This is a genomic window from Nocardia coffeae, assembly GCF_019890715.1.
GTDB lineage: Bacteria > Actinomycetota > Actinomycetes > Mycobacteriales > Mycobacteriaceae > Nocardia > Nocardia jiangxiensis.
Genome location: NZ_JAINZY010000002.1, coordinates 687,634 through 745,304, shown reverse-complemented (window position 1 = coordinate 745,304; position 57,671 = coordinate 687,634). Strand labels below are relative to the sequence as shown.

Genomic DNA, 57,671 nt, shown 5'->3' with positions numbered 1-57,671 from the left:
CCCCGACGCCGCCGAGGCCGATGTGGACAGCGCCGTTGCCGCGGCGCGTGCCGCATTCGACGCTCCGAACGGATGGTCCGGTTGGGAACCCGTCCGCCGCGCGGAGGTCATGCTCCGGCTCGCCGATGCCATCGACGCTCGCGCCGAGAAGTTCGTCGCTCGGGTCAGCGCACAGAACGGCATGCCCGTCGCGGTGGCCCGCCAACTCGAAATCGGTTATCCCAGTGCGGTATTGCGATACTATGCCGGTCTGGCCGAGGACCTGACGCTCACCGAGACGCGCGAGGGCCTGTTCGGTGGCCCGATCGATGTGCGCCGGGTGCCGGTAGGGGTGGTCGCGGCGATCGTGCCGTGGAATTTCCCGCAGGCGCTGTCGATGTTCAAGATCGCCCCCGCGATGGCCGCCGGATGCACTGTCGTGATCAAACCGTCCCCGGAGACGGTGCTGGATGCGTATCTGTTCGCCGAAGCCGTCGAGGCGGCCGGAGTCCCCGCGGGCGTGATCAACATCGTGCCCGGTGGTCGCGAGGTCGGCGCCTATCTGGTCGCCCACCGCGGGGTGGACAAGGTCGCCTTCACCGGATCGACCGAGGCGGGCCGCACGATCGCGGAGACCTGCGGTCGCCTGCTACGACCGGTGACCCTCGAACTCGGCGGCAAATCCGCCGCCATCGTCCTGGACGATGCCGACCTCGACCTCGCCAGGATCGGCGAGGGACTGTTCGGCTCGACCCTGCTCAACAACGGTCAGACCTGCTTCCTGGGCACCCGGGTGCTGGCGCCGCGCAGCCGGTACGACGAAGTGGTCGACGCTTTCACCGCCCTGGCCGGGTCATTGACCGTCGGCGCGGCCGCGGACCCCACCACCCAGATCGGGCCGATGGCCACCGCGAAGCAGCGCGAACGTGTAGAGACCTACATCGCCCGGGGGCGGAGCGAAGGCGCGCGCATCACGGTCGGCGGCGGCCGTCCGGCACATCTGGACCGCGGATGGTTCGTGGAACCCACGGTTTTCGCCGACGTCGACAACAGCGCCGTGGTCGCCCGCGAGGAGATATTCGGACCGGTACTGTCGCTGATCGCCTACGACGACCTCGACGATGCCGTCCGCATCGCCAACGACTCCGATTTCGGGCTCGGCGGCACCGTCTGGACCGGCGATCCCGAACGCGGTGCGGCCCTTGCCCATCGGGTCCACACCGGCACCATCGGGGTCAACCGCTACATTCCCGATCCCGCCGCTCCCTTCGGCGGAGTCAAGGCCAGTGGCCTGGGCCGCGAACTCGGCCCGGAGGGTCTTGCCGGGTATCTGCAGTTCCAGACGATCTACCGCTGACCGGATTTCGCGAACCCGCGAATGGTCGCGCCCGATTCGAAAAATCGCCGGGCGCGACCATCCGGTCCCGCATTCATGTGCGGGTCATGTCGCCGATTCCCCTACTTTGCAGGGCTGGACGGGAATGGCTGGTTGATCGTGGTGAAGTATTGGATCGCCGCGATCACCGCCGCCGGGGCGGTCACCAATAGTTGCCCAGCCAGCGTGCCCAGAGCGCCGACGGCGATGATGCCGCCCAGGCAGCCGATGGCGGCGGCGGGAATGAAAGGCCCGAACATGCCGACAATGGTTGCCGCGGCGACGGTGGCACCGGCGATGCCGCCCAGCACACACCCGACCGCCCCGCCGGTGACGCCGCCGACGAGGGTGCCGACCGTCGCGCCGGTGGTGATGGTGGAGGCCAGCCGGTTCCACGCGGCCTGCTCACGGTCGTACGGGGTCTTCCACGGCGCGGAGTCCTCGAACGGCAACGCCACCGGCTTGTACACCGCATGCGCCAGATCGAACTGCGGAGTCAGCACCGCGGTCCGGTCGTGGATGTCCGCGGCGATCGGGAAGACGAAATCATCCACCCGGAAAGACAATTCGGAACCGGCCAGCACGGTGCCATTGGGGGCCTCGATCTTGAACACGCCGTTGTCGTTGGTGAGTGACCCGGCGTCGGTGGCGATGGTGGTCGCCTTCGCCGTCGTGGTGGCCTTGTAGTGCACCGCTGGGTCACCGGCCGCAGGCTGTGCGGCGGCCACTCCGGCCGGCAGCAGTGTTGCGGCGACCAGGGCCGCACCGATAATTGAATTCCTCATCTTATTTTTCTTTCTCGGGTGTTTCCGACGGGGAAATATCTGCCATCTTTCAGGCACGCAAAAGCGAGCAGGTAGACCGAATTTCGACGCTCACACTGCCCGTATCGATGACGATCGCGGGCGGCGCGACTCGAATGGTCGATCAGGGACGGAAATGCGGCGATACTCCGACGATTTCGCATCGAAAACCGGCTCAGGGTTTATATGAATCATTCCGATCGGCCGACGGCGATCGGCTCTCTCTGCTAATTCGGCCGCAGGCCATGGGCAACGGTCACTTGCCAACTCCCTCGACGGTGTAGTCGACGCGGTCGGATATCCCGACCTCACGCAGCTTCTCGTTGACGATCATCTGCTCCACAGGCTAGGCCGGGCCGTCACCGACCGGCGCCACGTCCCGGTGGCCGGGATCCTCGCGTAGCCGGGCATCATCGGCGATGCTGCCGCTGTAGCGCCGATAGCAAGTGGGGTGCGTCACAGTCGCACACTGTAGAATGGTCAGTCCATTCCGTCAAGCATGCCAATCAGGAGTCGCGAACGGCCCGTTCGCCACCCCCTTGCCACCGGACCGTTTTTGGCCATATGGTCAGTCCATATGAGTTCGAAGGAGGCAACGGTGTCGCTTCGTATCGGCCTGTCGGCAACCGACGCACTGCTCGTCGCGGACCCGAAGGCACGCCGGGCACTACTGGACGCGGCCGCCGGCGCGGGTCTGGATCACATCACCGTCGGCGATCACATCAGTTTTCACGGCGGAACCGGATTCGACGGCATGGTCTCGGCGACCTCGGTGCTGTCCACGCACGACACGATCTCGGTGGTCATCGGCGTCTATCTGCTCGGGTTGCGGCATCCCATGCTCGCGGCCCGCCAGATCGCGACCCTCGCACAACTCGCGCCGGGGCGGCTGGTGCTGGGGGTGGGCGTCGGCGGCGAAGACCGTTCGGAGATAACGAATTCGGGCGTCGAGCCGCGCACTCGCGGCCGCCGAATGGACGAGACACTCACCCTGCTGCGCGCGCTGCTGTCCGGGGACGAGGTGACGCACAGCGGGGAATTCTTCGCCCTCGATCGCGCCCGGATCCTGCCCGCGCCGGACCCCGCCGTCCCGATCATCATCGGCGGGCGTGGCGAGGCGGCGATCGAGCGCACCGCCGCGCACGGTGACGGCTGGCTGGCCATCTTCGCCACCGCCAGCAGGTTCGCGCGGACGCGGGAGAAAATCCTCGCCGCCGCGGCCGAACGGGGCAGGGCGCCACACACTTTCGGGGTGAATGTCTGGTGCGGGCTCGACGAGGATCCGGCAACGGCCGATCGACTCGTCGGCGAGCAGATGCAGGCGCTGTACCGACTGCCCCGGGACAAGTTCCGTCATCTGGCCCCGGCGGGCACACCCGAACAGGTCGCCGAATGGCTGTCGAGCTACGTCGAGGCCGGCGCGGACACCATTACCCTGATTCCGGCGGCACGCTCGCACGAGGCCGCCGTGGAATTCGTCGCACAGGTCCGCGCACTGCTGCTCGATTCGCTCGGCTGAACCGGAGCCTTCGATGAGCGCCGCCACACTTCCGGCAGCAGCCCGCATGCTTGCCGAATTGCTCACGCGCACAGCCGCCGCGACCGGGTTCCGTGCAGCACGGATTCTGCTCGCGACGTCCGCCACCGCGGCCGACGGCTCCATCGCGCGCGCCGGTATCGTCCCCGTGCGCCGCGACGACCCGCTGGTCCGGCTCGCCCAGGCCGCGGCCCGCCCGGTGCCCTTCCCCGTCGCGCAACTGTCCGACACCGCACTGGCCGGAATCGGTTCGACTGCGGTGACGCTCCTGCTGCTGGCCTCGAATTCCGCTGCACCGCAACCGGTCCGCGACGCCGGTGAGGTCCGCGTCCTTGCCCTCATCGACCCTCTTCCCGGCAGCGAGCACCCCGCACCGGCGGCCGCCCGAATTCCGATCGAGTTCCTCGACTCCGCTGTCGACGCGGTGCTGGAGTCGGTGGCCGCCCGACACCGTCACGACGAACTCGAGCACGCCTGCCGTCTGGCCACGGCCAGAATCGAGGCGGAGCACCGCTTGGACGCCGCCGACGGCGCCACCGACACGATGGCGGCCCTGGTGCGGCTCTGCGCGCAGATCAGCGGAAAACCCGTGCTGCTGTGCGATTCTCGCGGCCGGGTGGTGACCGCGGCGGGTTACAGCACGCGAGTCGCACTCCCCGATCCGGCCGCGATCCTGCGCGCACACGGCCCGGCACATCCGCGCCGAGGTGTCCCCACCATGGTTCCCACCGGGCCGAACAGCACACTGACCAGGCGAAAGTTGTTGGCGCCCATAGTCGAACGCGACAGCCATTTCGGTTGGCTCGTCCTGGACGAGTATCCGGCCGGTTTCGCCGACCTCGACCAGCACATCCTCACCCGCACCGCCAGACGGCTGGGCACGCAGTTCCTGGTGCAGCACCGGATCGCGCGGGTGGCGTGGAACGCGCGCTCCTCGCTCACCCGGCAACTGGTGCGCGGCTCCGGCGCGGCCGAGGATCTGGCCGCCAGCGGCGAATACCTCGGCGTCAATACCCGAGCCCGGCGGGCACTGGTCTACGTCCTGCGTCACCACACGGACACCGGAGATCCGGAACGCGAACTGGCGCAACGGATGGAGCACCTGCTCGACGCCGAGGTGCTCTCCACCCGCGGGTCCGAGGGGATCCTGCTGCTGGTGGAGGCCCAGGACGCGACTCCCCCGGCGGCCACCCTGACTCGGGTGAAAACTGCTCTGGCCCAGGCCGCCACGGAATTGCGCATCGATCCCGGACTGATCGCCGGGGTGTCCGGCGTGTGCGAACCGTCGGCGCTGGCGCGGGCCTACCGCGAGGCGCGGGAAGTGGCGCAGTGCATCGATCGGTTCAGCGAGCACGACCGGCACCGCATCCTCGCGGTCGACGATCTCGGCCCGGCCCGGCTGTTCCTGGCGAACGGGCAGGTCGGGGCGATCCACCAATTCGTCGAGGACACCCTCGGCCCGCTGCTGCGCGACGAGGCCGCCGGCCCCGAACTGCTCCGCACACTCGACTACTGGTTCGGCAACGGTCGCAGTATCCGGGGCACCGCCGCCGAACTGGGCGTGCACGAGAACACGGTGCGACTGCGACTGGCCAAGGTACACACCATGACCGGACTCGACGTCGCCGGTCACCCCGCCGACCAACTCAGCGTGCACACCGCGTTGCTCGTGCAGCGACTGCGCGGTAGCACCGCCGGCGCACAGCCGCGCGCCGCCGTGACGAGCGCGCACACCGGCTACGCAACAGATCGCCCGGCCGACGGCCTCCTGGCAGCCGCGGCGAGCACGGAGGAACGGAGAACCGCGTGAGACAACTCAAGGCACTGGTCACCGGAGCCGGTCGGGAAGGCGGGATCGGCCGCGCCATCGCCGACCGGCTCGAATCCGACGGCATCGAGGTGGTCACGCTCGACCGCGAACCGGGCTGCACCTACTGCCTCGACATCGCCCACGACGAGCTACCCGATCTCTCCGATATCGACGTCTACATCGGAAATGCGGGAATCACGACAACTTTCGGTGCAGCGCACACCATGCCGCTGGAGAGGTGGCAGCGGGACATGGACATCAACCTGACCGGAACCTTCCGCGTCCTGCAACCCTGCCTGGCCGGTATGCGCGAGCGCGAATTCGGCCGGATCGTCATCATCGCCAGCACCTCGTCCCTGACGGGCATGCCCGCACAGGTCTCCTACAGCGCCTCCAAAGCGGGACTGCTGGGCATGGTGCGAACCGTTGCGGCGGAGAACGTTTCGCGCGGCATCACCGCCAATGCCGTACTTCCCGGAATGACCGCGAGCTCGGGCATCCTGTCGATGCCTCGCGACATCCAGGACGCCTGGCTCGATTCGCTGCCCAACGGTTTCGTGGACCCTGCCGATATCGCCGATGCGGTCGCGTTCCTGGCCAACCCGCGCGCCCGCAGCGTCACCGGGCAGTTCCTCACCGTCGACTGCGGCGACGCACTCAACACCCGGACGGTCACCTCCTCGGTGGTCAAGACGCACGGAGCCCAACGCTGATGCGCGCGTTCGTATTACACGAGACCTCCGGCCCCGACGCCGGTCGAATCGGGACACTGCCCGAACCCACCGGCGCACACGACTGGTCGGGCGGGCGGCGGCTGCTGATCGAGGTGCACGCGACCGGAGTCTCGTTCCCCGATCTCCTGCAGACCCGCGGGCAGTATCAGCACGCGGTCCCCACGCCTTACGCCCCGGGCGGCGAAGTAGCGGGCATCGTGCTCGAAGCGCCCGCCGATTCACATTTGGCTCCCGGTGACCGCGTATCGAGCCTCACGATCTGGGGCGGTATGGCCGAACAGGCGCTCGGCTTGGAGCAGTACACGGTGAAACTGCCGCCGACAATGGATTTCGAGCGCGGCGCGGCGCTGATCCTCAACTATTCCACCGCATGGTTCGCGTTGTACCGGACCGACTTCGCCGCCGGCGACTCCGTCCTTGTGCACGGCGCGGCGGGCGGCGTCGGCACCGCTACCGTGCAGATCGCCGCGGCACTGGGCGCACGGGTTCTCGCCGTGGTGTCCTCGGCGGAAAAAGAACAGGTGGCTCGGCAGGCCGGTGCCGCACACGTGCTGCGATCCGGCGAGGACTGGCTCACAGCGGTGCGTGAAGTGACCGATGGGCGCGGGGTGCGAATCGTGGTCGATCCGGTCGGCGGCGACCGGTTCACCGATTCGCTACGGGCCTTGGACGTCGGCGGCAGGCTGGCCGTCGTCGGATTCACCGCGGGCGAGATCCCGACGGTCAAGGTGAACCGGTTGCTGCTGCGGGATCTGGCCGTCGTCGGGGTCGCGCTCGCGCCGTACGTCGCACGGTATCCCGAAGTCGCCGAACGCATGACCCGCGAACTCGAAGCACTCGCCGCGGACGGAGGCATCGATCCGGTAGTCGGCGACGTCCTGCCGCTGGCCGAGGGCACCCGGGCACTGCGCATCCTCGAGGAGCGTTCAGCGCTGGGCAAGGTCGTCGTTCGGGTGCGGGATACCGAGTAGACCGGCGATCACGGTCCGCGTTCAGGGCGCCTCGTTTACCGAGGCGCCCTGCCCGACCGTGTCCGAGTTGAGCGGCTTCGTGCGGACGAGGGCGGCGAGACTGCCCACCAGCGAGTGCGCGTGCGCGGCGCATTGCAGCCGACCAGCGGACGAGGCTCACAGTGCCCCGGTGCTCGACTGCGAGCACCCACGCACCCACGCACTGTGGGCTGTGGTCGTCAGTTCACCAGCACTCCGCCGTCGACAGGCAGGCTCACCCCGGTGACGTAGGCGGCGGCATCGCTGGCCAGGAAAACCGCCACAGCGGCAACGTCTTCCGGGTCGCCGATGCGGCCGATCGGGATGCGTGCGGCGATGATCTTGCGCTTGTAGTTCTCGCTGTAGTGCGCCGTGGCCTCGGACGGGAAGACGCCCGGCAGGATCGCGTTCACCCGAATTCCCTTGGGGCCCAATTGCGCTGCGAGATCTCTGGTCATGCCCAGCACGGCCGATTTACTGGCGCTGTAGGCGGCCGCGGGCATCTTGGCGGTGGTCAGCGCCATCACGCTGGAGATGTTGACGATCGAACCGCCGGCCGGCATCTCCCGCACCGCGGCCTGGGTCATCCAGTAGGTCCCGTGCAGATTCACCTCGACCGTCGCGCGGAAGTGCTCGGGCGGATCGACGGCCACCTCGTGGTACTCCCCGCCGGTTCCGGCATTGTTGACCAGCACATCCACTCGGGCGAACCGTTCCACCGCGGCGGCGATCACTCGGTCGCAGTCCTCGATCCGGGTCACGTCACCCGCGACCGCGAGCACGTTCGGGTTGTGCGCGCGCACCGCTTCGGCAGTGGCCGCGAGGGCCTCGGCGCGGCGGGCCACGACCACCACATCCGCGCCTGCCTGCGCCATGGCCAGCGCGTGGGCCACGCCCAGACCCGAGGACGCGCCGGTGACCACCGCGACCTTTCCGGCCAGTGAGAAGCGTTCGGCCACAGTATGTCCGGAGGATTGGTTCGCTGTCATGGGCGAGCTGTACCACGCGCCCCGCGAGTGCTGGAACAGCACGATCCGGCGGCACTGTGGATACCTCCACCACGTCGGATCCAGGTCCTTGTCCCGCCGACCGCGCTGACCGACAGTGACATCGTGACAGATTTCGATGTGCGATCCCTGACCGCCCGCGCGAGTGCGGAAGCCGGACGCCGCTGGCCCGGGGCCTACGTCTCGGACCCGGAACCGCTGCCCGGCGGGGTATCGAGCCTGACCTACCGCGCGCTGCTGCACCGGCCGAGCGACGCGGATCTGCCGATCGTGGTCAAGATGGCTCCGCCCGGCCTGACACCGGTCCGCAATCGGGACGTCCTGCGGCAGGCGCGCATCCTGCGCGCTCTGGGTGCGGCCGAGGGAGTTCCGGTGCCGGAGATCGTGTTCGAGGATCCCGGCGATCCGAACGATCTCGACACTCCCCCGCTGTTCGCGATGACACTGGTTCCGGGACAGTCCTACGAACCGCTGCTGGACGTCGCCGCGAATCCGCCGACCGCGGCCGAGATCGGCATCCGCGCGGTGGCCGCGGCCCGCGCGCTGGCCCGCATGCAGAACATCGATCCGGCCGCGCTCGTCACGGACACCGAGACGCCCGTTCTGCTGGCGGAGGAGCTGGATCGGTGGCAGCGACTGCTCGGCACTGTCGACGACGACATCGCCCCCGGCCACGCGGATCTGCACACCGCACTGATACGCCGGATGCCCCGGCCCGTGCGGCCGACGCTGGTGCACGGCGACTACCGGCTGGCCAACATGCTGTTCGCAGGGGACACACTCACCGCGATCATCGACTGGGAGATCTGGTCGATCGGCGATCCGCGCGCCGATCTGGCGTGGCTGCTCATGCACACCGACCCGGTGCACCGGTTCCGCACCACCCGCCCGGACGCCGATATCGCGGCGGGACAAGGAATGCCGAGTGCCGAGGCTCTGCTCGCGGCCTATCGGGAAGTACGCGCGGCCCCGATGCCCGACATCGACTGGTTCCTGGCCTACTGCCTCTACAAGACCGCTTCCACACTCGCGGTGCTGATCAAACGCAACCGCAGACGGCCCGATCCCGACCCCACACTCGAGGTGGCCGCGGGCGGTCTGGCCGAAGTCATCGCACGCGGCCGGGACATCCTGGCGGGGGCCGAACAACAATCACTGCCCGCGCGGCAGTGACTACCCGAGCGTATTGTGTCGAACCTCGATCAGTGGAAGTACGCGACGATCGAATCGGCGACGCACGCCGGTGTGGACTCCCCCTCGATCTCGAACCTCTCACGGATCGTGCACCGCATCCCGCCCTCGATCGGCCGGGCCTCGACGAGCGTCGCGATCATCCGCACTCGCGCACCGGTCTTGACCGGACTGAGAAACCGCACCTTCTCGAATCCGTAGTTCAGGCCCAGGGAATGACCGCGCAGCTCGTAGAGCTGGTAAAGGAACTTCGGGCCCAGCGACAGCGTGTACAGACCGTGCGCGATGGTTCCGCCGAGCCCGGCCTGACGCCCACGCTCCGGGTCGAGGTGGATGTCCTCGAAATCGTCGGTGGCGTGGGCGAAGGCGGTGATCCGCTCCTGGGTGATCTCGTGCCACTCGGTGGTGCCGAGCTCGGAGCCCACCCGCGCGACCAGTTCATCGATACCGTTCAACGTCAGCATGAGCGCAGGCAACCATCCGGCGCGCCGGGCGTCACGCCGATGCCGGACCGGCACTGGAGCAATCGACAGTGCCGCCGCGGCGGCGGATGGGCCCGGAACGGCCTGCGGCCCTACCTTCCGGTCGACAGCAACGACCCGAGAGGAATCCGCTCATGGATTGGTCCATCCCCGATGACGTCCAGCGCTTCGTCGTCGATCTCGACGCGTTCATCGACCGGGACATCACTCCGTTCGAGACCGAGTACCCGCAGTATTTCGATCATCGCCGCGAATACGCGCGCACCGATTGGGAGCGTGACGGTTTCCCCAAGCAGCAGTGGCGCGAGTTGCTGCTGGAGATCCGCCGACGCGCGGACGCGGCGGGCTTCTTCCGTTTCCCGCTGCCCAAGGCGCTCGGTGGCCAGGACGGATCCAACCTCGCGATGGCGGTCATCCGCGAACACCTGCTGACCCGCGGTTCGGGAGCGCACTTCCCGCACGCCGACGAAGCGTCGGTGATCGCCAATCTGCCGCTGGCGCTCGTCCTGCACGAGTACGGCACCGACGAGCAGCGCGAGCACTATCTCGAACCGCTCATCCGCGGCGATATCGACATCGCCTTCGGGCTCACCGAACCCGGCCACGGCAGTGCGGCCACCTACCTGGAGACCACCGCTCGCCGCGACGGCGACGACTGGATCATCAACGGCACCAAGCGTTTCAACAGTCTGGTCGACTGCTCCGCCGTCGACGTCGTGTTCGCCCGGACCTCGGGCACCACCGGCAAGGCCGACGGCATCACCGCCTTCCTGGTGCCCACCGACGCGCCGGGATTCTCGATTCCGTTCAACCACTGGACGTTCAACATGCCCAGCGACCATTCCGAGGTCCAGCTCGACGACGTCCGGGTGCCGGGCACGGCGGTGCTGGGCGAACTGGGACGCGGCCTGGACTGCGCGCAACTGTTCGTGCACGAGAACCGCATCCGCCAGGCCGCGTCGTCGCTCGGCGCGGCGCAGTACTGCATCGACCGCAGTGTCGAATATGCCCAGGAGCGCGTCGTTTTCGGCAAATCGCTGCACGAGCACCAGGGCGTGCAGTGGCAGTTGGTGGAGTTGCAGACCGACGCCGAGCTGATCCGCAACACGCTGTACAAGACCGCGGCGATGATGGACGAGCTGGGCAAGACAGCCGTCACCGACAAGGTGGCGATGGTCAACATGCGTGCCAACCAACTGGCCTGCCGGGCCGCGGACCGCGCCATCCAGATCCACGGCGGCGTCGGCTACACCCGCCACAAGCAGTTCGAGCACCTGTACCGGCACCACCGCCGCTACCGGATCACCGAGGGCACCGACGAACTCCAGTTGCGCCGAATCGCGAGCACCATGTTCGACTTCGGCGCGCGACGCGGTCGACCGTCCGCGTGAACGGGCGCGACACTCCGGTCCACGGCGGGGCGAAACATGTCGAGCTGTACTGGAAAGCGGTCTCCGCACTGCGCTCGGCACGGGAGGCGCTCGGGGATCCCGGACGCCGGACGCCGGGCCCGGTGCCGGACCTGGAATCCATCGAAACCGAACTCGCCGCCACACAGCAGCGCCTCCGGGAATACTTCACCGGCCCGGACACCGTGCCGGACGGACAACGCCTGGTGGCGATCGGTCGCGGACTGGCCCAGATCTCCGATGTCCGATACGAGATCCGCGGCCACCTCCTCGGCGAGCGATTGCGGCGAATCGAGCAGCTCGACGCCGCGATCGCCGTGCTGCACCGGGAACGGACCACCGCGGGCCTGCTCGAGCGGGTCTGCCCGGTCGTGGCCGACTACTGCGAATTCGACCGCGTACTGCTGTCGCGGGTGGATCGCTCGACCTGGCAGCCCTGGCGCTCGTACGCCAGGGTCGCCCGCGACACCGAGGAGCGGTTCCGGATGTGGCTGCGGACCGCGCCGCAGATCCGGCTCCGGCATCTCATGCCCGAAGCCGATATCGCGCGCCGGGGTCGCGCGGCACTGATCAACGCCGCCGACCCGCTCGCGGGGGTTCCGCACGAGCTGATGGCCGCCGCGAGCTTGACCACCTATGTCGCTGTGCCGCTCACCGCGGGCACTCGGGTGATCGGGTTTCTGCACGCCGATCGTGCCGACCGCGATGTCGTCGCCACCGACCGCGATGTACTGGCCTCCTTCGTGGGCCGGTTCGATCGACTCTTCGAACACGTCGCACTGGTGGAACGGCTCGCGAGCCGGCGCGACCTGCTCCGGGACTCGATGCGCGCCACGCAGACCCTGCTCGACGAGTACGGCGAAGCCGATATCGAGCTGGATTCCATTGTGTCCGAAGGCACTTCGACAGATGCACCGGCCTCGCGCCCCGAGCACGACGAACTGTCGTCGCTGACCGCCCGGGAGCGCGAGGTGCTGGCACTACTGGCCACCGGCGCCACCAACGCCCGCATCGCCGACACCTTGGTGATCACCGGGGAGACGGTGAAGTTCCATGTGAAAGGCATTCTGCGCAAGCTGCGAGTGGAGAACCGAGCCGAGGCCGCCACCCTGTACCTGCGCCTGACCATCGGCGCGCCGCGCGGTCAGAGTGCGATCAACTCCTGAACCTCGCGCTTGTCCAGGTCCGCCACCGCGCCGCCGCCCACCAACTCGCCCTTGCGCAGGGCGATGAAACGCTCGGCCGTCTGCTTGATCATGCCGATATGTTGTTCCACCAGCAGCAGGGCGGTGCCCGCGGCGCGGATTCTGCGCAACGCCTCGGTCAGCTCGTCGATGACCACCGGCGCCAGGCCCTCGGTCGGCTCGTCGAGCATCAGCAGCCGCGGTTCGGCCAGCAGCGCCCTGGCGATGGCCAGCATCTGCTGCTCACCGCCGCTCAGGGCGGTGCCGGGCCGATTGCGGCCGCGCTCCAGATTGGGGAACAGCTCGAAGACCTTCTCCACCGTCCACTGCCCGGTGCGGCGCGAGGCCCGGCCGAGGCGGATGTTCTCCTCCACGGTCAGATTGCCGAAGATCCGTTTGCCCTGCGGCACCAGGCTGACCCCGCGCGCGGCCGGATCGTAGGCGCGCCGGCCGATCGGCCTGCCGTCGATACTGATCCGTCCAGTCACCGTGGGCACACCGAAAATCGACAGCAGCGCAGTGGTTTTGCCCGCTCCGTTGCGCCCGACCAGGCCGACCGTCTCGCCCTCCTCGATCGCGAAGGACACCTCCCGCAGCACCACCGCACCCTGATAGGACGCACCGACACCGTCGAATTCCAGTAGCGTACTCATGCCGCGCTCCCCAGGTAGGCGCGGACCACGGCCGGGTCCGCGCGGACGTCGGCGGGCGCGCCGGAGGCGAGCACCTGCCCGAGATTCAGCACCGTGATCCGGTCGCAGGTGCGGAAGACGCCGTCGACATCGTGTTCCACCAGCAGTGCGGCGACCCCGCGCTGCTGACACAGTTCCCGCAGGTGAGCCAGCATCCGGACCGATTCGTCGGCCACCAGGCCCGCGCACGGCTCGTCCAGCAGCACCACCTTCGGATCACCGATCAGCGCCAGCGCCAGATCCACCGAACGCTGTGTGCCGTAGGCGATTTCGCCGCAGACCGTATCCAGAACCGGGCCGAGGCCCAGCGCCTCGATCACCCCGTCCAGATCCGATTCGCCCTGCCGCCGGGCCACCATCTCGAGTTGCGCGCGCACGGTCATCGACGGAAACACGCTGGTGCGCTGGAACGACCGGGCGACACCGCGATGCCGCCGCCAGCCGGGCGACCGCGCGGTGATGTCGGCGCCCTGGAACCACACCTGCCCGCCCGAGACCTTGGTGCGCCCGGACAGCGCGTCGATGAAGGTCGACTTGCCCGCGCCGTTGGGCCCGATGACCCCGTGCACGACACCGGGTTCCAGCTCGATGTGCACGTCGGTGAGCGCCTCGACCGCACCGTAGCGGACGCTCACGCCGCGTCCCTCGAACAACGTCATTTCTCGTTCTCCTTCCGGCGCAAGCGCATTCGCCCCCACAACCGCTGTGCACTGCCGACGATGCCGCCGGGCAGGAACATCAGCACCAGGATCAGCGCGATGCCGATGTAGAGGTGCAGATTGCCGGAGCTGTTGAACGTCGCCTGCGCCCAGACGTAGAGGAATCCACCGAGCACGGGCCCGCCGAGCGTGCTCGCACCGCCCACGATCGTCGCGGTCAGCGAATCGCCCGCTTCGAGGAAGCCGAGCACTTCCGGGGAGACGTAGGCGGCGTTGATCGCGAACAGCACCCCGGCCAGTGCCGCGACGAAACCCGATGCCACGAAGGCGATCAGCCGCGGCCGGTAGGTGTCGAATCCGGAGAATCGCATCCGTTCCTCGTTCTCCCGGATTCCTTCCAGCAGCGTCCCGAAGGAGGTGCGGCCCACCACCCACATCCCGAAAACGACCAGTACCAACACGATCCACGCCACCGGCCAGAACAAGCCCGCGTTCATCACCTCCGAACCACTCAGGCCCAGGAAATTCGTCCCGGGCGGGAACGGCGCCTGCAGGCCGTCGAACGCACCGGTGTAGGGGATGGCGAAACGCTGGATGCACAGCGCGTACAGAGCCTGCCCGAAGGCCAGGGTCAGCATCAGGAAACCCATACCGGTGGCCCGAACCACCAACGCCCCCATCACTATCGCGAGCACGGTGCCCACCAGCAGACCGAATCCGGCAGCGGCGAGCGGGGTGATCTGCCACCGGGTGATCGCGATGGCGTAACCGTAGGCAGCACCGCCGAAGAAGGCGACATGCCCCAGGCTGATCAAGCCGAGATGCCGGGCCAGGAACCCGATCGACAGCGCGAGCATCGACAGGATCAGCCCGTCGAACAGCAGGGTGATGTAGTAGCGGTCGAGCACGATGTAGGGCACGGCGAGCCCGGCGGCGAGCACGACCACGGCAACGAGTGCGCCGCGCGGGATCCGTTTGCGGACCAGTGCTCTGCCGATTCGGTTGCCGTGCAACGCTTTCGGCTCTTGCTTGGCCACGATGGTGGCGTTCATGCGCGGACTCGCTTTCCGGCCAGCCCGGCCGGCCGCCACAGCAGCACGACCGCCAGCGCGATATAGGGAACCAGAACCGACAGGCTCGGATTCCAGACCGAGCCGAGGGTCTGGACGATGCCCAGTCCCATCCCGGCGACCATCGCGCCGCCGATACTGCCGGCCCCGCCGACGACCACGACGATGAGCACCGTGATCAGGATATTGACGCCCATTTCCGGATAGACCGAGAAGTACGGCGCCGCAAGGGCTCCGGACAGTCCGGCCAGTGCGCACCCGAGGCACACCACGATGAGGCTGACCCGGTCGACATTGATGCCGAGGATGCCCGCGGTCTGCACGTCCTGGCTCGCGGCGCGGATGTGCAGACCGGTGCGGCTCGACCGGATCCACAGCACCAGGCCGACGGCCAGCACCAGCGCGACCACGATGATGAACAACCGATAGCTCGGATACTCGAACCCGGCGATCGAGGTGGTGCCCGACAGCAGCGCCGGCGCCTGCACCGACAACGTGCGCTCACCCCAGATCAGTACGATCACCCGTTCCAGCACCATGGCCACGCCGAAGGTCACCAATCCGGTCTCGATGTGCGACCTGTTCTGCAGCCGCCGGAAGAAGGCCAGCTCCAGCACCACACCGAGGACGGCCAGCACGACCGGCGCGAGAATCAGTGCCGCCCAGAAGTTCACGTGCTGCGCCGCACTGTAAGCGACATAGGCGCCTGCCATGTAGAGCGAGCCGTGCGAGAAGTTGGTGACCCCGCGCAGCCCGAAGATCATGGCCAGGCCCGAACTCAGGATCATCAGCAGCGCGCCGAGCGCGATCCCGTTCAACACCTGCGCGAGACTCATGACGGCCTCCGCTGCGGTGTTCGGCGGTGGCGGGCGCTCACAGCTTGCACTCCGGACTCACCGGCGGAGTGATCGCGGCGCCGGGCGCCTCGGCGACCTTCTCGAAAGCCAGGTGACCGCCGTTGTCGACGACCTTGCCGACATAGGACGGACGGATCAGCTGGTGGTCACCGCCGCGCACCGTGACCGGGCCGACGATGCTGTCGAAGGACAGATCCTGCAATGCTTTTCGGACCGCGGCCGGATCATCGGTGCCCGCCTTCCGGATTCCCGCGAACAGCATCTGCGCGGCCAGGTAGCTGTCGGCTTCGACGTAGTACGGCTTGGCTCCGGCGTGCTTGTCCGCCCATTCCCGGACGAACGCGGTGTTCTTCGGATCGGTCGAGTTCACGTCGTACCCGAGGTTGTTGTAGAACCCGGCGATCTTGTCGCCCAGCGCGGGAAACAGCGGTTCGGAGACCATGTTGAAGCCCAGGACGGTCTTGAACCGCTCGTTGAGCTTGAACTGCTCGGCCTGGTTCACGAAAGCGATTCCGTCGGCGCCGTATTCGACCGCGAACAGGGCATCGGCGTTGCTGGCGACCAGTTTGGAGATGTACGTGCCGAATTCGGTGGTGTTCAGCGGCGCGAACTGCTCGAGCACGACCTGTTTGCCGGCCTTGCGCGCGGCCTCGCGGAAGATGTCCGCCGAGGTGTGGCCGGTGGAGTAGTCCACGGCCTGCACGGCCCAGCGGTCGCCGGGCAGCTGCGCCAGGGTGGCGGCCAGCGCGTTCATATCCATGGTCGTCGACTGCACCGCGCGAAAGGCGTTGGCGTTGCAGTCTTTTCCGGTCAGCGAGTCGTCCTTGCCGAGGCTGTTGAACGACAGCACGTTCAGGCCCTTCAGCTGCGCGTTGAGCGCGCCGTTCTCGGTGGAGGTCATCACTCCCCCGATGAATTTCGCACCGTCCTGGGTGACCGCGGAGCGGGCGGCGCGCAGGGTGGTCGCGGCGGTGGCATCGGTGTCGGCGCGGATCATCTGCACCTTCTTGCCGTTGATCCCGCCCGCCGCGTTCACCTCGTCGACGGCGAATTTCCACGCCTCGGCGGCATCGGAGCCGAATTGTGCCAGCGCCCCGCTCGACGGCGGAATCACCGCCACCTTGATCGCGTCCGAACCGCCGGCGCCACCACTGCCCGGAGCGCCGCACGCCGCCACCGAACCACAGATGACCAGCGCCGTCAGTGCGGGAAGAAGCTTGCTCTGCACAGCCATCCTCTCCTTTCGAGGACCTGCCGCACCGCCGCCCGCCTCAGTAGCCGGGAAGCACAGCGAGTGCGCCAGATCACACAAGAATGGCCTAATCATTGGTCCTATACCACTGCCCGGACGGGTGGATTCCCCACCCCGTTCGGGGAGTGGTTCGGGCCTCAGCCCGCCTTCGGCCGGGCCTTCTCGCGCGCGATCTGCTCGGCGATTCGCGCGCGCAGCACGTGCTTCTGGACCTTGCCGGTGGCGGTGGTGGGCAGGGCGTCCACGATCTCCAGCCGCTCGGGGACCTTCTGGATGGCCAGCCCTTCGCCGAGTAGGTAGGACTTGATGTCGGACAGCGTGATTCGCTCGTGTCCGGGCGCGGGGACCAGATAGCAGCAGACCGTCTCGCCCAGGCGCACGTCGGGCATGCCGACCGCGGCGACGTCGCGGACCGCGGGATGTGCGGTGAGCAGGTCTTCGACCTGGCGGACACTGATGTTGAGGCCACCGCGGATCACGATGTCCTTGGTGCGGCCGGTCACCCGCACGAATCCGTCGGCGTCCAAATGCCCCAGATCGCCCGAGCGCGAGTAGCCGTCGCGGGTGAACAGCGCGGCCGTCTCGACGGGGTTGTCCAGGTAGGCGAGCATGTGCATGGCGCCGCGGTAGGCGATGTCGCCCTCCTGGCCGCGCGGTACCTCCTGACCAGCCTCGTCGACGATGCGCACGGACTGCATCGGCAGTACGCGTCCGTCGGAGGTGACCGATCGCCGAGGGTCGTCGTGGATGGTGCACATGGTGGTGGTGACGTTCTCGGTGCGGCCGTACAGGCTCAGCACCCGCAACCGGGGGAACAATCGGCCCGCCTGCTCCACGAAGCTGCCCGGGATCGGCGACCCGGACGAGCCCCACAGCCGCATACTGCCGATGTCGTGCATCGCCGGGTCGTAGACGTCCATCACCATCTGCAGGAACGTCGTCGCGGTGACCGCCGCCGTGCAGCCGTGTTTCTCGATCTCCGCGATCCCCCGGACCGGATCCCACACCTCCATGACGTGTGAGGCCGCGCCGTGGATCAACGGCAGGATGATGCTGGTGACCAGCCCGGTGGTGTGGGTGATCGGCGACGGCCCGAACTGGACGTCCGCCGAAGAGTAGCCGAAACCCTTTGCCAGCAGACGAGATCCGCACGCGAGAGTGTTGAACGTGTGGATACACCCCTTGGGCCGGGAGGTCGTTCCGCTGCTGTAGACCACGGCGAACGGCTCGTCCGGGCCGACGGCGGGGCCCAGTTCGGCCGCGGCGGCGGCCGGGTCGATATCGACGAACAGCGATTCGAACGTGGTCATCGGCGCGGGAATCGGAGTTTGCCCGGCGCGAACGATGGCTACGCCGTCCAGGGAATCCACCGAATCGAGCAGCTCCCGGTACATCGCGGCGTAGTCGAACTTCCGGAACACCGTGGGCGCGAACGCTATTCGCACACCCGCGTTGCGCAGGATGTAACCGACCTCGTCGGCGCGGTAGATGGGCATGATCGGCACCAGGACCGCCCCGATCCGTGAGAGCGCGACCGCGATGACGGCGAACTCCGCCCAGTTCGGCACCTGCACCGAAACCCGTTCGCCCACACCGATTCCGCGCCGTCGCAACCCGACTGCCAGTTGCAGAGCGCGGTCGCGCAGTTGCGCGAAGGTGAGCCCGTCGGAGGTGTCGTCGCTGAGGAAGATCCGGTCGGGCTGCTGCGCGGCCTGTCGCTCCAGGTAGTCGAAGAAGGTGTCCGGGGCCCATTGCCCGGTGGCGTAGAACTCGCCGATCTGCTCCGTCGTGTACCTGTCGGAAACCGTTGCGAATGCCATGACGTGACTCCCTCTACTGACCTGGGGTAACGCGCCCAGGCTCGAGAAATTACGGCCTCAACAATAGAATGGTATGACCACAATCACAATGTTTCGGCCAGCCCGGCCACGTCGGGCACGCACAAACCAGGCCGTCGGACGCAGTCGACTGCGTCCGACGAGACGGCCCCAGTGATCGGCAGGGAGGACTCAGCCCACCGCTGCTCCCGAGGCGGACTCGAGCAGACCCAACTGCTGTAGATCGGTCACGTACTTGTCGATCAACGGTTCGGTGAGGTGTGGCACATCCTTGCTACCGCCGATCGCGGAATGCACTGCGGTGCTGAACTTTTCCGCGGGCATGGGAGTTTCCGGCATCGGCGGCGCGGGGCGCGCGTAGGCGCTCAGCAGCGGCAGTACGGAGTTCTTGCGCTGATCTTCGGGCAGCTCCTTCAGCGCCGCCTCGAACCTGGACAGCCAGTCGTCGTAATTGTCGATCCGGTCGATCTCGTTGCCCGCCGCGATGAGCCAGTCGACGAACGTGTCCAGGGAGATGCCGTCGTTGTAGGTGTTGAGCACGTTGTACGTGCGGTATTCGTCGGTGACGAAGCCGCCCAGGGTGGTGATCGCATCAGCGGTGAAATCTGCTGGTAGCCCGTCGTAATGGGCGCGCTGGGGGTTGCCGACCGAGTCGAGCTGATAGAAGGACCGCGGCGCGATCCGGGTCGCCACCAGACTCAGCACCAGGCGGGTGAACATATCGGTCACGTTGACCTGACCGGCATAGCGACTGTGCGCCAAGATCATGTCCGACCGGAACACCGCCACCGGCAGCCCGCACAGATCGCGCGCCTCGCGTAACAGCACCTCACCGGCCCATTTGCTGGTCGCATAGCCGCTGGCGTACGAGGTGTCCAGCGAACGGGACGGACTCGCCGCGCGCACATCCACGTCTTCGCCGATGAAACCACCGTCGGGCAGCGCGGTCACCGCGACCGTGGAAATGTAGTCGATCGGCTTGAGCCGCTGGGTGATTGCCAATTTGATGATCTCGGCGGTGCCCACCACGTTCGGGCCGAACAGCTGGCTGTACGGCAGCACGTGATTGACCATCGCGGCCGCGTGCACGATCAGGTCCACCGACCGGGCCAGACGATTCCAGGTGGGGGTGTCGAGGCCGAGATCGGCCGCGCCCACATCGCCGACGAGCACCTCGAGATGCTTGTCGGCCAGAGCACGGAAGCGAGTGGACAACGCGGCATCACCGCTGTCGATCGCGGCCTCGATACGCTGGCGCGCCGCGATCGGATCGGCGCCGCGAGCCAGGCAGATCAGTGTCCCGCCGATCGGCGCCAGCCGTTCGAGCCATTCCAGGCACAAGAATCGGCCCAGATATCCGTTCGCGCCGGTGAGCAGGACGGTGGTCACCGTATCGGTCGGCTCCGGGAGCGTGCGCGCGGAATTCAACGTGTCCGCGTCGATGAATTTATCCAGCGTCAGATCGGCCGCGTATGCGACGTCGGCGCCGCGACCGTGCACCGAGGCGAACGTGGGCCGGGTCGAGGCCGACGTGCGCTCGCCATCGATGTAATCGGCGATGGTGGCCAGTGTCGCGGTGGGACCGACGATCGTCTGCACCGGGACGTCGATGTGATAGATCTGCTCGAGCAGCGAGCCGAAGGAGAAGGCCGAGAGCGAATCGCCGCCGAGCTCGACGAATTCGGCGTCGTCCGGCATGCCCGCCTCGGTGGCCTGCGAGCCGAGCGTCGCGATGGCGGCGCGCCGGACGGTCTCGATCGTCGGGAGTTCCCGGGCGGCAGCGCGCAGCTGATCGATCCGATCCTCTTGCCCCGCAGCGATATCGGCGTACATCGCGGTCAACTGTTCGCCGTAGCGCGCCTTCAGCGCCGGGCGCAACAGCTTGCCGATCCCCGACAGCAAACCGTTCTCGCGACTGAACGGCTCGGACTCCAGCAGGTACGCGCGCGGGACCTCATAGCCGTTGAGGTGATTCTCGGCCGCGATCTGCTGCACCGATTCGGCGATCAGCGTACGTGCGTCGCCGTCGCCGATCGCGTCGCGGTTGGGCACGACCACCGCCAGCAGGAACGACTGTTCGCTGTTGCCGTAGACGAATATCTGCCGGATGTACGGGCTGGCGGCGTAGTCGGCCTCGAGTTTGGACACCGCGACGAACTCGCCCTGCGACAGTTTGATGACGTTGTTGCTGCGGTCGAGATAGACCAGGTGATCGGGCGCGATCTCGGCCATGATGTCGCCGGTCTTGTAGAAGCCGTCCTCGTCGAAGATCTTCGCCGTCAACTCGGGATGCTTGTAATAGCCGGGAATCAGGCTCGTCGATTTCATATACAACTCGCCGCGCGGATGCGGCTCGTCGGCGGTGAAGTATCCGAGGTCGGGAACGTCGACGAGTTTGTAATCGGTCACCGGCGGACGCAGAATCTCCCCGTTGCGCATGATTCCGCCGCCGTTCTCGGTCGAGCCGTAGCCGTCGCTGACCGGACAATCCAGAAACGACTCCATGAACTCGTGCATCTGCTTGGACAACGGTGCGCTGCCGCACATCGCCGACACCACGCGTCCACCGAGAAAGTCTTGCCGCAGTGCGGATTTCACCGCGTCGTCGAGGATGTCGGGGCTGCGCCCGTCGGCCGGGGATTCGTCCAGCTCCCTGCGGTAACGCCGAAAGATCATGTCGCACACCCGTGGAACGAGGTTCAACGCGGTGGGACGCACCAGCCCGATGTCCTCGAACAGGGTGGACATATCGCTCTTGGCGGCGAAGTATCCGATGCCCCCGCAGGACAGTGTGCTGATCAGCCACGCCAGCCCGTACACGTGACTCAGCGGCATGTACTGCAGGTGAATCGCCGGGATCTCGATGCCGATGTCGAGCGTCGGACTGTGTGCGCGTACCCACAGTCGCGCGACCAGGTCGGTGGTGTACATCGCCCCCTTCGGCGCGCCGGTGCTGCCCGAGGTGTAGATCAGGGTGGCCAGCGGGTCCTGGCCCGCCGCAGGGACGAACGCCGGGGCCTCCGGTAGTCCGCGCCCGACATCCAACTCCCGCAGCAGCGGTACGACTTCCAGTGCGCGACCTGCGTCGGCCAGGCGCGCGGTGGCCGACTCGAAACGCTCGCGCTGCACATCGTCATCGCTGAGGTAGTCGAACACCACCAGCCGCTCGATCGAAGGCGCGCCGAGCACCAGGTCGACCGCGATGTCCACCGCTTCGATGCTGACCGCGAAGATCCGCGGCTGCGTCTCGGCGACGATCGGCGCCAGCTGGGCGGCCGTCGCACTGGTCTGCAACGGGACGAACACAGCGCCCAGGCGAATGCAGGCCAGGTCGATCAGCGCGTAGTCCAGGCTGGTGAAGCCCAGTGCGGCAACGAAGTCACCGGCTTCGAAACCGCTGGACCGCCACGAGTTGGCCAGCGCGGTGACACGGTCGCGCAGTTCGCCGTAGGTGATGGTGTCGAAGCCCGGCAGCAACGTCGTGGTCCGGCGTCCGGTGGCCTCGTCCAGCCGCACCTCACGCGCTCGCTGCCCCAACGCCGGTCGGTCGGCGTAGCCGTTCAGGTACTCCTGCACCACTTCCCACAGCCGCAGTCCCGGTTTCTGTGCGGCGTCGGTGACTTCCGATCGTGGTGCTGCGGCCCGAAATTGGGGGTCGGTCGCGTACAGCTGATCGATCCGGTGAATCAGTCGCCGTTCTCGCTCTTCTTCTGCCATGATTCCTTACCTTCCTCGGAGGGGGTCCATGGCCGTCGGTCCGAAGGCTTCGAGTCACCGCATTCGGGCTCGGTCAGGATTCGAGGGGTATTCGATTGTTTGCTGGCCCGTCACTCGCGTGTCTCCTCCGCTCACATCCAGTGAAGCTCCGCCGGGCCAGCTGTTCAATAGGCAGATTCCATGACCGTATCGCCAGGTCCGGAAGGAACGCCGTGACCGCTGCGAGCCCATCCAGCATCAGGCCCCGGAAATAACCTCGAGATTGCTACGTTCGCTGCATCAATTCCTCGATGAACGCGGTGACGTCGGCGGGCTTTTCCTCCGCCATGAAATGACCGGCATCGATCGGCTGATATGTGGCGGCCGGGGCCCATCGGCGCCACAGGGCGGACGCGTCGAACCCCAGCCGCGAACCCCAGTCCTGGGAGAGCACCCCCACGGGCATGGCCAGCTGGGCGCCCGAGTCCCGGTCGGCTCGGTCCATCTCGAGGTCGATACCGGCCGTTGCCCGGTAGTCCGCGACGATGGACGGCACAGCGCGTGCGGAACTGTCGATGTAGTGCCGCCGCACGTGGGGCGGGAAGGTGGTTCCGCTCGGGTCCCAGGCATCGAGGAACGAGCTGAAGAAGTCTTCGGCGACCGCGTCGATCATCCGCTCGGGCAAGCCTTTCGGTTGTGCCATCAGGTACAGATGCCAGGCGACCGCGGCATCGACGCCGTGCAGCACGTCCCAGGTGTCCATCGTCGGCAGGACGTCCAGGATTCCGAGATGGGTGATCGTGTGCGGGTGATCGAGCGCCGCTCGGACTCCCACCAGAGCGCCCCGGTCGTGACCGACGAGGCCGAAGCGGTCGTATCCGATCTCGCGGACGACGGCGACGATGTCGTGCGCCATCGTCCGCTTCGAGTAGGTGTCCGCGGAGGTTTCCTCGGGTTTGTCGCTGTCTCCGTAGCCGCGCAGATCGGGCACGACGACCAGGTACCGCTCGGCGAGCGCGCGGGCGACGTGCCGCCACATGAGGTGCGTCTGCGGGAAGCCGTGCAGCAGGACGATCGGATCGCCCTGCCCGCCGATGGCGACGTTCAGGCGGATACCGCCTGTTCCGGGAAGCTGCCGGTATTCGAAATCGTCGATCGTGGTGCCCGTCATGGCGCACACCTTTCGTGAGTCGGGTGGAGAAATATGTGGTCAGGAGAAGATGGCCCGCAGCGGCGGGACGGGACGCACACTCGCTCGTAGGGCGGGAATCAGGATGGCGTCGACCAGATGCGCCAGATATTCGGGCCCTGCGGGCAGCCCGTTCAGCCTGCGCACGAGCAGCACCGACCCGGTGATCTCCTCGTAGGGGAACGGTTGCGCGCCCGCCGGCAGCTCGCCCCGGGCGATGGCCGCATCGATCACCGTCGCCGGGAGCTTCGCCCCGGTCGGCCCGGTCGTCTCTTCGATGTGGTGGCACAGGTCGGGGTCTTCCAGACCCGCTTGCAGCAGCATCAGGCTCATCGGCGCGTCCGCCGAACGCATGGTCGTGTCGAGCCGTTCACACAGGGCGATCAGGTCGCCGCGCAGGGAACCGGTATCCACCGCGTCAGCGGAGTTGCCTGCCGCGGGACCGGCCTTGATCGCGGCGACGACCATGTCGCGCTTGGTCTCCCAGCGCCGGTACAACGTCGCCTTCGACGCCCGCGCACGGCGTGCGACCGCCTCGAACGTCAACGCCTCGAAACCGACCTCGCCGAGCAGTTCCAGCACGCACGCGAGAATCTCGGCCTCGCGCACCCGATCACGAGGACGTCCGGTACGCGCACCGGTATCCGGATCCGCGGGCTGACTATTACGAAACGACACGTTTCGTACCGTATCAGAGGACCGACTGCCACCGCACGGCCCAGCACAGTTGCGACCACCACGGCATTTCGGTAATATATGGAAACCATATAATATCCAACCAGTAAGACTTACCAGGCAGCGCCGCGAGATCATCGTGGCTCTGGCCGAACGCCGGAAGCCACGATCCGAACCCCGGTCGACAGCACTGAAATAGCTCCTGCGGCGCAACGTCCGAGGTGAACGTTCGCCCATCCGAAGGATTGTTCACGGTCGCCGAACGTCGACCGCTTGTGAGAAAGGACCGGGCCTGATGGCCGACAGCAACGCAGTATCGAACAACGAATCAGCCGGAGTCGACTTCGACCTGATGTACCGCGGCGAGGCAGTCACCCAGGGCTTGAGCTTCGACCGGGTGCCCTGGGACATCGGCAGGCCGCAGCCACTGCTCATGGAGTTCGAGAAAGCGGGCAGCATCACCGGTGAGGTACTCGACGCCGGCTGTGGACCGGGCGACACCGCCATCTACCTGGCCGGTCTCGGGTACCGGGTAACCGGGTTGGACATCGCGACCGCGGCGATCGACCAGGCAAGCCGCCGGGCGGCGGAGCAAGGGGTGTCGATCGTGTTCGAGGTCGCCGACGCAACCGTCCTCGACGGATACGACGGCCGGTTCGACACAGTCGTCAGCAGCCAGCTCATTCACTGCCTGAATCCCGAGCAGCGTCGCGCGCATGTGGCCGCGCTGACCCGGGTGCTCGAACCCGGCGGCCGGTTGATCCAGTTCAGCGCCAACTTCGCCGCCGGCGTCGAAACGTTCGGGCTGTATTCCATATCGGAGGACGAATTGCGTACCACCTTCACAGCGCCGGACTGGTCGATCGTCGGTCTGCGAGCCGGCCACATGGAGGGCGTCAAGCCACCCGTGCAGTTGTTGAATCAGTTCGCACAGTACAACTTCCACCCTGAATTCACCGATGACGGTCTGATGCTGATGCCCGTCTGGGCACTGGAAGCACAGCGGCTCTGACGAAAAGACAGGCTGGTTCGGGTCAGTCGGCTCGATCCGGGACCAACTCGACAAGGAGCTGCCATGTATGTCGTCACCGGCGCAACAGGGGTGATCGGTCGACCGCTCATCGACACACTCCTTGCGAGCGGAGCCCAGGTCAAGGCGGTGACCCGACAACCCACCGCGAGCCTGCCCCGAGGGGCCCGCGCCGTGACATCCGACGATCCCGACTCCGTCCTGCAGGGCGTCGACTCTCTTTTCGTTCATCCACGAGCGACCAAGGACGACCTCGCGAGGCTGCTCGCGCACGCCGCCGAACAGCGCGTCGGACGCGTGGTGGTGATGTCGGCGATCAACGCCGACGACGAGGTGTCGCTGCAGCCTTCATGGTTCAACGGCGACCGCAATACCGACGTCGAACGCGCGGTTGTGAACAGCGGATTGCCGTGGGTGAGCGTGCGGCCGAGTTCGTTCGCGATGAATACGCTTTCGATGTGGTCCGGTCAAGTTACCAACGGCGACACGGTGTTCGGTCCGTTCGCCGAATTCGCCGAGCCGCTGATCCACGAGCGTGACGTCGCCGGCGTGATCGCACAGGCCATGGTCGATGATTCACTGCTCGGCCGAACGATCCCGATTACCGGCCCCGAGGCGCTGCGGATGGACCAGCTTGTCGCCATCATCGGAGAAGCGCTCGACCGGCCATTGGGTTTTCGGGAAGTTCCCTCCGGGGTGGCCGCCGAGGGCATGATCGCGCACGGGCTCGCCAAACCGTTCGTGGATGCCCTGTTGGCTCGATACGCACGCGAGATCACACGGCCGATCGCGGTGACCAGCAATGTCGAGGACATCCTCGGCCGTCCCGCTCTCCCGTTCGCCACGTGGGTAGCCGACCACAAGGACGACTGGTCATAACCCGCGTGTCGACACCGGCCGCGTGTGCGTTCGGTGCTGAACCGGCTCCGCAGGACCCGGCGTTCTACGCATCCCTGCGGCGGCTGGACCGGGAGTGGAAAATCTCGGTGTCGCGACCGCGTGCGGTCTGGACCGCTGCAATGTTGCCGGTGCGCGGCGAGCCGTGACGACGATGACGGAGCCGACCATCGAGGCGAGCGCTGAGTAGCGTCCGACCCGCTGGGGCGTGGCGCGACTTGTCAGGACTCCTGGCGAACTGCCGCCACGCCCTGCTCGGCGTGATGCACAGGCAATCACGTTCCACCGCAAGCACTCCGCTCGGACCCGCCCGACCAGCACGGATCACGGTGCGCGGGTTGCGATTCCCCAGCTATGCGGCACGCAAACCGGACATACGTCGTATTATCGATGGGCCGGAGAGCGAGGTGATACATGACGAAACAACCGTGATCGCAACCTCTTCCGATCCATCTTTCGTCCTCTCGTTCTGGGCTGTTCACCGAAATCGGGACCACCGCAACACGATGCGGTAACCACTGTCGCGACACGGTGTTCCCGTGCCGCCGCCTCAGATATCTCCATGCCCTAACAGCTACTTTTCAGCTACTGTTTGTGCACCTGCAATTACAACGTAAATTACTGTTCCCCTTAGGATTTCAAGATCCCCCTGTTAGGCTAGTTACCCGTGCGCCATCACATAGTTAACAGGCGGCTACGGAGGTTGTGGATTCTGTCATTCGACATGTGACCCGGGCTCGATTCTGCCGTTACTACGCGGCGCACGATCTTGTTCGCACGTTCCAGGGAGTTGCTATGGGGAACAAGGAAAATCCACACGTTCTGGTCGTCGGCGGAGGTCCGGCGGGTTCGACCGCCGCCGCGCTGCTCGCTCGGTCCGGAGTGCAGGTAACCCTCCTGGAGCGGGATACGTTCCCGCGCTACCACATCGGAGAGTCGCTGCTGGCCTCGTGCCTGTCCACCCTGCGGATATCGGGTGCCTACGACAAGGTCGCCGCGCACGGCTTCCAGATCAAGCGGGGCGGCTACTTCCAATGGCAGCACGACACCTGGCTGCTGGACTGGGACAAGCTGGTCGACGCCGAGGCGTGGTCTTGGCAGGTCGAACGAGCCACATTCGACGACCTGCTGCTGCGCAACGCCTCCGAGCAGGGCGCGCAGGTCATCGAACAGGCCAGGGTCACCAACCTCGTGTTCGACGGTGAGCGTCCGACCGCAGCCGAATGGGTCAAGGCAGGTGACGACACCGTCCGCACGCTCGAATTCGACTTCCTCGTCGACGCCACCGGCCGAGATGGACTGTTGGCCAAGCACTTCGGCATGCGTCGTCAGCATCCCGCGTTCCGCAACGTCGCGGTGTGGTCGTACTGGAAGGGTGCGCACCTACACCCCGATAGCCCCGAGGGCGCGATCAACGTCGCGTCCACCGAGGAGGGTGGCTGGTTCTGGAACATCCCACTCTCCGACGGCCGCAACAGCGTCGGATACGTGGTGTCCGCGAAGCTCGCCGCGGAGAAATTACGCGGCCACGACTCACGGCAGTCCTACTATCTGGACACGATCGCGGCCAGCAAGCCGATGACCGCAATGCTCCAGGGCGCGGAGCAGGTCGCCGAAGTGAAGGCGGAGCAGGACTATTCGTATGTCGCGGACCGGTTCTGTGGCCCCGGCTACGTCCTGGTCGGTGACGCGGCCTGCTTCCTGGATCCGTTGCTGTCCACCGGCGTGCACCTGGCGACCTATTCCGGGCTGGTGTCCGCGGCCGCGATCGCGACCACGCTGCGCGGTGAGATGAGCGAGACCGACGCCCTGGCGTACTACGAGTACACCTATCGCCGTGCCTACACGCGGTTCCTGTCACTGGTCTCGCGCATGTACGAGCAGTACGTCGGGTCCGAGGAGTACTTCGCGCACGCGCACAAGCTCACCGAGGTCTACCGAGGTGACTCGCCGGAGCAGTCGTTCACGCGCATCATGGCCGGGCTGACCGATGTCGGCGAAACCGCGGGCACGCAGGAGCGGACCGGAACCGAGGTGATCGCCTCCGAGGCCGAACGTCTGCACACCGACCCGGACACCGACGGGGTGAACATCAAATACATGGGCGGACTGGACATGTCGCCGGTCTGGGACCACTGGCGCGACCCGCTGGTGGACACCGACATGGGTGAGCTCCGGATCACCACCGAGCCGGTGTTCGGCCTGACCACCCGCCCGCGCAGCGAGGCCGAACGCGAGGCGGTGTCTCGCCCGGTCCTACCGCCGCGCCATGGTGCCGGTGCCGCACACTAGCGGCCGAATCACCAGGACTCCCGGTGTGTACCGATAGATGGAGTCGGCCGTGACGGTCACCCGTTCCGCCCCCGGCCCGCTGGGCGAACCGACGCCCGGCGGGCCGGGGTTCCGGACGAGTGCGGCTGCACAGATCGAGCGCTTCCACCACCCCACGACCCGCGCCTTGCTGGCGAGTGAGGGCCTGACAACCACGGCGCTCGAACGCCTCGTGGCAGGCCGTGTGACTGTGCGGGTGACGAATCAGGACGAGGTCGCGGTCCCCGCGCTGCCCGCGTTCATCGTCGGCGTGCTCCAGTTGCGTCCAGCCGACCGAGTCCTGATCCGGCGCTCACACCTCGTCACCGCCGAGCTGACCGTATCGATCAACTACGTTGCGGCCGTGGCGCAACCGGCCCGAGCGAGCGGGATCGCCGATCTCGGTACTCCGATCGGCCGCGGACTGATCGCCCGCGGGCTGAGCCAGCGCCGCCGGATCATGTGGGCAGGCGCGAAGACGTGGCCGGACGGGCGTGCCTGTGCCGCAAGGGCATACGCGATGTCACTCGAGGATCGCCCGGTGTGCTGGATTCGGGAGGCATTCAACCCGGCCGTGGTCCCGCCCGAACACGCCATGGTGTGGCTGCCGGAACCCGAATTGCGGGACGAACCCGACCAGGGAGTCCGAAAGACCATCCGCTCGAACGAATTTCGCGATGCGTTCGGATCCGAGGAGACGCGAGAGTGAACATTCCCACCGTCACGGTCCTGCTGGACCTGGTCCTGATCATGGTGGCGGCCCGCATTCTGGGATGGCTGGCCGAGAAGATCGGCCAGCCACCGGTGATCGGAGAGATCGCGGCCGGAATCCTGGCCGGCCCCACCATCATCGGCCATCACCTCTCAGCGGCGCTGTTCCCGCACGACGCCCGCTCCTCACTCAATCTGCTGGCCAACATCGGCGTGGCAACGTTCATGTTCGTCGCGGGCCTGGAACTCGACCGCGGCATATTTGCTGGTGCCCGCCGGTCGATCCCCGCGATATCGGCGGCCGCCTACATTGTGCCCTTCGCGTTGGGCAGCGGCATCGCGGTCACCGCCCTGGCGCGCTACCAGACCGGCAACCGGCTGCACTTCGCCCTCTACATCGGCTGCGCGCTGGCCGTCACCGCTTTCCCGGTCCTTGCGCGAATCCTGCACGACCGCAACCTGGTACACACCGAGATCGGCCAGCTCAGCCTGGCCTGCGCGGCGCTGGTCGACATCATGGCCTGGGCTGTGCTGGCGGTGGTGCTGGCGCTGGCGCACCCGGGAGGCACGCAATGGCGGCTGATTCTGTTGATCCCGCTCGTCGGGCTGCTGTGGTGGGTCCTGCGGCCGGCGCTGGGACGGATCTCCCAGATCGGCACCGCCCAGACGATGATCGTGCTCGGCGTCGGTGGCGCCCTGGCCGTCGCCGCGATCACCGAATGGATCGGACTGCACCTGATCTTCGGCGCGTTCGCCTTCGGTGTCATCTTTCCCCGCGAACGCCGCCAGGCGGTGGAATCCGGCGTGCGAGTCCTCAGCGCGGTGCTGCTGCCCGGATTCTTCGTCGTCGCGGGCCTGGCCGTCGACCTCAGCTCGATCGACTCGACCGCGATCGGCGAACTCGCGGTCATCATCGCTGTCGCTGTACTCGGCAAAATCGGCAGCGTCTACCTCGCCGGTCGCCTGACCGGTATGAATGTGCGACCAGCCGCGGCGGTCGCGGCGCTGCTCAACACCCGCGGACTGACCGAACTGGTCATTCTGTCCGTCGGCCTGACCACCGGCCTGATCGGACCCCAGCTGTATTCACTGCTGGTGGTCATGGCCCTGGTCACGACCGCATCGACCGCGCCGATACTTCGAATACTCGGCATGGGCCACGGCCCCGCCGAGACCACATCCCCAGCACACGCCCAAACGACCGGCTCCCTGCTGCACAACAGCAACGCCGATGATGTTGCTGCGCTGACCGACTCCGAGCCGGACAGCGCTACTCGGTAACCATGGATCACTGGCAGGCGTGCGTCAGAGTGCCCCCGAGGATCCCGGCCCGCCGGGTGAGATGGTCATCGCCTTCTCCTCCTCCTGCAACAGAATCCGCGCAAGTTCGCGGTGAAGCAAACCGGTGAGGTCCCCGATCGTCTGCTCGCCGCTGGGCAGTCCTGCCACGTGTTGGACGTAGCGGACAGCTTTGGCAGAGAACGGGGCAGATACGCCAGCATCGGTCTTCTTGACCGCGACGAACACCTCGAACGGCAGCGGCGGCGCCTGGAACAGGATCCGCGCCGCACTGCGCCAGGTCATCGGGGAGTTCTCGGCGGCGCCGGGAAGCGTTTCGTCCGGTAACTGCTCGATGGCTCCGGCCAGGACATCAGTGATCGCGTCGATGCGATGTTCCGCGCTGATCCATGTGCCCGGCCGTAACGTTTTCACGATGCGTGTCAGGATCTCGAGAGCGACTGGGCTCTGACCATCGCGGCGGTTGACGGCTAGTGAAATGCTGTGCTCGCGAAGGGTTTCGAGTTCCACCATCACGATACGCTGTTCCTGGTCGACCGCGGAAAACGCGGACATCGCTGGCATACCGCAGAGTATTCCACGAACCAAGATCAACAGGCTACGTGAGCGTTAATTCTCCGATACCGAATAGTCGCTTTCCAGAACTCCCGCATCGGAATAGTGTTGCGAAGCAACGTTTTCTACACGGATGCCGGAATTCACCACGGCTTCGCGGTCGGCGCAGGGACCGCGTTGGTCGGCGCGATCATCGTCCTCGCGATTCCGCGCACGACCGACCTCGCCGAGCAGTTCCAGCACGCCCGCCAGAATCTCGGCCTCACACACTCGATCACGAGGACGCCGACCGCCGGTCAACCGCGCCGCCGCGTTCCCGCACACCGGGACTTCGATTGCCCCGGCACCGCATTGATCGTGTGATGCACGTCATGCCCGACGACAAGCACCCCGCCCCGTGTGGGCGAAGTCGCGGCACCAGATTCGGATGGGTGCGCGTGAAAGGACACCGGCCATGGATCCATCGACACAGGACACGCCGACCGTAGGCCCCGAGGACACACCCGAGCCGTCGTGGACGCCTCGCCTGATCCTCTCGCTGTTCGGGATCGTGCTGGTCGTCGAACTGCTCTCGCTCAGCTATCAGATGATCTCGGTGTCGCTACCGCTGATCGCCGGGCATTTCCACACCACCCAGGGCGCCTGGCTGTTGACCGCGTTCCTGCTCGTCGGGGCGGTCACCGCACCGCTGCTGGGCAAGCTCGCCGACATATACGGCAAACGCAAACTCCTGCTCACCGCGATCGCGGTGACGGCCGCGGGATCGCTGCTCTCGGCGGTGGCGCCGAGTTACGGCCCGCTCATCGCCGGACGTGCTCTCCAGGGCTTCCTGGTGCCCTGTATGTTCCTGTCGTACTCGCTGATTCGTGACGTCTACCCGCCGAGGACGGTGGCCCTGTCGGTCAGCATCACCACCGGCGGCATGGGCCTGATCACGATCCCGGCGCCGTGGGTGACCGGCTGGCTGATCGACAACTGGGGCTTTCGGTCCGTGTTCTGGTTCACGCTGATCACCCTGGCGGTCCTGGGCCCGATGATCTTCCTGACCACGCCCGAGACGCAAGTCCGGCTGCGTTCGCGAATCGACCCGATCGGCGCGGTGCTGCTCTGCGCGGGTGTGGCCGGGGTTCTGGTCGGTGTCAGCTTCGGGCCCACGTGGGGCTGGGGCGCGACCCGCACCGTGGCCTACCTGATCGGCGGCGTCGTGCTGCTGTGCGCGTGGGCGGCCAGTTCCCGGATCATCCGCGAACCGCTGATCGATCTGTCGTTCTTCGGGCGACGTCCGGTCGTGCTCACCGCGGTGACCGCGGGCCTGGCCAACGGCGCCCTGGCCACCTACAACTCGCTGATGCCGGTGATGACGATGACACCGGTCGCGCTGGGCCTGCACTACGGATTCGGCGTGAGCGCAAAGGAATTCGCGATCTTCGCGGCTCCGGCCGGGGCGACCGGCGTGGTCGGCGGCCTGCTCGTCGGCCTGGCGATCAGGAAGGTCCAACCGCGGACGATGATGATTCTGGGCCTGCTGCTGCTGGCGGCGAGTTGCGGGCTGACCGGCTACCTGCACGACGGCAAGGCCCCGCTGATCGGGTTCGCGCTGCTGTTCGGCCTCGGCATGGGCATGACGGCCGCCGCCGCCCCGAACCTGGTGATCGCGTCCGTGCCGCCCGAACTCCAGGCCACCACTTCCAGCATGGTCGCGGTGTTCCAGAGTGGAGTCGCCGCCATCACACCGGTGGTCGCGTTCTCGGTCCTGAACTCTCACATCGGAATAGTGTTGCGAGGCAACGTCTTCTACACCGATTCCGGAATTCGCTACGGCTTCCTGATCGGAGCCGGGGCCGCATTGGTGGGCGCGATCATCGCCCTCGCGATTCCGCGCACGATTCGGCAGCTGCGCGTGTCCGCCGCCACCGAATCCGCAAGCGCGGTGGATGGTTCGGGCGAAGCAGTAGCCGTCGCCTAGCAACACGAGCACCGCATCCGCACGGTCCATCCGTGCGGATGCGGCTCGAGAAGCGAGTGGACTCCCTTTGCTTCGCAACTACCGCAAGTCCGAATATCCGACCAACGGGTCCGTCGGTCGGTCCCGATCAGCGGCAACCTCCTGCCTCATCGGTCACTTCGTGAGATCTTGTCGGACAACCGCACACGAGAAAGGCCGACCATCGAATGACCACCGCTGACCCTGACCGCTCGACAGACGGGCCGACGGATCTCGCGCACACCGTCGCGCGACTCGCCGCCACCGAAGCGATTCGAGATCTGATCTACGCCTACTCCCACCTGATCGACCGCGGCGCGCTCGAGGAGGTATCGGAACTGTTCTCCGACGCGATCTACGGGCAGTGCGACGGGGCAGGCGTCGCGGTCGGCGCCACGACCGTGCGAGACGCGGATGCCGTGCTCCGGGCGAACCGGGCGTTCGTCAAGATGCACGGCGACCCGCCCTCGCCTCGAACCGAACACGTCACCACGAACGTGCGAATTCAGGTGGCGGACAACAATATCGAGGCATCCGCATGCTCCTACGTCACGGTATTGCAGGCGGCCGGGGAGCTGCCGCTACAGCCCATCCTCACCGGCCGCTACTTCGACAAGTTCGCGATGCTCGGCGGACGGTGGCGGTTCACGCAACGATTGTTCTGCGTCGACCACACCGGCGATCTGAGCGAGCACGCGCAACGCCGACTGCCCCGCGACTGATCTCGACGACGTGCCGCGGGGACCACCGGCGAACCCGGCGTTCAGTCCACCTCCGGCGCCCATTGCACGCCGTTGATATGCGCACCACCGTCGACGAACAGCGTGTTGCCCGTGACGTACCGCGCATCGTCCCCGGCCAGGAACGCGACGACCGGGCCGATGTCCTCGAGCGGGTCGCCGATGCGGCCCATCGGGTTCGCCGCTGCCATCGTCGCCGCCATCTGCGGGTTGGCCTCGGCCACCCGCTGGTAGGCCGCGCTCTGCGCCCCGGGACAGATCACGTTGCAGCACACCTGTTTCGGCGCCCACTCGCGGGCTGCCGTGCGGGTCAGCGCACGCAGCGCCTCCTTGGCCGCGTTGTAGGACACCGAATACATGTGCGCGTTGACGCCGTTGAGGCTGGCCAGGTTGACGACCCGTCCGGTGCCGTGCGCCACCAGTGCCGGGTAGGCGCGCTGCATGGCCCAGAACGCGGCCAGCACCGCCATCTCGAACCCGGCGGACATGTTCTCCGGCGACGTCTTCTCCAGCCGGGCGTATCCCTGCCCGCGCCAGGCATTGTTCACCAGGATGTCCAGCCGCCCGTACTCGGCCACGGCGGTGTCCACCATCGCCTCGACCTGCGACTGCCGCGTCACGTCAGTGGGCACGAACCTCGCACGCACACCCCAGGTTTCGCGCAACCACCGCGCGGTGTCCGCCCCCGCCGTCTCGTCGATCTCCGCGACCAGCACGTCCGCGCCCTCGCGAGCCAGTGCGCCCGCGATCCCGCGACCGACGCCCATCCCCGCGCCGGTGACGATCGCCGCCCGGCCCTCCAACTTGCCCATGGGCACCTCCATATTCGGTCCCGCGATCGCCTGATGCCTTGTGGCGCTAGCGCGGTCGAGGAACGGTCTTGTCGATGAACAACGCCTCCACCGAGACGCACAGCGTGCCGTCGGCCGTGCGGATCTCGCCGACCGAGCCGACCTTGCGACCGTCCTGCCACACCAACCGGCCGGTCACGGTGAGCGGCACGAACAACGGCGTCGGACGGTGATATCGCACGTTCAATTGCGCTGTGGCGCCGGTGCGTCCGGCCCACGCGTTGGCGACACCCAGAGTGTGATCGAGCAACAGCGCGGACACTCCGCCGTGCACATGGCCCGGCGGTCCCTGATACGGGATGGTCACGGTGACAACACCTTCGACCGATCCGTCCGCGCGACCCGCCAGGACGAGCGGCAGTGCGATCGCGTTTTCCGGACCGGTGACCGGGTCGTGACGGGTGACCCCCTCACCGTGCCACATGTCGACCAGCCGTTCGGCAACCTCCGGAGCATGCTGATCGAGATGGTCCGCGATGCTCTCGAGCTCCTCGGCCACCCGATCGAGGTTCGCATTCGCGCGGTCGGTGCGCAGCAAGGCGTCGACCACCCGCCGCGCCGCGGCGGTCGCACGATCGACGGGCGCGTCCCGAGGCGCCGAGGTCAATACCGTGCCGTCGGGCGAATTGTCCACCGTACGAGTGGCTTTCGGGTGCTGAATCATCGAGTCTCCTGCCTTCATCCCCAGCGCGACTGTCCGCCGTCGAGAGGAATCGTCGCACCGCTGAGATACCCGGCATCGTCACTGGCCAGAAATGCGACGGCCCGGCCGATATCCGTTTCGGGATCCCCCACCCGGCCGAGCGGAATACCGGCGACGAACTCTGCCGCCTCCTGCGGATTGCGCTGCGCCCAGCGTTCCAGGGCAGGCGTGCCGGCATGCGGCGCCACCGCGAGGGCACGGATCCCGTCGCGGCCCCATTCACACGCGGCCGCCCGCGTGAGCGAACGCATCGCCTCCTTGATCGAGCTGTAGGCGCCGTAATTGCTCGCGTCCCAGCGCACCGCGGCCGAGGACACCATGTTGACGATCACGCCGCCACCTCGCGCCTTCAGATGCGGATAGCACAGCTGCATCATGCGCAGCGTCGCCATCGGCCCGGCGTCGATGGACCGCTGGTATTCCTCGTCGAGGAGCGTCAGCAGGGGGCCGGGCCTACAGTCGTTCGCATTGTTGACGACGATATCGATCCCGCCGAACGTCGCCACCACGCGATCGACGGCGGCCGCGAGATCCTCGCGCCTGCTGACGTCGCAGCCGATCGGCTCGCTGCGCGCCCCCACTTCGGTCAGCATCGCGCAGGTGTCGTGCAGTTTGGACTCGGTACGGCCGGTCACCGCGATCGCCGCACCTTCCTTCGCCAACGCCAGAGCCACGCCCTGACCGACGCCCTGACCCGCACCGGTGATGATGGCCACCTTGCCGTCGAGCTTTCCCATATCCGCACCTATCCCAGTGGACTTCGCCGAACTCGGGCCACTGTGCGGCCCATACAGATCCGGCCACTCGCCTCGCGGACCTGACACACGGCAGGGACCCTAGCCCTCCGGCGCGATCGCAGGTCGTCGGTCCCACTCGCCGGGACCTGCCCCGGGACGACACCGGCCGCCCCGGGCCACATCGTGGTCCCGATCATCGGGACGGCAACCCCGGAACCCACTGTTCGGTGGTGAGCATGAGCCGGTCAGCCGACGCCGTCGACCACGGGAGTGTCATGAAACTGCAGGGCAAGACAGCGATCGTCACGGGCGGAGCCGGTGGCATCGGCCGCGCGATCACCACCGTGTTCGTCCAGCAGGGAGCCGATGTCCTGTTCGTCGACATCGACCGGGAACGCGGTGAATCGCTCGAGCAGGAACTCGGATCGCACGCGCGGTTCCTGCGCATCGACATCTCCGAGCAGACCTCGGCAGCCGCGATCCGCGATGCCGCGCTCTCCGCGTTCGGCTCGATCGACGTCCTGGTCAACAACGCGCACGCGTCACGTCAGGCCGTATTCGTCGAGACCACCGGCGAGATGTTCGATCTCTCGTTCAACACCGGCTTCTATCCGACCGTTCACCTCATGCAGGCCTGCTACGAGCAGTTGCGGGCGTCGAAGGGATCGGTCGTCAACTTCGCCTCCGGATCCGGCCTCGAAGGGATGCCCCGGCAGACCTCCTACGCGGCGGCCAAGGAGGCCATTCGCGGCGTGAGCCGAGTCGCGGCGAACGAGTGGGCCCCCGACGGTATCCGGGTGAACGTGGTGTGCCCGTTCGCCGCGACCGAAGGCGTAAGTGCTTGGCAGGCACAGCATCCCGATCAAGCCGCCCAAGCCGTGGCGAAGGTGCCACTGCGCCGGATCGGGAACCCGGAAACCGATATCGCCCCGGTCGTCGCATTCCTGGCGTCCGAGGAGGCCCGATACATCACCGGGCAGACGGTGATGGCCGACGGAGGCATGATCCAATTGCGGTGACCGCGCGACTGTGGGCAATTGCTATCAGCACTGAGGAAAGTGGTCATCGTGGACGGGATTGGTCACCCGCCCCGACAGGTTGAACAGAAGCGACACTCCGGCGCCGACGCAACTCGTCGGCACCATCACAGCCGCACCTGAAGCCTCCGAGGAGCACGATATGACCAGCAAGATCCCGTTCGGACCGGAGAGCACCGCCGCCGAGGTACTCGCCGGCGTCGACCTCACCGGCAAGAGCGCGATCGTCACCGGCGCGTCGTCGGGCATCGGCGCCGAGACCGCCCGCGTCCTGGCTCGTGCCGGTGCGGCGGTGACGCTCGCCGTCCGCAATACCGACGCAGGACAGGAGGAGGCGACCCGCATCGCCGCCGACGGCGCCGCGCGGCGTCCGTCGGTGCAGCCGCTGGACCTGAGTGAACCGGCCTCGGTGGCCGCCATCCTCGCGAATTGGCATGGGCCGCTGGATATTCTGGTGGCCAATGCCGGTGTGATGGCGACACCCGAGGTCAGGAACAGCCAAGGGTGGGAACTGCAATTCGCGACCAACCACCTGGGTCACTTCCAGCTCGCGCACGGGCTGCACGACCAGGGCGTCTTCGCGCCCGGCGCACGGATCGTCGTGGTGAGTTCGGTCGGCCACGTGAACGGCGAAGTGCTGTTCGACGATCCCCATTTCGAACGCACCCCCTACGATCCGTGGGCGGCCTACAGCCAGTCGAAGACGGCCAACGTGCTGTTCGCGGTCGAAGCGGCCAAGCGCTGGCCCGAAGTCGCCGTCAACGCGCTCAATCCGGGCCGTATCTGGTCCACCGGCCTGAGCCGCCACATGGACACTCCCCCACAGTCCTTCGACCCGTCCGGCGCCACCGGCGTGACCGAGAAGACCATCGAGCAGGGCGCATCCACCTCGGCACTACTCGCGGCATCGCCGTTGGTGGAAGGCGTCACCGGCACCTACTTCGAGGACAACCAGCCCGCAGCGCCGTTCACCCCCGGCACCCGCCGAGGAGTCGCGCAGCACGCCCTCGACCTCGACAAAGCCGCCCGCCTGTGGACCCTGTCCCGCGAGCTACTCGCCGCATCCGGCCACCCGCTCGCGTAACCGTCTGCGCATTCGACACCACCGTCACGCTGATCTGAAAGGAATCGTCATGGCCGAGCACGAAATCATCCATTCGGGCTACACCACCGCCAGTACCGCGCTGTTGTTCGTCGACCCCTACAACGATTTCCTCTCCGAGGGCGGCAGGATCTGGCCGCGAGTCAAGGCCGTCGCCGAAGACAACGGCCTGCTGGACAACCTGCGTGCGATCACTACCGCGGTGCGCGCCAACGGAATTCGCGTGTTCATCGCACCCCATCGCCGCTGGGAACCGGGCGACTACGAGGATTGGGCATACCCCAATCCGACACAGCGCGCCATCATGGACCGGCATTCCTTCGCCCGCGGCGAATGGGGTGGCGAATGGCACCCCGATTTCGCACCGCGATCCGGCGACATCGTCGCCAAGGAGCATTGGGCCCAGAGCGGATTCGCCAACACCGATCTGGATCAGCAGCTGCGCCAGCACGGCATCACCCACGTGATCATCGTCGGGCTGCTGGCCAACACGTGCATCGAGTCGACCGCGCGCTACGCGATGGAACTCGGCTATCACGTGACGCTGGTCCGCGACGGCACCGCCGCCTTCACCCCCGAGCTGATGCACGCCGCCCACGAACTCAACGGCCCTACATACGCGCACGCCATCCGCACCACCAGCCAGGTATTGGAGCTCCTCCCGGGTGAACCATCGGAGCCACCGGCGAGTTCGAGCTCAACCTCCTCGGTTACCTGATCACCGACCTCCGGACCGACACCGGACACGCCGATCGCCGCGCCGGCGCAGATCCAGCTTCTCGGCGAACTCTTCGTCGGCGATCACTGGTGCGCGAATGGGCACCGAGCACCACGGCATAGGCTTCCATACCGTTGATCTCACCGACCCGACCCGGATACCCGGCTCCAACAGCACTCGAAAGGCGAGAGTCATGTCCGAATGGAATGCTCGAGATCTACCCTCCTTCGAAGGACGCACCGTCATCGTCACCGGAGCCAACAGCGGCCTGGGCGAGGTGACCGCACGAGAACTCGCGCGTGTCGGAGCAAAAGTGATTGTGGCGGTTCGTGATACAGGCAAGGGGACGGCCGCCGCCGACCGGATGACCGGCGCGGTGGAGGTTCGCCAACTCGATCTGGCGGCACTGTCGTCGGTGCGGGCGTTCGCCGACGGCATCGAACAGGTGGACGTACTGATCAACAACGCCGGCATCATGGCCGTGCCGTTCGCGCAGACCGCCGACGGCTTCGAGAGCCAGATCGGAGTCAATCATCTGGGGCATTTCGCCCTGACCAATCTCCTGCTCCCCAAGCTCACCGGCCGGGTGGTGACGGTGTCCTCGGACCTGCACCGGCTGGGCCGGATCGACCTCGCGGATCTGAACTGGACGTCGCGGCGCTACTCGCCCTGGCGCGCCTACGGCCAATCCAAACTCGCCAATCTGCTGTTCACCAGCGAATTGCAGCGACGCCTGGCGCAGGCGAACTCGTCGCTCATCGCGGTCGCCGCACATCCCGGCTACTCGGCCACCAACCTGCAGGGCCGGACCGGCAATCCGGTGGGCGATCGCGGCTCCGCCCTCGCCAACCGCCTGTTCGCGACGCCGGCGGAGTTCGGCGCCCGGCAGACCCTGTACGCGGCATCGCAGGATCTGCCGGGCGATACGTTCATCGGGCCACGATTCAGCATCCGCGGACCTTCTCGGCCCGCGGGGCGCAGCAAGGCCGCACAAGACACGAAAACCGCTGCCGCGCTGTGGGATCTGTCCGAGGAACTGACCGGCACCCGGTTTCCACTCTGACCGGCCGTCCGCAATCTCGGTTCGCCGAAGTTCAGCGGCAAACCGCGGAGTGGGAGTTGCCGCCGACCTGTGACAGCAGGCCACGAGGCAGCAGGACTCCGTACAGGGAGACGTCCAGACTGCACACGTAACCATCACCGTATGCACCGCTGCTGGTGAAATGGCCGACATCCGTGAAGATGTTCGGCAGATCGACCGCGGCACGGTCCAGTTCAGGCCCGACGCCCAGCAGCATGTTCAATGCACCGGTCGTAGCATTCTGTGCCGCAACGACTTTCGGCTCCGCGCGAGTGAACATGTCGGTCAGCGAGGACGTCGCGGTCGCGATGCCGGCGGCGCTGACCGTGAGCACCTGCCCCTGCTGGTAGAGACCGCCGACCAACGCACGGGTCTGCGCGATCAAGGTCTCGAACTCCGCACCCCGCGCGGCCAAACTCTGCATCACCCCGGACAATTGAGTGATCACGTCCGACAGGATCGTGTCACGACGCCGCCAGTCCCCGGCCAGCCCGGTCGCTTGCACGATGAAGGTACTCAACGACACCCCGTCACCCTGCAACGCCTGAACCAGCGTGTTGGACAGATCATTGACCTGCTGAGTGTTCAACGTCTGGAACAGCGGCTCGAAGCCGTTGAGCAGACCGGAGATGTCGAACGACGGCTCGGTCTGCTCGATCGGCAGTGAACCGCCGTCGCCGAGCGGGGCCGGGTTGCCCTTCGTTCCGGGCTGCAACGCGATATAGCGCTGCCCGATCAGATTCTGGTACCGGACAAGCGCTTTCGTGTCACCGAAGATCGTCTGCCCGCGTTGCACCACGAACCGCACCACCGCGCGATGATGTGAATCCAGCCCGATCCCGGTGACCTTCCCGACTCGCACGCCCGCTATCCGCACGTCGTCCCCGTCCCGCAGCCCCAGCACATCGCTGAAGGTCGCCGAGTAGGTGTTCACACCTCCGGATACGGTGCGCGCGAGCGTATTCCATATCGTGGCGGTAACCAGAGCCGCGACGAGCGCGAACACACCGAACCCGATCAACGGACTCGCGCCTCCCCCGTCTCGACCACCCACTACGCCCTTGTCCCGAACCGGGACAACAACGCGGGCACCTTCGATGCGGCCATCAAGGCACGGAACTGCCAGCTGTCATCCCGCGGCAGCACACCGCCCCGCTGGGTCGCGTCCAGGAAGTCGTAGAGGGTCTCGCCCTCCTCCATCAGCCCGTCGGCGTTGAAGTGGTAGCGGTCCACGGCAGGGCACTGGATGAAACGCCCGTTGCCGTAGATCACCGGCGCGGTCTCGTCGTACGGGTGCAACCGCAGCGGACCGGTCCAATGACCACTGCCGATATAGCGAATCACGGTGCGCACCAGGCCTTCCGGCGTGACGTCCAGGTACACCTGACCGGGTAGCGGGTCGTACCGCCAGTCCGGGATCGCGTCGAAGAACGCGAAGTTGTACTTCACGAACTCGTCGATCCCGACGATCGTGCGCCCGAACGTGGTCACATCGGTGTATTTGATGTCGGCGGTGTACAACTCGTCGTTCAGGCTCATGTCCCGAACCAGGAAGCTCCACCAGTACTTCTTGGCCCACTCCATCACCCAGCTCAGGTCCACCCCGAGCTTGCCGTACAGCTCCAGCTTGCGTTCGAACTCATCGAACCACTGCAATGTGGCGGCCTGCAGCTCCGCCTCCGGAATCGCCCGAATCGGCACCGCGCGATTGGAATTCAGGAACTTCGGCACCGGCTTGGACAACCGCGGCTGCCGCAGCGCCTGCTGGAACTGTTCCTCGCTGAACATGACGCACCCTCTCACCCGACCGACGCGGCCACCACGACGTGGCAGCCCTGCGCACTTAAGATGAATCGTATGATTCATCTAGAATCAGGTGATGTCAATACGTGGCCGTGCGCCGCCGGAAGTCGGTGGCAACTCCCGGGGACGTCGGCCGACCCCATCGATGGCCGACCGAAAACTCCAACCGGCCATCGATGACGGCTATGCGCTGCGCGCCGGCTGGTTCACCGGCGGTGCGTGCTGGACGGACGGCGAGGGCACTGTCGCGGGCGCCAGCGCACCTTCGAGAGCGCCCGCCCCCGCGCCGATACCGGAACCGACCACCGCCGCGGGGACCGCGATCACCGCGGCGCCGATGAGCGCACCGACCACCGGCATGACCACCAAACCCGCTGGGAGGAAAGGAATTCCGGAAATGAAACCGGCGACGGCGCCGACCGCGGCGCTGGTGGAGGTCAGCGGGCTGGTGAGGACACCTGCCGTGACGTTCCCGGCGAGCGAACCGACCATGGCGTCGCCGGCCATCCGGTCCGACCGGGCCGGATCGAATCCGACCGAGTCGAATCCCTGAGCCAGGGTCGCCTCCTGCTGGGCGAAGGAGTCGTTGATCCCCTCGGCGAGCTTGGGGTCGACCCAGTCCGGCCGTCCGATCTGGGCGGAACCGATGCGCAGGGTCCCGTCCGGCGCCTGGATCGGCGCGACCGGCGGCGCGAGGGCCGTCGGCAGGTGCAGACGGGACGGGTCGACCGGCGCGAGAGCGCCGTCCGGGACGGCTCGCTTCCCGTTCGTATCGTTACGACTCGTCGCCGTCGGGGATTTGCTCGCGTCTGCCATCGCGGGGGCGGCCTCGAACAGCGCCCCCGACGACAGAACCGCTGCCGCGACCAGTAGTGATCCGCCACGCCCGGACCGCTTGGTCGACCGCCTGCGATGCTGTGCTGCCATGAACGACCTCTCTTTCGACTCTCGATGAGTTCGGCAAGAAATGTGAACCGACATGCGAACCCCACGCGGATTCGGACCGGAGCGGACCGGTCGAACGCGAGGGAGCAGCCGGATATCCGTGAACCGTCCCCTTGCGTTACCAAGTTCGTTGCGGCGTTGGACAATTCGGACCTCGACCGCGCGCAAAGGGCCTTCGATCAGGGTTTTCGTCAGGCATTCGAAAATGGGCTCCGCCGTGTGCGCGGGTTGTTGCCGAGCACCGTGGCGGAAGAACATTCGGCGACAGCATAATCAGAGTGGATGCACCGGGTTCCACCCCCCTGGCCACGAGGGCGACGATAGGGGGTGATGCGGGGCTCGACCGGACCGAAACTCTGCGAGCGCGCCTCTCGCGCCGGATTCAGGGGCGTACCTCGTAGACCGCGTTCAGCGGAGTCTCCGCCACGCGCCGGAAACGGGTGAACCCGGCATCGGCGGTCACCTGACGGATCGCGGCCTCACCCGCCTGGGCGCCCAGGGCGTAGCCGCCGGACTGGGACAGCGCATTCGGCACGCACAGCTGGCTCGAGGCGTTGTAGTAGACCCGGCCGACCGGGTTGAGGTTGTCCGCGACATCGTCGGCCGCGTTGGGCTCGACGACCATCCAGGTGCCGTCCGGCTCGAGTACCTCGCTCACGTGCCGCGCCGCGGCGAGCGGGTCGCCCATGTCGTGCAGGCAGTCGAATGTGGCGGCCAGGTCGTAGTCGCTGCCGGAAAAGTCGGTCGCCGAGGCCACTTCGAACCTGATCCGGTCCCCGACCCCGGCATCCGCGGCCCGCTTGCGGGCGATCTCGATCGACTGTTCGTGGTAGTCCGAACCGGTGAACCGGGAGTTCGGGTACTCCTGCGCCAGCAGGATCGCCGATGCGCCGAGCCCGCAACCGATATCGGCGACGTTCGCCCCGGCGCGAAGTTTGTCCTGCACGCCATCCAGTGCCGGGATCCAGGACGGAACCAGGTTGGCGGCGTACCCGGGACGGAAGAACTGCTCACACCCGGTGAAGACGTACTGGTCGTGCTCGTGCCAGCCCATCCCGTCGCCGGTTCGGAACGCCTCGGTGATCCGCGGTTCGGCCTTCAGCGCGCCGAGCGCGAGCACGAACGCGCCCGGCAGATAGACCCCGCCGTCCGGGTTCGTGAGGGTGAACACCTGTTCCTCGGTCATCGAGTAGGTGTCGTTCGCCGGGTCGTACTCCACGTATCCACCGGCCGCCTGGCCACGCAACCACTCGGTGACGTAGCGCGGATCGGTGCCGGTGCGCTCGGCGAGTTCGGCCGGGTGCGCCGGGCCCTCGGCCAGCGCTCGATACAGCCCGAGGTTGTGTCCGATGACCACGTTGCCTGCCGCGAACGTAGCCCCCAGGTCAGCGACGAACCGGCCCATGAACTCGTGCAGCTTGTCCATGTCGACAGCCATGACGAGCCTCCTCTACCTGATCTGTGCGGCGTCGAATCGTGAGTTCTCGCAGCGAGACTGCTGATATCCGGCATCACGACCGAGCAGTGCAGGACAGGAACCGCGCGGTGCGGGCGCGCCACGAACCGTGCGGTAGATGATCGGCTTCGCTGCCATCCCGAAGAACCGGACCAAACACATCGCGCAATTCGGAATCTACTCGCGGCCACACTCCGCGGATGCCCCCATAAGTCCTCACTCGTCACAGGTCGACGGGCAGCACGAGAGGCTCTGCAGACGAGCCTCTGCATCGATCACAGGCACGGCGCCACTCTGCGGCGCGCGGCGGCCACGCCGGTGACCGCGAAGTATCCTTGATATGTCACTAATCAGGACCGGCATATGGGCGACAGCGACCCGTTCAAGACACAGCACACCGCGATCTACGATGTCGCGGCGGAACTGGCGGATGCCGGATTCGGCGACGCCGAGGAGATCGGCCGCGGCGGTTTCGGCGTGGTGTACCGCTGCAACCAGGTGGCCCTGGACCGTGTCGTGGCGATCAAGGTGCTCACCGGCGACCTGGACGAGCAGGATCGGGAGCGGTTCGTCCGGGAACAGCGGGCGATGGGCCGTCTGACCGGGCATCCGAACATCGTGGGCGTGCTGCAGGTGGGTACCACCGCGTCCGGGTTGCCCTATCTGGTGATGCCTTTCTATCCGCAGGATTCCCTCGAGGTGTGGATCCGCCGGCACGGTCCGCTGCCGGTCGAGCAGACGCTGCAACTGGGGGTGAAGCTGGCCGGGGCTCTCGAGACCGGACACCGGCTCGGCATCCTGCACCGCGACATCAAACCCGGCAACATTCTGATGTCCGAATACGGTGAACCGGCACTGACCGATTTCGGGATCGCGCGCATCCCCGGCGGATTCCACACCGCGACCGGCACAGTCACCGGTTCGCCGGCGTTCACCGCGCCGGAGGTACTGGCCGGCGAGGCGCCCACCCCGGCGGCCGACGTCTACGGCCTCGGCGCCACGTTGTTCGCCGCGGTGACCGGGCATGCCGCGTTCGAACGGCACAGCGGTGAGCAGGTGGTGGCCCAGTTCCTGCGCATCACCAGCCAGCCGGTGCCGAATCCGCGCGAACACGGCATCGATGACGACCTCGCGAGGGTGATCGAACAGGTGATGGCCCGTGATCCCGCGCAGCGGCCCTCCCCCGCGGCATTGGGTGCGCAGTTGCAGAGTCTGCAGGCCGGGCGCGGCCGACCGGTCGACGAGATGGCGGTGCGGGCCGAAGCGGTTGCGCCGCCGCCGGAGAGCACCTCGGTTCCGCCGGTTCCACTGACCAGTGGCCGCACGCCGGTACGCAGGCACGTGCGGTTCGGTTCGCCCGCCGCTGCCCACGCGCTGCTGCCCACGGAGCTGACGAGTTTCGTCGGCCGGCGCACCGATCTGACCGAGGCCAGACATCTGTTGGCGAGTTCCCGGCTGGTGACCTTGACCGGAATCGGTGGGGTGGGCAAGACGCGACTGGCGTTGCGGGTGGCTACCGGCGCGCAGCGCGACTTCGCCGACGGGGTGTGGCTCGTCGAACTCGCGGAGTTGCACGACGGCGCTCTCCTGCCGGGCGTGATCGCCGCGGCTGTGGGGTTGCGTCCCCAGGCACAGCCGGTTCTGGACGTGCTGGTCGAATATCTCGCGTCGCGCCGGGCGCTGCTGGTGCTGGACAACTGCGAGCAGATCGTGGATGCGACGGCGAAGGTCGCGGAGACGCTGCTGCGGGCATGTCCGACGTTGCGGATCCTCGCCACCAGCCGGGAGCCCTTGAACATCGGTGGCGAAGCGGTGCTCCAGGTGCAGCCGCTGTCCGCGCCCGATCCGGACCGGCGCCCGTCGCTGCGGGGCGCGCGCCGGTACGACGCGGTCAACCTGTTCGTCGAACGGGCGACCGCCGCGGTCCCCGACTTCACGCTCACCGAGGACAACGTCGCCGCCGTGACCGAGATCTGTCACCGCCTCGACGGTTTGCCGTTGGCGATCGAGTTGGCCGCGGCCCGGCTGCGAACGCTGTCGCCCGAACAGATCCTGACGCGGCTCACCGACCGGTATGCGCTGCTGACCCGCGGCAGCCGAAGCGCGCCGAGCCGCCAGCAGACGCTGCAATGGTGCATCGACTGGAGTTTTTCCCTGTGCACTCCGGCCGAACAGCAAGTATGGGCTCAGCTTTCGGTGTTCGCCGGCGGTTTCGAGCTCGACGCCGCCGAACAGGTGTGCTCGTGCGGCCTCGCGGCGGAGAATCTGTTCGACGTACTGGCCGCGCTGGTCGACAAGTCGGTCGTGATCCGGGAAGAGTCCGATTCGGTCGTGCGATTCCGGATGCTCGAGACGGTGCGCGAATACGGGCGCGACAAACTCCAGGAGGCCGGCGAGTATCCAGAACCGCTTCGCCGCCATCGGGATTGGTACCGCGAGTTCGCCGAGCGCGTCGAAGCCGACTGGTTCAGCCCGCGCCAGCGCGACTGGATCGCCCGCATCGAACGCGAACAACCGAACCTCCGAGAAGCATTGAGATCGTGCCTGACGGACACCGACCTGGAACCCGACGCCGCGTTGTCGTTCGCGGCGACCATCCAGCTGTTCTGGTTCTCCCGAGGCCAACTCGGCGAGGCCCGGCACTGGCTGGACCACGCTCTCGCTCTCGAGCCCGCTACCGCGACGGCGGCACGGGCCAAGGCACTCTGGCGCACCTGCCTGGTGACCGAGTCGCAGGACGATCTCGCGGTCGCATCCGCCATAGCGCAGCAAGCACGGGATTTGATCGCCGGTAGCGACAACCCGATCGTGCAGGCGTTCGCGAATCTCACCCTCGGCCTGCACGCGGTCCGCATCGGCGACTCGCCCAGCGCAGACGCTCCCCTGCAGGCCGGCCTCGCGGTGTTCACCGAGCACGACGACGTCTACGGGCGGATCTGGTGCCTGCTCGGGCTCGGCTGGGTGCACGCGTTGCGCGACGAGAGCACTCAGGCTCTGCGGTGCTACGAGACGGCCCTCGAGATCATCGAATCCTACGGCGGTTCGGTACATCTGGTGTACGCCCTGTGGGGAGCGGCAGTCGCCGCCTGGCGCCAAGGCGACCGCGATCGAGCGTTGGGGTTGCTGCGCAAACAGTTGCAGCAGGCCAGGAAGCAGCAAGATCTGCTCATGGCCGCGATAGCGCTGGAAACACTGGCATGGGTCGTGGGCACCCATGGCAGTGCGCGCCGGACGGCCATATTGCTGGGCGCCGCACAGGCACTGGCCCGAGAAATCGGCGCCTCCCCCGTGCTGTTCCCGGAAACCGCAGTCCACCACGAGGACTGCGAGCGATCGGCCCGTCGCACGCTCGGCCCGCAAGCGTTCGAGACCGCATACCGCAAGGGCATGTCACTGGATCTGCTCTCCGCGACCGGCTATGCCCTGGACGAGCAACCGCAGGCCGCACCGCCCGCCCCGGGTCCGTCAGTGGGGCTGACCAAGCGGGAACAGGAGGTGGCCGGCCTCGTCGCCGAGGGCCTGACCAACAAGGCTGTTGCTACTCGTCTGCACATCTCCCAACGCACCGCCGCCGGACACGTCGAACACATCCTGACCAAACTCGGCTTCACCTCACGCACCCAGATCGCGGCGTGGATCGCCGAGCAGAGCGGTTCCGCGGAGAGTTGATCGCCTCGTACGGACGGACTCTTGCCCGGCTGTCGCAGCAGCCCCGGGGACTCCGTGGTGATCTCGGGGCTCGATGCATGGAGCGGTCGAGGAGCTGCCGGACCGACGCTGCGGGCCGGGCGGATCGAGATGACGACAGGAGCACTGTTGCGCTCTCAGCGAAACAGGTCAACATCGTTCGGCTCCGTCGGCGGCCGAGTCGATCTCGCCGGTGAACCCGCGGGTGGCCTGCGCGAATAATCCTCGCGACACCAAGACGATGCAGATACGTGATCGGATCGAAACCCATTGGAGCAACGGGAGTTTCACAGAATAGCTTGCCAACTGGACTGAACGGGTGACTGAGCTTGACGCAAATTCGTTCGGCTCCAACATATTTCGCTTATTGCCGATTCGCTACCGAGGTGCGGCGACGCGGCCTGCAACCAAGGCCGCGTCCGACGCTTCCCCTCTCTCTAGCAACCTTCTGGTTAAACCGATCTCGGCGTGTGGACCGCGCACGGTCGCGCGATCGGGCGAAGTTCGCTCGAGGCCAGCGAGCGCAGCGTCATCGGCATTTTCGATCACGGAATGATATCCCCCGGGCGCGAACCCCCAATTACGTACCAGCGCGGACGGATTCGCGCGCAGCAACCTCGATCTCGTGCGACCCTGTAGGCCCCGGGCGCTCATACCGGGATTCAGCACACGCCTTCGAGAGGGTGGACGGACTATGACAACTCCCGACGACCGGACGATGACCGACGACGACACGGCCGACGCCGCGGAGACCACGACAGCTAACGGTGCCACCGCTGCCAACGGAACGGCACCCGCTGAGGGTGAACCGAAAGTCGACGGTCAGCCTTCGGTTGCCGAAAATGAAGGGACACAGGAGGTTACGGAAGGGTTGACGGAAAGTGACGAGGCGGGGATCGAGGACGAGCCCGCCACGGATGCGGCCGCAGAGGTAACTGCCGCCGATGAATCAGCGGCCGACGCGAGCGAGTCGACCGGACAGGATGAAGCGACCGCCGAAGATGTAGCGCCGCAACATGATCCGGAGCCGGAAACCGGATCCGACATAGCGGACCCGCCCCTGGAGCCGGAGCCGATAGCCACCGACGACGCCGCCACAACTGAGGACGGCGCCACCACCGAAACTCCGGCCGTGTCGACCGCAACCGCCGCGACCGAGCCCACTGCAGTCCCCGAAGACGAAGCGTCACAAGCTGACCCGGAGCCCGCGGCTGACCCCGAGATCGCGGAGACGACAGACGAGACAGAGCCGGTAGCCACCGCCACCGAAGCGGAAGCCGAAGGTACCGAGGAGTCACCGGCAGAGGCGGTCGCCGAGAACGCGACCGAGCCGGAGGCGATCAACGAAGAGGAAGCGCAGCAAATCACCCCGCAGGCCGAGGCTGGATCCGAGCCCTCGAACACAACAGACGAGACAGAGCCGGTAGCCACCGACGGCGGCACGGCAACCGAAGACGAGACCACCGAAGACGCCGTCACTGCGACGACCGAGTCGGAGCCGACCGCCGAAGACGAAGCACCGCGGGCCAACCCGGAACCCGAGGCCGAATCCGAGCACACGGACACGACCGAGGAGACGGACACGACCGAGGAGACGGAGTCGGCAGCCACCGACGACGAAGCTACTGCCGATGCCCCGGCAGAGGTTGCCGCTGCTGCGGCGACCGAGGCGGAAGCGATCGCCGGAGAGGAAGCGGCACACGCCACCCCGGAGCCCGAGGCTGAACCCGAGATCGCCGACACGACCGACGAGACGAACCCGGTCCCTGCGGACAGCGACACCGCAACCGAAGACGGGACCACCGAGGAGGCCGCGGCAGAGGCAACGCAGTCGACGTTGGTCGACGAAGACGAAGCGCCGCAGCCCAACCCGGAGACCGCGATCGCAGACGGGACGGAGTCGATAGCCACCGACAACGAGGCCGCAACCGAAGCTTCCGAGGAGACTCCCGCAGAGGAGGTCGCCGAGAACGCGACCGAGCCGGAGGCAATCGACGAAGAGGAAGCGTCGCAAGCCGCCCCGGAAGCCGAGGCCGGATCGGAGGTCGCCGACACGGCCGACGAGACGAAGCCGGTCGCTGCTGACAGCGCCGCCGAGACCGAGGACGAGGCTACTGAGGAGACCGCCACTGCGGTCGCCGAATCCGAGCAGATCACCGAAGTCGAAGCGCCACAGGACACCCCGCAGCCCGAGGCCGAGGACACGGACACGATCGACGAGCCCGAGTCGGTAGACACCGACAGCGCCCCAGAGACCACGGCCGAAACCCCGGCAGAGGAGACCGCCGCAGCGGACACGATCGACGAGGCTGAGACGGTAGGCACCGACAGCGCCCCAGAGGCTACGGCCGATACTCCGGCAGAGGAGGCCACCTCTGCGGAGTCCGAACCGGAGACGATCACCGAAGATACGGCGTTGCAAGCCGCCCCGGAAGCCGAATCCGAAATCGCGGACACATCCGACGAGACGGAACCGGTAGCCATTGTCGACGACGCGGCGACCGATGACGAGGCCACGGTAGAGGGGACCGCTGCCGCGGCAATCGAGTCGGAGGAAGTCTCCGAAGACGCAGCGACACAAGCCGACCCGGAGCCCGACGCCGGACTCGAGATCGCAGACACGACCGACGAGCCCGAGCCCGTCGCAACCGCCAGCGAGGAAGCGTCTGCGGCCGAAACCCCCGCAGACGAGATTGCCACTGAGGGATCCGAATCGGAGGAGATCACCGAGGACACCACGTCGCAGGCCACTCCGGAGGCCGAGCCCGAATCCGAAGCAGCGGACACGATCGACGAGGCAGACACGGTCGCAACCGACAGTGCGGAAGCTGCTCCGGCCGAGACTTGCGCAGAAGAGGTTTCCACTGAGGAGCCCCAACCGAAGACGACAACCGAAGACGCAGCGGCGCAATCTGACTCTGAGACCACGGACGGATCCGATGTCGCGGAGACGACCGACGAGACGGAGTCAGTGGGTGCCGACAGCGAAGCTGTAGCCGAGGGCGGGGATGCTGCTGAGGCTCCGACAGACGAGATTGCCGGGGCAGAGGCGGACGAGATCTCCAAAGACGCTGCGGCGCAGGCTGATACGGAGGCCGGGGCCGACGCTGTCGATACGGCTGCCGAGCCGGAACTGGCGTCTGTCGAAGACGAGGCTGCCGCGGGTACGGAGTCCGCCGACGGCGAGTCCGGTGCCGAGTTGCAGTCAGCGGCCGAAGACGAGCCGGCCGCCGAGGGTGTGGAGTCGGCAGCGGATGTCGCCGAGCGCGCCGCCGATGACGCAGCGGCGCAAGATGATTCGGCCGAAGATGTCACGCAGGGCGCTGACGCCGGGCAGCCGACGGCTGAGGTCGAGGCCAGTGCGGGCGATGCCGTGGGCGTGGCCGCTGAATCAGCGGAGGAAGTCGCGACCGAAGCATCGGATTCGGTCGAAGCCGACGCGGCAGACGACGAAGCGCCAGCCGCCGAGGCACCCGCAGTGACCGACGAGGCAGCGGGCGAGCAGGTCGACGTCGCGGAGACATCCGCGAACAGCGAGACCCCCGAAGCGGGCGAAGCACCTGTCGACAGCGAGACACCCGCCGAGGGTGAAACGCCTACCGACACTGAGGAAGTAGCTCAGACCGAGGCGGCGGAACTGGAGGTAACCCAGCAGGACGGTGAGACCGTCACTCCCGATGCGGACGTGTCCGGGGAGTCGGAGGCCGTGGCCGATTCCGCAGAGTCGCGTGCCGTCACGGATGAAGAGGTCGCAGGCAAGTCGACGGTTGACGCGGAGCACACCGCAGTCGAAGCGGCTGCGGAGGATGAGAGTGTGGCTGCGCCTGAGGGCGAGGCTGTGGCTGAAGACGAGACTTCACCAGTGGGCGAGACTGCCGCTGAGGCAGCCGAGTCGGTCGAGGATGAGGGTGTGAAGGATGCCGCCGAGGCGGACGAGTCCGCTGAAACCACGGCGGTGGTCGAGGACGAATCCGGCGCGGAGTCGGTGGCGGCGGATGCTGCCGAGGTGGAAGCAGCAGTCAGCGACACGGATGCCGAGACCGTCGCCGAAGTGGTAGCTGTCGAGGATGAGGCCGTCGCTCAGGACGAGACCGGGGCCGAGGTGGAAGCACCGATCGAGACTGAGGCGGATACGCCGGTTGCGGCAAGCGACGACGTCGAGCAAGCGATCGACCAGTCGGGGAGCCAGGCCGCCGAGGAGACTGCGGAATCCGAGGCCGAGGTGACCGCGGACGCCGAAGCGCAATCGGAGGTGGACGCCGAGGCTGAACCTGCGGTCGAGCCCGAGCCGAGTTCCGACGCTCAGGCCGAACCCGAACTGGAAGCCGAGACCGAGCCGAACTCCGACACTGAGGCACAATCCGAACTGCGAACTGAAGCCGAGTCCGCAGAGGAGCCGGAGACAAGTTCGGACGCTCAGGCGCAACCCGAACCGGAAACCGAAACCGAGCCCGCGGACGAGCCCGAGACAAGTTCGGACGCTCAGGCGGAGCCGGAGCTGGTCACGGAAGCCGAGGTCGAGCCTGCGGTGCAAGAGGATTCGGCCGGGCCGGAAACGGTAGTTCAAGAAGATGGGGTAGCGGTCGACACAGAGACCGCCAGTGCCAGCGACGAAACCGTTGCGGACGATAGTGATTCGGCCGAGCAGACCCCGGAGACCGTGGCCGTTGCCGAAGACGAGCCGGAGTCGGGTATCGAAGTAGAAGCCGAAGCAGTGACCGATGCAGAAGCCGAAGCGGGCCCGGAAGCCGAAGCAGAAGTAGAGCCGGAAGCCGCAGCCGAGGCAAAGGCAGAGGACGATTCGGAGCCAGTGACCGAGCCGGTAGCCGAGACCGAGGCGGAACAAGCCACCGAGCCCGTGGCGGAGACGGAATCAGAGCAGACAACCGAGCCGACAGCCGACGGCGAGGCAGAGCCGGCGGCCGAGCCCGTGGCGGAAGCCGAGCCGCAACAGGCAACTGAGCCGGTAGCGGAAGCCGAGCCGCAACAGGCGACGGAGCCAGCAACCGACATCGAGCCGGTAGCGGAGACCGAGCCGGAGCCAGCAATCCAGGCGGTGGCTGAAACCGAATCGGAGCAAGCGGCCGAGCCGGCTGCCGAAGCCGAGCCGGAGCAAGCGCCCCAGGCGGTAGCCGAAGCCGAAGTGGAGCCCGAGCTGGATCCGGACGACTCCCCCGAACTCCTCGTCGAGGAGCTGACCGACGACGAGTCTGCCGGTCCGGTCGAGGAAGCTGTTGACGGCGAGAGTGTTTCGGTCGAAGAGGGCGTGCTCGACGAGGTCGCGGAGACCGAACCGTTCGTGGATGCCGAGCCGGCGGCGGACGCCGAAGCGGAGCTGGAAGGGGAAGCCGCGGACGCGGAGACAGAACCGCACGCGGAACCGAGTGAGCCTGCCGAGGATGCGGCAGCCGACGACACCGATGCAGAAGGTGTGGCGGAAGCCGCGCCGGTCGGGACACGCGATCTCGTGGCGTACTCGAGTTCGGTTGTGCTGGCAGAGAAGCCGGCCGCATCGGGTGACAGCGCCGGGGCGATCATCAACGAGCAGGCGGCGACGATCAACGATCAGGCACGGATCATCGCGAAACTGGAACGCCGGGTGCTGGCCATGGAGACCATCATCAAAGCACAGGAGGCACAATCCAATTCACTGGTCGGGCTGGTCGCGACCTACAAGAATGAATTGACCAGTCTCACTGCGGATCTCATGGATCTCTGACCGCGAGAACGCCGGGAGGCGCCGCAGACTAGCAGCGCCTCCCACCCTCACCCGCTCTACCTGCGACCGTGCAGGAAGGGCGGGTGATTTCGTCCAGCCACATGGATGCGAAGCCGCAGGCCGAAGCCCGGTTACGTGCAATGCCGCCATCGTCCTCCACACGGCCGGGCTGGTCTACTTCCTCACTCGGACCGGAATCATCTTCTACCACAACCTCTACTTCCAGCACTATCTGCACCGCCCGGCGCTGGTGTCCGGGTTGCTGTTCCTGCCGATGACCGTCTTCATGGCCGGTCTCGCCCCGTTCGCGGACGACTGGCCGGACGCTTCGGCATCCAACCCGTGCTCAGCGCCGGGTCGATCGTTTCCGGCTTCGGCTGCCTCGCCCTGTTCTGGATGCCGGAGGGGTCGTCGTCTCTCGCGCAGATAGAGTGGCGCACGGCCCTGTTCGGGGCGGGGGTCGGGCTGATGAGCTCGTCGATGAGCAACGCGGCGGTCTCCAGCGTGTCCGGCGAATTCCTCACGGGCGTGCGCACCGCAATGTTCTTCTGCGCGGTGCTGTTACTGGTGTGCGGTGCCGTTGTCATCCTGTTCCGACTGCGCCCGCACCAGTCCGCGCTCGAATCGGTCGCCGCCGAACGCGGGTGATCCGCAGACAACGTCACCGCACACCATCGCGGCGTTCGAGTATCACGTCGAACGCCGCCCCGGCACCGGTTCGGACCGCACTCCCGATCCGCAGAATCACTGTCGATCACGACAATGCTTGCGCTGCTGCGGAATTCAGTATCCGCGCTCAACGACCGAGCGAACAAATCTTATTTCGGCGCCATACGAATCGCGCCGTCGAGACGAATCGTCTCCCCGTTCAACATGGCATTTTCCACGATGTGAGTCGCCAGAGCAGCGTATTCATCGGCCCTGCCCAGGCGGGACGGATGCGGAACCTGCCGGCCGAGAGACTTCTGCGCCTCCGCGGGCAGCCCCGCCATCATCGGCGTCTCGAAGATGCCGGGAGCGATCGTCACCACGCGGATCAGATGACGCGCCAACTCCCGGGCGATCGGCAACGTCATCGCCGCAACACCGCCTTTGGACGCGGCATACGCGGGCTGACCGACCTGACCGTCGAAGGCGGCGACCGAGGCGGTGTCGATGATGACGCCGCGTTCCCCGTCGACCGGTGCGGTGGTCGCCATCCGCTCGGCCGCCAGCCGAATGACGTTGAAGGTGCCGACGAGATTGATGCGCACCACGCGCTCGAAATCGTCCAGGGGCAGCGGTCCGCTCCTGCCGAGCACCTTTCCGGGTGTGGCGACACCGGCGCAGTTCACGACGATGCGCAGGTCCCCGAGATCTGCGGCGCGATCGATCGCCGCCGCCACTTCGGTAGCAGATGTGACATCAGCGGCCGCGAAGACCGCATCGGCGCCGAGTCCGGCGGTCGCCGCTTCCCGATCGGCCATCGGTAGATCGATCAGCACCACCTTGGCTCCCCGAGCGTGCAGTGCGCGAGCCGTGGCATTGCCGAGCCCGGACGCGCCACCGGTCACCACCGCGACTGTTCCGTCGATATTCATTGGTCTCCTGAATCTGGTTCCGACGCATCGATCGAACGATGCGGATCATGCGAATTCCGTTGCTGTCAGCGGGGATCCACGAAGATGTCGTATTCGAGGGGAGCCTGTCCCCCGTACTCGTCGAGGTCGGTGATTCCGGCTTCGGCCAGCACGTCCACATCCAGCACGCATCGGTTGGCGTATCCGGAGGGGTCGCCGAAGATCCGCATCGCCGCATCCGCCATGATTTTCGGATTGCGCGCGTGGGCAGCAGCTTCGGCCCCGCCCAGCAGGTTCACCACGGCGGCAGTGGCAATGGTGGTTTCCGGCCACAAGCAGGTGCCGACCACCGAGGTGTCGGCGTACTCCGCGCCGAATCCCATGGCCAGCAACGTCATTCCGTATTTGGCCAACATGTACCCGGGGTGCTTGCCCAACCACTCCTGCGACATGTTCAGCGGCGGCGACAACGTCAGGATCTGGCCCTGGGGCGACTTGCGCAGGTGCGGAAGGCATTCGCGGGTCAAGGCGAAAGTGCCGCGCACGTTCACCTGTTGCATGAGGTCGAAGCGCTTCATCGGCAGATCCTCGGTGCCGGACAGGGTGAGCACACTCGCGTTGTTGACGCAGATGTCGATGCCGCCGAATCGTTCGACAGCCGTCTGCACGACGCGCTCGACGTCGGCGTCCTTGCGGACATCGCCGACCACACCGACCGCATTGCCGCCCGCCGATTCGATCTCGGCCACTGCGGAACGAAGGGTCCCGGGCAGCCGCGGGTCGGGCACATCGGTTTTGGCCAGCAGTACGACGTTGCCGCCGCGCGCCGCGAACTCCGCGGCGATCGCGTATCCGATACCGCGGCTACCGCCGGACATGACCAGCGTGCGGCCATGGAAACTGTTGTCTTTCAAGGCATTACCTCTCATCGACCGAACCCGCCGACGCCCGGTGCAGGTCGTCGGTGAGGCCGGGCTGTTGTCAGTGCGCCGGGCGCGGGCCGACGTATTCGGCGAATGCCGTGTGACCGCGTTCGATCAACGCGGGCACCATCGCACCGAGCCGTTCGAACCCGTCCCCGACGGTCAAGCCCTGCTGTGTGCGGTAGTGAATGCCTTCGAAGATCGCGGCGATCTTGTAGTAGGCGAATCCCAGGTACCACCCGAATTCGGACAGATCGCAGCCGGTCAGCTCCGCGTACTGCGCGACCAGCGTGTCGGCGCTGGGGAATCCGGGCACGTCGCCGGGCACCGCGGCGACCGGGCTGTCCAATCCGCGGAATCCGTCCCACCAGATCACCATCGAGGCCAGATCGGTCAGCGGGTCGCCGAGGGTGGCCATTTCCCAGTCGAGCACCCCCACCACACGGGCGTTCTGCGGATCGACCACCACGTTGTCGAGACGATAATCGCCGTGCACCAGCGCGGCCGCGCGGCCGAACGGTAGCGCAGCGGCCAGCCGCTCCCCCAGATCCACCAGATCCGGCAGGTCCCGGCTGTGCGACGCGACCACCTGAGCGTCCCAACGACGCAGCTGCCGCTCGAGATATCCCTGCGGACGTCCGAGATCGCCCAGACCCACCGCTTCGGGATCGAGCCGATGCAGGCGGGCGAGCGTGTCGACGAGCCCGGCGGCCAGATCGTTCGACTTCGCACTGATCCGGTCCAACTGCTCACGCTCGCGCAGCACCGCCCCGCGTGCGAATTCCATGATGTAGAACGGCGCGCCGATGATCTCCGGACCCGCGATCACCAACGGTGCGGGCACGGGGACATCGGTGGGATGCAGCGCCCGCAGCATCCGATATTCCCGATCCATGTCGTGCGCGGTAGCAAGCACGTGCCCCAGCGGTGGGCGGCGCAGCACCCACTCGGTCGTGCCGTCCGTCAGCCGATAGGTCAGATTCGACCGACCGCCGGAGAGCAGATCGACCCGCAACGGGCCGTTGAGCAGATCGGGAATCTCGGCGCGAATGAACTCTTCGAGCTGAGGTACAGAGATTCCGGGAATAGCCGGAGCCGACATGAACACCATCCTGAAACCGAGCGATCGTCCGGTAGAATTGAACAGGATCGAAAGCTAGCCGACACCTCCGGCGATGTCAACGGCGACTAGGCTCGTCCTGCCGCGAAAGGAGCCTGGATTGACCGCACGAGAGCTGCAGGAACGAAATGCCGACGACGAGCGCGAACTGCTCGGGCGGCGGTTGCGCGCGGCCCGGCAGGCGAAGGGGCTCACCATTCGCGACGTCGCCCCGGAGATCGGCGTGAGCGTCGGCACCTGGAGTGCGATCGAGAACGGACTCGCGCGAATCTCGGA

The 57,671-nt window shown here is 66.8% G+C and carries 47 protein-coding genes (2 of these 47 only partly in view); 24 read left to right on the top strand and 23 right to left on the bottom strand.

Annotated features, from left to right (window positions below; genetic code table 11):
• A protein-coding gene (locus K7711_RS12535; protein WP_222968790.1) for an aldehyde dehydrogenase crosses the window boundary here: on the top strand, window positions 1-1,336 show its 3' portion. It extends 128 nt beyond the left edge of the window; 1,336 of the gene's 1,464 nt are visible here — the last part of the coding sequence; its start codon lies beyond the left edge, outside the window; its stop codon occupies window positions 1,334-1,336.
• Between the two features lie 101 nt (window positions 1,337-1,437).
• Here the strand turns inward: K7711_RS12535 and K7711_RS12530 are convergent, their stop codons facing one another.
• Complete coding sequence (locus K7711_RS12530; RefSeq protein ID WP_222968787.1) at window positions 1,438-2,139, bottom strand: DUF8020 domain-containing protein; 702 nt, start codon at window positions 2,137-2,139, stop codon at window positions 1,438-1,440.
• A 595-nt stretch (window positions 2,140-2,734) separates the two neighbouring features.
• Between K7711_RS12530 and K7711_RS12525 the strand changes: the two genes are divergently transcribed.
• The 4 genes from K7711_RS12525 to K7711_RS12510 are packed head-to-tail and all read left to right on the top strand — an operon-like array spanning window position 2,735 to window position 7,209.
• Complete coding sequence (locus tag K7711_RS12525; RefSeq protein ID WP_235747023.1) at window positions 2,735-3,676, top strand: LLM class flavin-dependent oxidoreductase; 942 nt, start codon at window positions 2,735-2,737, stop codon at window positions 3,674-3,676.
• Window positions 3,677-3,689: 13 nt separating this feature from the next.
• A complete protein-coding gene (locus tag K7711_RS12520; protein ID WP_222968785.1) occupies window positions 3,690-5,504 on the top strand; it encodes a PucR family transcriptional regulator in 1,815 nt (604 codons plus the stop codon).
• Window positions 5,501-6,217, top strand: a complete 717-nt coding sequence (locus tag K7711_RS12515) for an SDR family oxidoreductase (RefSeq protein WP_222968783.1) — start codon at window positions 5,501-5,503, stop codon at window positions 6,215-6,217. Before K7711_RS12520 ends, K7711_RS12515 begins: the two co-directional genes overlap by 4 nt.
• On the top strand, window positions 6,217-7,209 hold the full coding sequence (locus K7711_RS12510) for an NADPH:quinone oxidoreductase family protein (protein WP_222968781.1): 993 nt from the start codon (window positions 6,217-6,219) through the stop codon (window positions 7,207-7,209). Before K7711_RS12515 ends, K7711_RS12510 begins: the two co-directional genes overlap by 1 nt.
• A 218-nt stretch (window positions 7,210-7,427) precedes the next feature.
• Here the strand turns inward: K7711_RS12510 and K7711_RS12505 are convergent, their stop codons facing one another.
• On the bottom strand, window positions 7,428-8,216 hold the full coding sequence (locus K7711_RS12505) for an SDR family NAD(P)-dependent oxidoreductase (protein WP_222968779.1): 789 nt from the start codon (window positions 8,214-8,216) through the stop codon (window positions 7,428-7,430).
• Between the two features lie 123 nt (window positions 8,217-8,339).
• On the opposite strand from K7711_RS12505, the gene K7711_RS12500 reads away from it, so the two are divergent.
• Window positions 8,340-9,407: a phosphotransferase family protein gene (locus K7711_RS12500; protein WP_222968776.1), complete on the top strand. Its 1,068-nt coding sequence runs from the start codon at window positions 8,340-8,342 to the stop codon at window positions 9,405-9,407.
• Between the two features lie 29 nt (window positions 9,408-9,436).
• Here K7711_RS12500 and K7711_RS12495 read toward each other — a convergent pair whose 3' ends face one another.
• A complete protein-coding gene (locus K7711_RS12495) occupies window positions 9,437-9,889 on the bottom strand; it encodes a MaoC family dehydratase (RefSeq protein WP_222968774.1) in 453 nt (150 codons plus the stop codon).
• 152 nt (window positions 9,890-10,041) lie between these two features.
• Between K7711_RS12495 and K7711_RS12490 the strand changes: the two genes are divergently transcribed.
• Window positions 10,042-11,298, top strand: coding sequence for an acyl-CoA dehydrogenase family protein (locus tag K7711_RS12490; RefSeq protein WP_222968772.1), 1,257 nt, complete (start codon window positions 10,042-10,044; stop codon window positions 11,296-11,298).
• The gene (locus tag K7711_RS48905; protein WP_222968770.1) at window positions 11,295-12,482 is read left to right on the top strand and encodes a helix-turn-helix transcriptional regulator; all 1,188 of its coding nucleotides are present in this window, start codon (window positions 11,295-11,297) and stop codon (window positions 12,480-12,482) included. Before K7711_RS12490 ends, K7711_RS48905 begins: the two co-directional genes overlap by 4 nt.
• On the opposite strand, the gene K7711_RS12480 is transcribed toward K7711_RS48905, so the two are convergent.
• The 9 genes from K7711_RS12480 to K7711_RS12440 form a co-directional block, all read right to left on the bottom strand.
• The gene (locus K7711_RS12480; protein ID WP_222968768.1) at window positions 12,461-13,153 is read right to left on the bottom strand and encodes an ABC transporter ATP-binding protein; all 693 of its coding nucleotides are present in this window, start codon (window positions 13,151-13,153) and stop codon (window positions 12,461-12,463) included. The genes K7711_RS48905 and K7711_RS12480 overlap by 22 nt on opposite strands.
• Entirely contained in the window at window positions 13,150-13,851 is a 702-nt protein-coding gene (locus tag K7711_RS12475; protein ID WP_222969348.1) for an ABC transporter ATP-binding protein, read from the bottom strand. The genes K7711_RS12480 and K7711_RS12475 overlap by 4 nt, the downstream gene beginning before the upstream one ends.
• A complete protein-coding gene (locus K7711_RS12470; RefSeq protein ID WP_222968766.1) occupies window positions 13,848-14,903 on the bottom strand; it encodes a branched-chain amino acid ABC transporter permease in 1,056 nt (351 codons plus the stop codon). Before K7711_RS12470 ends, K7711_RS12475 begins: the two co-directional genes overlap by 4 nt.
• A complete protein-coding gene (locus tag K7711_RS12465; protein WP_222968764.1) occupies window positions 14,900-15,757 on the bottom strand; it encodes a branched-chain amino acid ABC transporter permease in 858 nt (285 codons plus the stop codon). The genes K7711_RS12470 and K7711_RS12465 overlap by 4 nt, the downstream gene beginning before the upstream one ends.
• A 37-nt stretch (window positions 15,758-15,794) precedes the next feature.
• Window positions 15,795-17,006, bottom strand: coding sequence for an ABC transporter substrate-binding protein (locus K7711_RS12460; protein WP_222968761.1), 1,212 nt, complete (start codon window positions 17,004-17,006; stop codon window positions 15,795-15,797).
• A gap of 161 nt (window positions 17,007-17,167) precedes the next feature.
• Entirely contained in the window at window positions 17,168-18,850 is a 1,683-nt protein-coding gene (locus K7711_RS12455) for an AMP-binding protein (protein WP_222968759.1), read from the bottom strand.
• 189 nt (window positions 18,851-19,039) lie between these two features.
• Window positions 19,040-22,585 (bottom strand): carboxylic acid reductase, encoded by a 3,546-nt coding sequence (car, locus tag K7711_RS12450; protein ID WP_222968757.1) that lies wholly within the window; start codon window positions 22,583-22,585, stop codon window positions 19,040-19,042.
• Between the two features lie 265 nt (window positions 22,586-22,850).
• Complete coding sequence (locus K7711_RS12445) at window positions 22,851-23,735, bottom strand: alpha/beta fold hydrolase (RefSeq protein ID WP_222968755.1); 885 nt, start codon at window positions 23,733-23,735, stop codon at window positions 22,851-22,853.
• Between the two features lie 39 nt (window positions 23,736-23,774).
• Window positions 23,775-24,431, bottom strand: coding sequence for a TetR/AcrR family transcriptional regulator (locus K7711_RS12440; RefSeq protein WP_308014663.1), 657 nt, complete (start codon window positions 24,429-24,431; stop codon window positions 23,775-23,777).
• A gap of 292 nt (window positions 24,432-24,723) precedes the next feature.
• Here K7711_RS12440 and K7711_RS12435 point away from each other — a divergent pair, with 292 nt between their 5' ends.
• The 5 genes from K7711_RS12435 (at window position 24,724) to K7711_RS12415 (ending at window position 30,657) form a co-directional block, all read left to right on the top strand.
• On the top strand, window positions 24,724-25,440 hold the full coding sequence (locus K7711_RS12435) for a class I SAM-dependent methyltransferase (protein WP_222968752.1): 717 nt from the start codon (window positions 24,724-24,726) through the stop codon (window positions 25,438-25,440).
• Window positions 25,441-25,503: 63 nt separating this feature from the next.
• Complete coding sequence (locus tag K7711_RS12430) at window positions 25,504-26,337, top strand: SDR family oxidoreductase (protein ID WP_222968750.1); 834 nt, start codon at window positions 25,504-25,506, stop codon at window positions 26,335-26,337.
• An 813-nt stretch (window positions 26,338-27,150) separates the two neighbouring features.
• Window positions 27,151-28,647, top strand: coding sequence for a flavin-dependent monooxygenase QhpG (gene qhpG, locus K7711_RS12425; RefSeq protein WP_222968748.1), 1,497 nt, complete (start codon window positions 27,151-27,153; stop codon window positions 28,645-28,647).
• A 49-nt stretch (window positions 28,648-28,696) separates the two neighbouring features.
• On the top strand, window positions 28,697-29,374 hold the full coding sequence (locus tag K7711_RS12420) for a hypothetical protein (protein ID WP_222968746.1): 678 nt from the start codon (window positions 28,697-28,699) through the stop codon (window positions 29,372-29,374).
• The gene (locus K7711_RS12415) at window positions 29,371-30,657 is read left to right on the top strand and encodes a cation:proton antiporter (protein WP_222968744.1); all 1,287 of its coding nucleotides are present in this window, start codon (window positions 29,371-29,373) and stop codon (window positions 30,655-30,657) included. Before K7711_RS12420 ends, K7711_RS12415 begins: the two co-directional genes overlap by 4 nt.
• 24 nt (window positions 30,658-30,681) lie before the next feature.
• Here K7711_RS12415 and K7711_RS12410 read toward each other — a convergent pair whose 3' ends face one another.
• Entirely contained in the window at window positions 30,682-31,239 is a 558-nt protein-coding gene (locus K7711_RS12410; RefSeq protein WP_222968741.1) for a hypothetical protein, read from the bottom strand.
• Between the two features lie 99 nt (window positions 31,240-31,338).
• Between K7711_RS12410 and K7711_RS12405 the strand changes: the two genes are divergently transcribed.
• The 3 genes from K7711_RS12405 to K7711_RS12395 all read left to right on the top strand — a co-directional run bounded on the left by K7711_RS12405 (window position 31,339) and on the right by K7711_RS12395 (window position 33,936).
• Entirely contained in the window at window positions 31,339-31,593 is a 255-nt protein-coding gene (locus K7711_RS12405) for a hypothetical protein (RefSeq protein ID WP_222968739.1), read from the top strand.
• Between the two features lie 91 nt (window positions 31,594-31,684).
• On the top strand, window positions 31,685-33,196 hold the full coding sequence (locus K7711_RS12400; protein WP_222968737.1) for an MFS transporter: 1,512 nt from the start codon (window positions 31,685-31,687) through the stop codon (window positions 33,194-33,196).
• A 206-nt stretch (window positions 33,197-33,402) separates the two neighbouring features.
• Entirely contained in the window at window positions 33,403-33,936 is a 534-nt protein-coding gene (locus K7711_RS12395) for a nuclear transport factor 2 family protein (RefSeq protein ID WP_222968735.1), read from the top strand.
• Between the two features lie 41 nt (window positions 33,937-33,977).
• Here the strand turns inward: K7711_RS12395 and K7711_RS12390 are convergent, their stop codons facing one another.
• The 3 genes from K7711_RS12390 to K7711_RS12380 are packed head-to-tail and all read right to left on the bottom strand — an operon-like array spanning window position 33,978 to window position 36,245.
• Window positions 33,978-34,766 (bottom strand): SDR family NAD(P)-dependent oxidoreductase, encoded by a 789-nt coding sequence (locus tag K7711_RS12390; RefSeq protein ID WP_222968733.1) that lies wholly within the window; start codon window positions 34,764-34,766, stop codon window positions 33,978-33,980.
• A 46-nt stretch (window positions 34,767-34,812) separates the two neighbouring features.
• Window positions 34,813-35,469: a PaaI family thioesterase gene (locus K7711_RS12385; RefSeq protein ID WP_222968731.1), complete on the bottom strand. Its 657-nt coding sequence runs from the start codon at window positions 35,467-35,469 to the stop codon at window positions 34,813-34,815.
• 14 nt (window positions 35,470-35,483) lie between these two features.
• Window positions 35,484-36,245 (bottom strand): SDR family NAD(P)-dependent oxidoreductase, encoded by a 762-nt coding sequence (locus K7711_RS12380; protein WP_222968729.1) that lies wholly within the window; start codon window positions 36,243-36,245, stop codon window positions 35,484-35,486.
• A gap of 275 nt (window positions 36,246-36,520) precedes the next feature.
• On the opposite strand from K7711_RS12380, the gene K7711_RS12375 reads away from it, so the two are divergent.
• The 4 genes from K7711_RS12375 to K7711_RS12360 all read left to right on the top strand — a co-directional run bounded on the left by K7711_RS12375 (window position 36,521) and on the right by K7711_RS12360 (window position 40,165).
• Entirely contained in the window at window positions 36,521-37,264 is a 744-nt protein-coding gene (locus tag K7711_RS12375) for an SDR family NAD(P)-dependent oxidoreductase (RefSeq protein WP_222969344.1), read from the top strand.
• Between the two features lie 160 nt (window positions 37,265-37,424).
• The gene (locus tag K7711_RS12370) at window positions 37,425-38,366 is read left to right on the top strand and encodes an SDR family NAD(P)-dependent oxidoreductase (protein WP_222968727.1); all 942 of its coding nucleotides are present in this window, start codon (window positions 37,425-37,427) and stop codon (window positions 38,364-38,366) included.
• A 49-nt stretch (window positions 38,367-38,415) separates the two neighbouring features.
• Window positions 38,416-39,102, top strand: coding sequence for a cysteine hydrolase family protein (locus tag K7711_RS12365; RefSeq protein ID WP_222968724.1), 687 nt, complete (start codon window positions 38,416-38,418; stop codon window positions 39,100-39,102).
• Window positions 39,103-39,295: 193 nt separating this feature from the next.
• Complete coding sequence (locus K7711_RS12360; RefSeq protein ID WP_222968722.1) at window positions 39,296-40,165, top strand: oxidoreductase; 870 nt, start codon at window positions 39,296-39,298, stop codon at window positions 40,163-40,165.
• A 31-nt stretch (window positions 40,166-40,196) separates the two neighbouring features.
• Here K7711_RS12360 and K7711_RS12355 read toward each other — a convergent pair whose 3' ends face one another.
• The 4 genes from K7711_RS12355 to K7711_RS12340 form a co-directional block, all read right to left on the bottom strand.
• Window positions 40,197-41,204 (bottom strand): MCE family protein, encoded by a 1,008-nt coding sequence (locus tag K7711_RS12355; RefSeq protein WP_235747021.1) that lies wholly within the window; start codon window positions 41,202-41,204, stop codon window positions 40,197-40,199.
• Between the two features lie 32 nt (window positions 41,205-41,236).
• Window positions 41,237-41,971 (bottom strand): nuclear transport factor 2 family protein, encoded by a 735-nt coding sequence (locus tag K7711_RS12350; protein WP_222968717.1) that lies wholly within the window; start codon window positions 41,969-41,971, stop codon window positions 41,237-41,239.
• A 198-nt stretch (window positions 41,972-42,169) separates the two neighbouring features.
• Window positions 42,170-42,913, bottom strand: a complete 744-nt coding sequence (locus K7711_RS12345; protein ID WP_222968715.1) for a hypothetical protein — start codon at window positions 42,911-42,913, stop codon at window positions 42,170-42,172.
• A gap of 400 nt (window positions 42,914-43,313) precedes the next feature.
• Window positions 43,314-44,369, bottom strand: a complete 1,056-nt coding sequence (locus tag K7711_RS12340) for a class I SAM-dependent methyltransferase (protein WP_222968713.1) — start codon at window positions 44,367-44,369, stop codon at window positions 43,314-43,316.
• A gap of 381 nt (window positions 44,370-44,750) precedes the next feature.
• Here K7711_RS12340 and K7711_RS12335 point away from each other — a divergent pair, with 381 nt between their 5' ends.
• From K7711_RS12335 to K7711_RS12325, 3 genes are all read left to right on the top strand, one after another.
• Window positions 44,751-48,056: a protein kinase domain-containing protein gene (locus tag K7711_RS12335; RefSeq protein ID WP_222968710.1), complete on the top strand. Its 3,306-nt coding sequence runs from the start codon at window positions 44,751-44,753 to the stop codon at window positions 48,054-48,056.
• Between the two features lie 712 nt (window positions 48,057-48,768).
• Window positions 48,769-53,793: a midas domain-containing protein gene (locus tag K7711_RS12330; RefSeq protein ID WP_222968708.1), complete on the top strand. Its 5,025-nt coding sequence runs from the start codon at window positions 48,769-48,771 to the stop codon at window positions 53,791-53,793.
• Window positions 53,794-54,135: 342 nt separating this feature from the next.
• On the top strand, window positions 54,136-54,441 hold the full coding sequence (locus tag K7711_RS12325) for a hypothetical protein (protein ID WP_222968706.1): 306 nt from the start codon (window positions 54,136-54,138) through the stop codon (window positions 54,439-54,441).
• A gap of 170 nt (window positions 54,442-54,611) precedes the next feature.
• On the opposite strand, the gene K7711_RS12320 is transcribed toward K7711_RS12325, so the two are convergent.
• The 3 genes from K7711_RS12320 to K7711_RS12310 all read right to left on the bottom strand — a co-directional run bounded on the left by K7711_RS12320 (window position 54,612) and on the right by K7711_RS12310 (window position 57,377).
• Window positions 54,612-55,373: an SDR family NAD(P)-dependent oxidoreductase gene (locus K7711_RS12320; protein ID WP_222968703.1), complete on the bottom strand. Its 762-nt coding sequence runs from the start codon at window positions 55,371-55,373 to the stop codon at window positions 54,612-54,614.
• A 65-nt stretch (window positions 55,374-55,438) separates the two neighbouring features.
• Window positions 55,439-56,266, bottom strand: a complete 828-nt coding sequence (locus K7711_RS12315) for an SDR family oxidoreductase (RefSeq protein WP_222968700.1) — start codon at window positions 56,264-56,266, stop codon at window positions 55,439-55,441.
• Window positions 56,267-56,333: 67 nt separating this feature from the next.
• Window positions 56,334-57,377, bottom strand: a complete 1,044-nt coding sequence (locus K7711_RS12310; protein ID WP_222968698.1) for a phosphotransferase family protein — start codon at window positions 57,375-57,377, stop codon at window positions 56,334-56,336.
• 118 nt (window positions 57,378-57,495) lie between these two features.
• Between K7711_RS12310 and K7711_RS12305 the strand changes: the two genes are divergently transcribed.
• Window positions 57,496-57,671: the start of a TetR-type transcription factor C-terminal domain-containing protein gene (locus K7711_RS12305; protein WP_235747020.1), read on the top strand. 673 nt of this gene lie beyond the right edge of the window; 176 of the gene's 849 nt are visible here — the first part of the coding sequence; its start codon is at window positions 57,496-57,498; its stop codon lies off the right edge, out of view.

Excerpts from the sequence above, each read along its gene's own strand:
- K7711_RS12380 (WP_222968729.1), bottom strand. The coding sequence starts at position 36,245 with ATGGGAAAGCTCGACGGCAAGGTGGCCATCATCACCGGTGCGGGTCAG.
- K7711_RS12320 (WP_222968703.1), bottom strand. The coding sequence starts at position 55,373 with ATGAATATCGACGGAACAGTCGCGGTGGTGACCGGTGGCGCGTCCGGG.
- K7711_RS12530 (WP_222968787.1), bottom strand. The coding sequence starts at position 2,139 with ATGAGGAATTCAATTATCGGTGCGGCCCTGGTCGCCGCAACACTGCTG.
- K7711_RS12470 (WP_222968766.1), bottom strand. The coding sequence starts at position 14,903 with ATGAACGCCACCATCGTGGCCAAGCAAGAGCCGAAAGCGTTGCACGGC.
- K7711_RS12455 (WP_222968759.1), bottom strand. The coding sequence starts at position 18,850 with ATGGCATTCGCAACGGTTTCCGACAGGTACACGACGGAGCAGATCGGC.
- K7711_RS12395 (WP_222968735.1), top strand. The coding sequence starts at position 33,403 with ATGACCACCGCTGACCCTGACCGCTCGACAGACGGGCCGACGGATCTC.
- K7711_RS12475 (WP_222969348.1), bottom strand. The coding sequence starts at position 13,851 with ATGACGTTGTTCGAGGGACGCGGCGTGAGCGTCCGCTACGGTGCGGTC.
- qhpG (WP_222968748.1), top strand. The coding sequence starts at position 27,151 with ATGGGGAACAAGGAAAATCCACACGTTCTGGTCGTCGGCGGAGGTCCG.
- K7711_RS12410 (WP_222968741.1), bottom strand. The coding sequence starts at position 31,239 with ATGCCAGCGATGTCCGCGTTTTCCGCGGTCGACCAGGAACAGCGTATC.
- K7711_RS12520 (WP_222968785.1), top strand. The coding sequence starts at position 3,690 with ATGAGCGCCGCCACACTTCCGGCAGCAGCCCGCATGCTTGCCGAATTG.
- K7711_RS12400 (WP_222968737.1), top strand. The coding sequence starts at position 31,685 with ATGGATCCATCGACACAGGACACGCCGACCGTAGGCCCCGAGGACACA.
- K7711_RS12505 (WP_222968779.1), bottom strand. The coding sequence starts at position 8,216 with ATGACAGCGAACCAATCCTCCGGACATACTGTGGCCGAACGCTTCTCA.
- K7711_RS12350 (WP_222968717.1), bottom strand. The coding sequence starts at position 41,971 with ATGTTCAGCGAGGAACAGTTCCAGCAGGCGCTGCGGCAGCCGCGGTTG.
- K7711_RS12370 (WP_222968727.1), top strand. The coding sequence starts at position 37,425 with ATGACCAGCAAGATCCCGTTCGGACCGGAGAGCACCGCCGCCGAGGTA.
- K7711_RS12365 (WP_222968724.1), top strand. The coding sequence starts at position 38,416 with ATGGCCGAGCACGAAATCATCCATTCGGGCTACACCACCGCCAGTACC.
- K7711_RS12385 (WP_222968731.1), bottom strand. The coding sequence starts at position 35,469 with ATGATTCAGCACCCGAAAGCCACTCGTACGGTGGACAATTCGCCCGAC.
- K7711_RS12445 (WP_222968755.1), bottom strand. The coding sequence starts at position 23,735 with ATGACGGGCACCACGATCGACGATTTCGAATACCGGCAGCTTCCCGGA.
- K7711_RS12390 (WP_222968733.1), bottom strand. The coding sequence starts at position 34,766 with ATGGGCAAGTTGGAGGGCCGGGCGGCGATCGTCACCGGCGCGGGGATG.
- K7711_RS12310 (WP_222968698.1), bottom strand. The coding sequence starts at position 57,377 with ATGTCGGCTCCGGCTATTCCCGGAATCTCTGTACCTCAGCTCGAAGAG.
- K7711_RS12335 (WP_222968710.1), top strand. The coding sequence starts at position 44,751 with ATGGGCGACAGCGACCCGTTCAAGACACAGCACACCGCGATCTACGAT.
- K7711_RS12430 (WP_222968750.1), top strand. The coding sequence starts at position 25,504 with ATGTATGTCGTCACCGGCGCAACAGGGGTGATCGGTCGACCGCTCATC.
- K7711_RS12525 (WP_235747023.1), top strand. The coding sequence starts at position 2,735 with ATGAGTTCGAAGGAGGCAACGGTGTCGCTTCGTATCGGCCTGTCGGCA.
- K7711_RS12465 (WP_222968764.1), bottom strand. The coding sequence starts at position 15,757 with ATGAGTCTCGCGCAGGTGTTGAACGGGATCGCGCTCGGCGCGCTGCTG.
- K7711_RS12480 (WP_222968768.1), bottom strand. The coding sequence starts at position 13,153 with ATGAGTACGCTACTGGAATTCGACGGTGTCGGTGCGTCCTATCAGGGT.
- K7711_RS12495 (WP_222968774.1), bottom strand. The coding sequence starts at position 9,889 with ATGCTGACGTTGAACGGTATCGATGAACTGGTCGCGCGGGTGGGCTCC.
- car (WP_222968757.1), bottom strand. The coding sequence starts at position 22,585 with ATGGCAGAAGAAGAGCGAGAACGGCGACTGATTCACCGGATCGATCAG.
- K7711_RS12375 (WP_222969344.1), top strand. The coding sequence starts at position 36,521 with ATGAAACTGCAGGGCAAGACAGCGATCGTCACGGGCGGAGCCGGTGGC.
- K7711_RS12360 (WP_222968722.1), top strand. The coding sequence starts at position 39,296 with ATGTCCGAATGGAATGCTCGAGATCTACCCTCCTTCGAAGGACGCACC.
- K7711_RS12340 (WP_222968713.1), bottom strand. The coding sequence starts at position 44,369 with ATGGCTGTCGACATGGACAAGCTGCACGAGTTCATGGGCCGGTTCGTC.
- K7711_RS12345 (WP_222968715.1), bottom strand. The coding sequence starts at position 42,913 with ATGGCAGCACAGCATCGCAGGCGGTCGACCAAGCGGTCCGGGCGTGGC.
- K7711_RS12490 (WP_222968772.1), top strand. The coding sequence starts at position 10,042 with ATGGATTGGTCCATCCCCGATGACGTCCAGCGCTTCGTCGTCGATCTC.
- K7711_RS12510 (WP_222968781.1), top strand. The coding sequence starts at position 6,217 with ATGCGCGCGTTCGTATTACACGAGACCTCCGGCCCCGACGCCGGTCGA.
- K7711_RS12435 (WP_222968752.1), top strand. The coding sequence starts at position 24,724 with ATGGCCGACAGCAACGCAGTATCGAACAACGAATCAGCCGGAGTCGAC.
- K7711_RS12330 (WP_222968708.1), top strand. The coding sequence starts at position 48,769 with ATGACAACTCCCGACGACCGGACGATGACCGACGACGACACGGCCGAC.